Source organism: Amycolatopsis sp. NBC_00345, from assembly GCF_036116635.1.
GTDB lineage: Bacteria > Actinomycetota > Actinomycetes > Mycobacteriales > Pseudonocardiaceae > Amycolatopsis.
Genome location: NZ_CP107995.1, coordinates 8,963,134 through 9,020,023 on the forward strand (window position 1 = coordinate 8,963,134; position 56,890 = coordinate 9,020,023).

Consider the following 56,890-nt stretch of genomic DNA (forward strand, 5'->3'; position numbering starts at 1 on the left):
CATCGCGCAGTGGCTGGATTCCGCGTGCCCCGGCAACAACCTGTACGACCGGCTGCAGGACGAAGACTGCGGGCTCAACGACGAGAACAAGGACTACGCGATCGGGGCTGCGAAGCAGTGGCTCAACGGGTCGTTCTCGGCGGAGTTCGGGCAGCGTTACGACTCGTTCAAGGGCCTGTGCCAAACGGCCACGGACACGATCACCACACACTTCCAGACGCTCTCGCGGTTCATGGAGGGGTGCGCGAACTCGTTTTCGGTGGGGGGAACGGGTTCTGGTGGCGGCGCGGTGGCGCCGGACGTCTCGACGATGTTCGCGCCTCTGGACGGAGCGGGGGCGGATGTCTCGACGGGGACCGATGGGGCGGCCATGTCCGTCGTCTCCGCGGACGGTGGTGGGTTCACGGCGCCGGGCGGCGTCGGTGTGGAGTCGTCGACGGGGACGGCTTCGGCTGATACCGGGGCGTCCGATGAGATGACCACGGCGTCGGCGTCGCTGGGTGACCTCGGTGCGCACGTGCTCGACCCGGACGGCCCACCGCAGCACGACGGCGGACCGGGGGCGGAGCAGGCGTCGACCGATGGGCAGCTGGGTGCCGCGCCTGGCGGCTTGACCATCGACCCGCTGGGCGTCGGCCAGCCGACCGGCGCGATGCCGGACGGGACAAGCGGCTTCGGCGGCATGGGCATGGGCAGTATGGGCGGTGGGCTGGGCAGCGCGCCCGGCGGCGGCGACCAGCAGCGGGCCGGCAGCCAGCACCGGGTGGGGGACGACGTCTTCGAGCCGCGGGGTTCCGGCAGCCGCATCAGCGGTTCGCTGGACGACGAGAGCGAGCGGCCCACCCGCAACGACGGGGGTGGCCGGTGACCGGCCCATCGGCAACGTGGGGGTGGCCGGTGCCCAGTGCGGCTGGCTGGCCCTTCCACAACGAGGGTGACCGATCGGCAAGGAGGAGGTCGGCCGGTGACCGGCGCGGCTGACCGGCTCGCGGCCGCGCGCGCGGCGATGGAGTCGGCGACGCGTGAGCACCAGGAGCAGCGCGGCCTGCGCGAGCGGCACCTCGAGGAGGCCAAAGCCCAGGCCCGTCAGTCAATGGAGCGCGACGCCGCCGTGCACGGCCGCTACATCACGCACATGCAGGAGCTGAACCGCCGGCACAAGGAAACGGGCGGCTGGCTCACGGAAAAGGCGCTCGCGGACCACAGCCACACCATGGAGTTCGGCCCGGAGGACGAAGACCAGCCCCGCGACGACTTCGGCAAGCACATCCCGCCGAAACCGCCAGGACCGATCGACGCCCCGATCATGGAACGGCCCCCGGCCGCGACCCTGCCGGCCACGGACACGTCACCCGCACCGTCTCCGCCGACGACGCCGATTCCGGCACAGTCACCCTCGCGAGGCCGCCACGCCCGCGCGGACTCCTTCGACGACGACGACTTTTCCAACAACAGCTGGATGGTCGACTGACCCGCGCCGCACTCTGTTCGGTGGCTCAGGCCGCGGGCTCTTCCGGCAGGTCGATCGGGGCGCGTTTCACGTCGGATTCCAGCAGGGGCAGGTACTTGTCCGTGCCCGTGAGGTGGGTCAGGAAAAACGCGGTGAACAGGGCGCGCGTCAGCTGCTGGGTGCCGCGGTGGGGCTTGCCGTGCAGGAGGAGCTGGCTCCAGTGCCTGCCTTCCGTGACGCCGAGGTGCGAGGACTTCCCGAGCGTCCGCAGCTGCACCGGCCCGGCCCAGGCGTTGGCGATCGCCTCCGCGTGGCCGACGGCCGGGGCGACCAGGTCCTCCTCGGCCGCCAGGTGCAGGCCCGGAGCGGTGATCAGCTTCGCGGCCTCGGTGGCCGGGGGGAAGGTCTGGGCGGCGGTGATCGTGGCGACGGCACCGATCCGCGGGTACGTCCGGCCGAGCAGTTCGGCGTCGGTGGCGGAACCGGCCAAAGCCGTCCCCGAAGCCGTACTGGAACCGGCCTTGGCCTTGCCGGAACGCGCGCCGGATCCGGCCGCCGCCGAGTCGGAAGAACCGGCCGCAGCAGCCGAAGTGCCCGCGGCCAGTACCGCGGAGCCGCCCCCGGTGGAGTGGCCGGCCAGGCCGAGCTTCTCCGGGTCGACGCTGATGCCGTCCGGGCCGAGGCGGACTGTGGTGATCACGTCCAGCGTCGTCAGCAGGTCCGCGGCCAGCAGGCGGTGCGACGGCAGCGGGCCGCGCTGCGTGGCGGGCGCCGCGGCGACCACGCCCCAGCCGGCGAGGTGGTGCAGGAGCTGGCGGTAGCGCCCGGTCGGCTGCAGCCAGCCGTGCCCGAACGCGATGGCGGGCAGGCCGAGGCCGCTCCGCGGGGTGAACACGATGCCGGGCAGCCCCACCAGGGCGAGATTGCCGCGCAGGACCTCGTGGGGCCCCGGGTGTGACAGCTCCGCGAGCAGCTGCTTGGGCTTACTGGCCATGCGCGCGACCTTACTGCCCGTGCCCGCGCGTGGCCCGCCCGCCGCTCCGAGTCATCCCGTCACGCTTCAGGGGTGGGGTCGGGCTCAGCCTTACAGCGTATGTCCCGATGAGTGAAACGCCTGGTCAACGCACCCGAAATCGCTCGTCAAGGTACCGGAGTAGGGGACTGGACATCCCTCGTTAGGCTTATCCGCGTGTGTGGAATCGTGGGATATGTCGGACACCGGCCGGCCCTGGACGTCGTTCTCGGCGGACTGCGGCGCATGGAGTACCGCGGCTACGACTCGGCCGGCGTCGCGGTGCTGGACGGCAAGGGCGCGCTGAACGTCGAGCGTAAAGCCGGCCGCCTGGCGAACCTGGAGACCAGGCTCGACGAGGTCGGCCGGGACGCCTTCGCGGGCACCGCCGGCATGGGGCACACCCGCTGGGCGACGCACGGCGCCCCGGTGGACCGGAACTCGCACCCGCACCGGGACGCTTCGAACCGCGTTGCCGTGGTGCACAACGGCATCATCGAGAACTTCGTCGCCCTCCGCTCGGAGCTGGAGGCCGATGGCGTCGAGATGGCCAGCGACACCGACAGCGAGACCGCCGCGCACCTGGTCGCCCGCGCCTACGACGGTGGCGAGACCAAGGGCGACTTCGCGGCCAGCGTCGCCGCCGTCTGCCGCCGCCTGGAGGGCGCGTTCACGCTGGTCGTGACGCACGCCGACCAGCCGGACACCATCGTCGCGGCGCGCCGGTCGTCGCCGCTGGTGGTGGGGGTCGGCGAGGGTGAGACGTTCGTCGCGTCCGACGTCGCCGCCTTCATCGAGCACACACGCGAGGCCGTCGAGCTGGGGCAGGACCAGCTCGTGGTGATCACCCGCGACGGCTACGAGGTCACCGACTTCCACGGCGACGCCGCGCAGGCCAAGCCGTTCACCGTCGACTGGGACCTGAGTGCCGCCGAGAAGGGCGGCCACGAGTACTTCATGCTCAAGGAGATCGAGGAGCAGCCCGAGGCGCTGGCCAACACGCTGCGCGGGCACTTCGAGGCCGGCCGCATCATCCTCGACGAGCAGCGCATCTCCGACCAGGACCTCCGCGACGTCGACAAGGTCTTCGTCGTCGCCTGCGGTTCCGCGTACCACTCCGGCCTGGTCGCCAAGTACGCGATCGAGCACTGGACCCGGCTGCCCGTCGAGGTCGAGCTGGCCAGCGAGTTCCGCTACCGCGACCCGGTGCTGGACCGCGACACGCTGGTGGTCGCCGTGTCCCAGTCCGGCGAGACGGCCGACACGCTGGAGGCCGTCCGCCACGCGCGGGAGCAGAAGGCGCGTGTGCTGGCCGTCTGCAACACCAACGGCGCGCAGATCCCGCGTGAGTCCGACGCCGTGCTGTACACGCACGCCGGCCCGGAGATCGGCGTCGCCTCGACGAAGGCGTTCCTCGCCCAGATCGCGGCCAACTACCTGGTGGGCCTGGCGCTGGCGCAGGCCCGCGGCACGAAGTACCCGGACGAGGTCGCCCGCGAGTTCGCCGAGCTGGAGGCCATGCCGGCCGCCGTGCAAAAAGTACTGTCCACTGTGGATCAGACCCGCGACCTGGCCCGGCGCATCTCCGACTCGCGCGCGGTGCTGTTCCTCGGCCGCCACGTCGGGTTCCCGGTGGCGCTCGAAGGCGCGCTGAAGCTCAAGGAACTGGCGTACATGCACGCCGAGGGCTTCGCCGCGGGCGAGCTGAAGCACGGCCCGATCGCGCTGATCGAAGAGGGCCTGCCGGTGGTCGTCGTGATGCCGTCGCCGAAGGGCCGCGCGGTGCTGCACTCCAAGCTGGTCTCGAACATCAGCGAGATCCAGGCCCGTGGCGCGCGCACCATCGTCATCGCCGAAGAGGGTGACGAGACGGTGCGGCCGTTCGCCGACGAGCTGATCGAGGTCCCGGCCGTGCCGACGCTGCTGCAGCCGCTGGTGTCCACCGTGCCGCTGCAGGTGCTGGCCGCGGAGATCGCCCGCGCCCGCGGGTACGACGTCGACAAGCCGCGTAACCTGGCGAAGTCCGTCACCGTGGAATAGCACAGTGTAAAAACGGGAGGCTTCGCCGTGTTGGGAATCTGGACCACGGAACGGATTCGCGCGGCGGAGGACCGGCTGCTCGCCGTCACCCCGGACGGCGAGCTGATGCGGCGGGCCGCCTTCGGGCTGGCCGGGCAGGTCGCGGACCTGCTGACCGAGACCGCTGGGTCGGTGTCCGGACGACGGGTCGTGCTGCTCGTCGGGTCCGGCAACAACGGTGGTGACGCCCTGTGGGCCGGTGCGTTCCTGCGTCGCCGCGGTGTCGCCGTCTCGGCTGTACTGCTCAAGCCGGAGAAGGCGCACGCGGCGGGATTGGCCGCACTGCGGCGTTCCGGCGGTCGCGTGGTGTCGCTTGAGGACAGTCCACAGTGGATCTCGCGAGCGGACGTCGTGGTCGACGGCATCGTCGGCATCTCCGCGAAGGGGCCGTTGCGCCCGGACGCGGCGAAGCTCGTCGAGCAGGTGGACGCGCCCGTCGTCGCGGTGGACCTGCCGAGTGGGGTGGACCCGGACACCGGCGCCGTCGACGGACCGCACGTCACGGCCACGCGCACGGTCACGTTCGGAGCGCTGAAGCCCGTCCACGCGCTCGCGCCGCAGGAGTGCGGCGAGGTGGTGCTGGTGGACATCGGCCTGCGGCCCTCGCTGGGCGAGCCCGACCTGCGTCAGCTCGAGCTGGCCGATGTCGCCGCCGTGTGGCCGATTCCCGGCCCGGCGGACGACAAGTACAGCCAGGGGGTTGTCGGCATCGCGGCCGGCTCCGCGACGTATCCGGGCGCGGCGGTGCTCGCCTCCGGCTCGGCGGTGCACGCGACGGCCGGCATGGTCCGCTACGCCGGGCACGCCGCCGAGGCCGTCCGGTCCCGCTGGCCGGAGATCGTCGCGACGGGCTCGGTCACCGACGCCGGGCGCGTGCAGGCCTGGGTGGTCGGGCCGGGCATCGGCACCGGCGCGGACGGCCGTGAGCTGCTGCGCCACATCCTCGGCCAGGGTGTCCCCGTGTGCGCGGACGCCGACGCCACCACGATCATCGCGCGTGACCACGACGTGCTCGACGCCCGCGACCCGGACACTCCGCTCGTGCTGACGCCGCACGCGGGGGAGTACGAACGCCTGATGGGCCGCAAGCCCGGCGCCGACAGGCTCGCCGCCGCGCGCGAAGCGGCGAAGAAGTACAACGCCGTTGTCCTGCTGAAGGGGCACTGCACGGTGGTCGCCGCGCCGGACGGCCGTGTCTCGGTCAACACCCCGCGCGGCTCCTGGCTCGCCACCGCGGGCTCCGGCGACGTCCTGACCGGGCTGGTCGGCTCGCTGCTGGCGGCCGGCGTGGACCCGTGGCTCGCGGCGTCGGCGGCCGCTCAGGTGCACTCGCTGGCCGGCACGCTGGCCGCGGCGGGCGTGCCGACCTCGGCCTCGGGGATCGTCGACGCCATCCCGGCGGCGCTGCGCGTGGTCCGCGCCGTCGGCCGCGACTCGTAGGGGGCTCCGGCTATAGTTCGATGTGAGTCGAACTATCAGGGAGCGTGGCGCGATGACGTCCGAGCAGGTCAAGCTGGCTGTGGCGGCCAAGTTCCTCGAAGCGCTGGCGAAGAAGGACGGGTCGCTCCTGCCTCCGGTTACGAGGTGACCTTCACGCCGCTGCACGTCCTCGACGAGCACCTGGCCACGGTCTGCACCCTCCAGGACGGCAAGGTCGCGGCGATCGAGACCTACCTGTCCGACGTCGACGGTATGAACGCGTTCTTCGCCGACCTGCCCTGACGCGGCGAGGAGTTATCGAGTTATGTGTTAACTCCGGGGGAATAATCTGGTAAGAAGCAGGGTGTGAGCGGCGACACCCCTGATCAGGCGACCCCCGGCGGGGTGGCCTGTGCCTAGGACCCGGCCGTCGGACGCCGCCGTCGAGCAGCGGCGCAAGGAGATCCTCGACCACGTCATCGAGCTGGGCGAGGTCCGCATCGACGACCTCACCGCCCGCTTCGGCGTCAGCCTGATGACGATGCACCGCGACCTCGACGACCTCGCCGAGCGCCGCCTCCTGCGCAAGCTCCGCGGCAAGGTCGAGGCGTACCCGGCGCTCACCATGGAGACCGCGAGCCGGTTCACGCTCCACGCGGGCGAGAAAGAGGCGCTGGCCGAGGCCGCGATCCGCCAGGTGGAGCCCGGCCAGACCGTGTTCGTCGACGACTCCACCACGCTGTTCCCCCTGGTCGAGCGGCTGGCGGAAGTGCCGGGCCTGACCGTGATCACCAACTCCCTGCACGCCGCGCGGCTGCTGGGCACGGGCGTCGAGGTGGTGCTCGCCGGCGGCCGTTACGACGCCGAGTACGACTCCTGCTCCGGCCCGGACGTGCTGGCCCTGCTCGACCGGACGCGCGCGGACGTCGCGTTTGTCTCCGTCAGCGCCGTCGCCGTCGGCCGCCTGTTCCACCCCGTGCGGGACTACGCCGAGCTCAAGAAGGCCGTGCTGCGCGCCGCGAACCGCAACGTGCTGGTGCTGGACCACTCGAAGTTCGGCCGCACCGCCACGTACGCGCACGGCTCCGTCGGCGACTACGACCTGCTGGTGACCAGCGAGATCACGCCGACCGAGGAGATCGAGGCCGCGCTGAACGAGGGCACGGCCGTGGAGACCGTCGAACACGTCGAGGAGGGGCAGCCCTATGACAGCTGAGCTGGTGGCCGGGGTCGATTCGTCGACCCAGTCGTCGAAGGTGGTGGTCTGCGACGCGCGCACGGGTGAGGTCGTGCGCACCGGTCGCGCGCCGCACCCGGACGGCACCGAGGTGGACCCCGCCGAGTGGTGGACGGCGTTCGGGGAAGCCGCCAAGGACGTGCTCGACGGCGTCAAGGCCATCGGCATCGGCGGTCAGCAGCACGGTCTGGTCACCCTCGACGAGGCGGGTGAGGTCGTCCGCCCCGCGTTGCTGTGGAACGACACCCGCTCGGCGCAGGCCGCGAAGGACCTGACCGACGAGCTGGGCGGGCCCGGCGTCTGGGCCAAGTCCGTCGGGTCCGTGCCGGTCGCGAGCTTCACCGTCACCAAACTGCGCTGGCTCGCCGAGCACGAGCCGGAGAACGCCGACCGCGTGGCACGGGTGCTGCTGCCGCACGACTGGCTGACCTGGCGGCTGCTCGGCCGGCCCGAGACGGCCGTGACCGATCGCGGCGACGCGTCCGGCACCGGTTACTTCTCACCGACGGAGGACACCTACCGCCTCGACGTGCTGGCCCACGCTTTCGGCGGCCGCACGCCTGAGCTGCCCACGGTGCTGGGCCCGGCCGAGGTCGCCGGGCACACGGAGAACGGCGTGCTCGTGTCCGCGGGCACCGGCGACAACATGGCCGCCGCCCTCGCGCTGGAACTGGCGCCGGGCGACGCGGTGGTCTCGATCGGCACCAGCGGAACCGTGTTCGGCGTGGCGGAGCAGGGCTCGGCCGACGCGAGCGGCCTGGTCGCCGGGTTCGCCGACGCGACCGGCCGGTTCCTCCCGCTCACCGCGGCGCTGAACGCCGCCCGCGTGCTCACCGCGGGCGCCGCGATGCTGGGCGTCGGACTGGCCGAGTTCGACCGCCTCGCGCTGGCCGCCGAGCCGGGCGCGGGCGGGCTCACGCTGCTGCCGTACCTCGACGGCGAGCGGACGCCGAACCTGCCGGGCGCCACCGGCTCACTGCACGGCCTGACCAGGTCGAACATGAGCCCCGAGAACCTGGCCCGCGCGTCCGTCGAAGGCATGCTGTGCGGCCTGGCCGCCGGCCTCGACGCCGTCCGCGCGCAGGGCATGGAAGTGCGGCGCGTGCTGCTCATCGGCGGCGGCGCGCAGTCCGCGGCGGTGCGGGCCGTGGCGCCGATCGTGTTCGGCGTGCCCGTGGTGATCCCCGAGGTCGGCGAGTACGTCGCCCTCGGCGCCGCGCGGCAGGCCGCCTGGGCGCTGGCCGGCACCGCCGAGCCGCCCGCCTGGGCGGGACAGGGACCTGGAAACCGGCTCGAGCTGGACGAGCCGACCGGGGCGCAGTGCGCCACGGGCCACGAGATCCAGCAACGCCACCTCGAGGCACGCGAAGCCGCGCACGGGGTTCCCGCGAAATTCGGAGAGGACTGACCGATGGCCACCATCACCTACGACAAGGCGTCCCGGCGCTACGCCGGGACCGACCGGCCCGCCGTCGACGCGCTCGAACTGGAGATCGCCGACGGCGAGTTCCTGGTGCTCGTCGGCCCGTCCGGCTCCGGCAAGTCGACGGCGCTGCGCATGCTCGCGGGCCTCGAGGACATCGACGACGGCGCCGTCTGGATCGGTGACCGCGACGTCACCCAGCTGCCGCCGCGCTCGCGCGACATCGCGATGGTCTTCCAGAACTACGCGCTGTACCCGCACATGACCGTGGCGCAGAACATGGGCTTCGCGCTGAAGATCGCGGGCCGCCCGGCGTCGGAGATCAAGCAGAAGGTGCTCGACGCGGCGAAACTGCTCGACATCGAGGACTACCTCGACCGCAAGCCGAAGGCGCTCTCGGGCGGCCAGCGCCAGCGCGTCGCGATGGGCCGCGCGATCGTGCGCGAGCCGCAGGTGTTCCTGATGGACGAGCCGCTGTCCAACCTGGACGCCAAGCTGCGGGTGTCCACGCGTACGCAGATCGCCGCGCTGCAGCGCCGCCTCGGCGTCACCACCGTGTACGTCACCCACGACCAGGTCGAGGCCATGACGATGGGCGACCGCGTCGCGGTGCTGTCCGACGGCCTGCTGCAGCAGTGCGACACCCCGCGCGCGCTGTACGACCACCCGGCGAACGTGTTCGTCGCGGGCTTCATCGGCTCGCCGGCCATGAACCTGGCCACGGCGAAGCTGACCGCGGACGGCGCCGAGGTCGGCGGCGCGAGCGTGCCGCTCAGCCGCGAGATCATCAGCGCGGCCGACGGCGACACGATCACGCTGGGCTTCCGCCCGGAGTCGCTCGAGGTGACCACGGACACCGACGGCACGCTGCCGATGAAGGTCGAGCTGGTCGAGGAGCTGGGCTCGGACGCCTACGTCTACGGCAAGCTGGCCGGTGAGGACGCGGCGGGAACGCAGTCCAACGTCGTCGCGCGGGTGGACCCCCGCACCCCGCCGAAGATGGGCGACACCCTGCACCTGCGGATCCGTCCCGATGAGCTGCATGTGTTCTCCGGCACCACCGGGCTGCGGCTCCCTTGACGCCGTGACGTGGGAAACTGGTGGTCGTTGGCAATCTGACCAAAAGTAGGCGGAGCAGTGGTGACCTTGTTGTGCATAGCCGATTCCGCCGTGGCTGTGGTCAGATTGCCAACCGGCGGCGCAGCATGACTGCCAGTTTCCTGCGGGCCGAGGTCATGATCGACCTCGACGCCCTGCGCCACAACGTGACCCTGCTGGCCGAACGCGCGTCCGGCGCCGAAGTGATGGCCGTGGTCAAGGCCGACGCGTACGGCCATGGCGCGCTGCCCGTCGCGCGCGCCGCGGTCGAGGCCGGGGCCACCTGGCTGGGCACCTGCTCGCTGGGTGAGGCCCTGGACCTGCGCCACGGCGGCGTCACCACCCGGCTGCTGAGCTGGCTCGACGTGCCGACGGCCGATTTCGCGCCCGGCGTCGAGGCGGACGTCGACCTCGCGGCCAGCTCCGTCGACGAGCTCCGCCGTATCGCGGCCGCCGCCGGGCAGGCCGGCAAGCAGGCGCGGGTGCACCTCAAGATCGACACCGGGCTGTCCCGCAACGGCTGCCCGCCCGACGCGTGGCCGGAGCTGGTCGAGGCCGCGGCCGCCGAGCCGCGGGTCGACGTCGTCGCCATCTGGTCGCACCTGGCCTGCGCGGACGAGCCGGGCCACCCGTCCGTCGATGCGCAGGCGAAGCGCTTCTCGGAGGCGTACGACATCGCCCGCGCCGCCGGGCTGGAGCCGCTGCGCCACCTGGCCAACTCCGCCGCCGTGCTGACCCGGCCGGACCTGCACTTCGACCTGGTGCGCCCCGGCATCGCGATGTACGGGCTGAACCCCGTGCCGCAGCCCGAGGACCTGCGCCCGGTGATGACGTTCCGCTCCGCCGTGGCGCTGACGAAACGGCTGCCCGCCGGCGAGTCCGTCTCTTATGGACACACGTGGACCGCCGAGCGCGACACCACCTTGGCGCTGGTACCGGTCGGGTACGCCGACGGGGTGCCGCGGTCGCTGTCCGGCCGGATGGACGTGTGGCTGGGCGGGCGACGTCGTCCGGTGGCCGGGCGCGTGTGCATGGACCAGCTGGTGGTCGACTGCGGCGACGACGCGCCCGCGGTCGGCGACGAGGTCGTGCTCTTCGGATCGGGCACGGCGGGGGCGCCCACCGCGCGCGAGTGGGCCGACAAGCTGGGCACCATCGACTACGAGATCGTGACCTCGATGTACCGGCCGCGGGTGCGCCGCCGGTATCTGGGAGCTCCGGCGTGACACCTTCACGGAGACTGTGGGCCATCGTCGGCGGTGTCGGCGCCGTGGCGACCGGCACCGCGGCCGCGGCGCTCGTCGCCGCGCAGCAGCGCAGGCACAGTGAGGACCCGTACGTGGACGAGCGGCTCGGCGAGCTGAAGCCCGATCGGACCTCGACCGTCGCGGCCGACGACGGCACGCCGTTGTCGGTCGAGGAGATCGACCCGGAAGACGGCGGGACGCCGGAGCTGACGGTGGTCGGCGTGCACGGTTTCGCGCTGTCCCGCCGTTCCTGGCACTTCCAGCGCCGGGACCTGGCGACGTTGCGGCTGCCGCGTGTGCGGCAGGTGTACTACGACCACCGTGGCCACGGCCTGTCCGGTCAGGCGTCGGCGGAGACGAGCACCATCGAGCAGCTGGCGCACGACCTCGACAGCGTGCTGCGGGCGCTCGTGCCCGAGGGGCCGATTGTCCTCATCGGACACTCCATGGGCGGCATGGTGATCATGGAGCTGGCCGCGGAGCACCCGGAGCTGTTCGAGGACCGCGTGTGCGGCGTCGCGTTCATCGCCACGGCGGCAGGCGAAGTGGGCTCGCGCGGGCTGCCCCGGCCGTTGCTGTCGAAGTACAACCCGCTGACACGCGGTGTCGGCAACCTGGCCGGCTGGCAGCCGGGGCTGGTGGAGTTCGTGCGCGCCGCGGGCGGCCAGCTCACGCGCCAGGCCGTGCGGCGGCTGGCGTTCGGCAGCCGCGAAGTCTCGCCGCGGCTGGTCGACTTCATGCTGCAGATGCTGGACCTGACGCCGGTGCGCGGGCTGGTGAACTTCGTCGACACCCTCGGCAGCCACAACCGCTACGCCGCGCTGGCCGGCCTGAAGCACGCCGAGGTGCTGGTGATCGGCGGCGACTCCGACCGGTTCACGCCGTTCGCGCACGCCGAGCGCATCGCCGCCGAACTGCCCGAAGCGGAGCTGGTGCGGGTGCGCGGCGCCGGGCACATGGTGCTGCTGGAACAGCCCGAGCTGGTCACCAGCCATCTGATCGACCTGCTGCAGCGTTGTTTCGGCAGCGCGGCCCCGAACCGGCGGAACTGGTGGTGGAAACGGTGACCTTCCTGCTCGCGACCCCCGACGACACGATGGCGTTCGGCCGGGCGCTGGGCGCGTCGCTGCGCGCGGGCGACCTGGTGCTGCTGGCCGGCCCGCTCGGCGCGGGCAAGACGACGCTGACCCGCGGCATCGCGGACGGCCTCGGCGTCGGCGGGCGGATCAGCTCGCCGACGTTCGTGCTGGCCCGCGTCCACCCGGCCGGCCCGCTCGGGGTGCCCCTGATCCACGTCGACGCCTACCGGCTGGGCGGCGACCTCTCCCAGCTCGACGACCTCGACCTGGACACGGACCTGGAGCGTTCCGCCGTCGTCGTCGAATGGGGCGAGGGCACGGCGGACCGCCTGTCGGCCGACTACCTGGTCGTCCGCCTCGACCGCCGTGACGACGACGTGCGTTGGGTGGAGCTGGAGCCGCACGGCACCTGGGCGTCACGCAGACTCGTGAGTGTTTAGGACGGTTAGAACCGTCATAAACACTCACGAGCCCTTTTGCCACACCCGGCCGGGGTGCCGTCGAACAGCGCGGCCTCACGGAAGTACTCGGCCGCGTTGAGCACGTTGTAGAACCAGCGGAACGGGTAGGCGAACCTGTCCACCCACGGCGCCATCGGTTCGCCCGTCGAAAGGCGGCGGAACAGCTTGCGCTGCAACAGGTATTCCTCACCGGAGCGACGGGCCGCGCGCGTCGCGTCCGTGCCTCCGGTCGCGATGTCGTAGGCGAGCAGGCCTTTGAGCGCGTTCAGTGTCGAGTGGACAGACGAACGGGTTGAGCCCTCGACCCATTCACAGTTCCAGCCGCCGTCGGGCAGCCGGTGCTCGACGAACCAGTCGACGATGCCGGTGACGTCGGCGCCGAGCCACAGGCCGTTCAGCACCGTCCAGGCGTTGATGCAGCAGTCGACCTCGCCGCCCCAGTACGGCAGGTTGTCGTACTCCCAGCGGCTGTTTTCCGCGAGCAGCTCGGCCGTGCGGCGCGCCCGCAGGATCGCGGGGTCGAGGCCCCACTCCCGCGGGGAGTTGAGCGACCAGGTCGTCGCCGTCCACGGCTGCCCGTCCTCGCCACCGCGGAAGCCCGCCGGGAAAAACGCGCCGCCTGCCCACTGGCCGTCCGGGTCCTGGAGCGCGAGCAGGCGCGCGCCGAAGCCCTCGGTCGCGACTCTCGCCCGCGTCGCCTCCCATACCTCGGGCGGCTCGTGCTGGAGATCGCGCTCGACCTGCCAGCGCAGCGCCGGATCCGAGTCGAGGAGCCACGCGGTCACGGTGCGGCGGGCCGGACGATGCCGTTCGCGATGCCCAGCTCCACCAGGTCCCGCGGGCGCAGCCGCAGCCGGTCGGCGATCTCCGGGATCTCCGTCATCGGCCGTTTCAGGATCGCGGCGGCCGCTTCCGGTGACGTGACGGAGAAGTACGCGTCCGGCGCCACCCAGGTCGAGCCCGGGGCCGCGAAGGCCATCGCGCCACCCGAGCCGCCCTCGCCGATGACCAGCGTGGTGACGGGGACTTCGGCGGTCGCGATCGCCTCGAACAGCTCCGCGATGGCCGCGCCGGCACCGGCCTGCTCGGCGTCCGCGTCGTTGGCCGCGCCCGGGGTGTCGACGAGCGTCAGCACCGGGATGCCCAGCCGCGACGCCAGCCGCACGAGACGGGCCGCCGTGCGGAAGCCCGCCGGGCGCGTCGGGGTGCCGCACTGGGCCGCGTACGCGACCGCGCGGCCGTTTCGCCGCCCGAAGCCGCATAGGACGCCTTCGTCGACACCGCCGGTGCGGTCGCCGTTGATCGTTTCGCGCCAGTCGAAGTAGCTGTCGAGGTACTCCGCGGCGCGGGCGTGTGAAGACGCGCGCGCGGCGCGTACGGCGTCCCAGCCCGACTCCTCCGGCTCCACCGCGCGCAGTGCCGCAGGCGGCGAGACGGCCTCGGTCGAGCGGGCCGTCAGCAGGAACAGCCATCGCGCCAGTACGTCGGCGAGGTCCTCGGGCTCCACCAGCTGGTCGACCTGGCCCCACTCGTACTTGGCCTCGGCCGTGTACGCCTCCGAAGGCGACGTCGCCGGCCGCACCCGCGAGCCCGCGAAGCCGACCTGCGCCTCCGGCAGCCCGAGCACAACGTCGGCGCTCGCGCCGAGCGTCGCCCAGCCGCCGCCGGTCGTCGGGTCGCGCAGCACGGAGATCTGCGCGACGCCGTCCTTCCGCGCCGCCGCCGAAGCCCGTGCGATCCGTTGCAGCTGCGAGAGCGCGCGCATGCCGTGCTGCATCCGGCTGCCGCCCGTCGCGATCAGCGACACCACGGGCAGCTTCAGCTCGCGTGCCTTCGCGAACGCGGCCTCCACCCGGTCCCCGGTGCGCTGCCCGATCGAGCCGCCGAGGAAGCCGAACTCCCAGGTGATCAGCACCGTCTCGACGTCGCCGACCTTCGCCGTGCCGACGACCACCGACTCGGATTCGCCGCTGCGCTCGGCGGCCGCGGCCCGGGCCGCGCCGTAGCCGGGCCAGCCGATCGGGCCGTCCGGGCCGTCGGTGTCCACTGAGGATACTGCCAGCTCCTCGAAGCCGGTCGAGACCGCCGCGATCACCTCACGGGCCGGCGGCCTCATCCCAGCGCCCGCTTCATGACCTTGCCCATGTCGTTGCGCGGCAACGCTTCCAGGTACCGCACGACCCGTGGCCGCTTGTGCGGCGCCAGCAGTTTCGCGACGTGGCCGGCCAGCTCCTCGGCCGACGGCCGCTCGCCGTCCGGCACGACCCACGCGACGATCCGCTCGCCGAGGTCGTCGTCCGGCTCGCCGGTGACGGCCGCTTCGGCGACGCCGGGGTGCTCCAGCAGCGCGTTCTCGATCTCACCCGCGCCGATCTTGTACCCGCCGCTCTTGATCAGGTCGGTGGCCTTGCGGCCGACGATCTTCACGTACCCGTCGGCGTCGCGGGTCGCCATGTCGCCGGTGCGGAACCAGCCGCCGTCGAGCGCGGCGGCCGTGGCGTCCGGCCGGTTCAGGTACTCGGTGAACAGGTTGGGCCCGCGCACCTGGATCTCCCCGACCGTCTCGAGATCGGTGATCTCGGCCCCGGCGTCGTCGACCAGCCGCAGGTCGACGCCCGCCAGCGGCACGCCGACCGTGCCCGGCTTGCGCTCGCCGTCGGCGCGGACGCTGGTGTTCATCAGCGTCTCGGTCATCCCGTACCGCTCCACCACCTGCTGCCCGGTCGCCGCCGTGATCCGCTGGTGGTCGTGCACCGGCAGCGCCGCGGAGCCGGACACCAGCAGCCGGGCGCCGCGCAGGGCGGTCGACAAATCGCTGTCGGTCGCGACGGCCTCGGCGATCCGGTGGTACATCGTCGGGACGCCGAACATCATCGTGGCGCCGTTCGCCAGCTCGCGCGCGACGCCCTCGGTCGAGAACCGGCCGAGGTGGCGCACCGAGCCGCCGCGGCGCAGCGGGCCGAGGATGCCGAGGATCAGGCCGTGGACGTGGAACAGGGGGAGCGCGTGCACGAGGACGTCTTCGGCGCTCCACTCCCACGCGTCCTCCAACGCGTCGAGCGTTGAGGAGATCGCGCGCCGGGGGAGGACCACACCCTTGGGCGGGCCGGTGGTGCCGGAGGTGTAGACGATCAGGGCGGGCGCTTCGGGGTCCGGCTCGGCGGTGGGGACCGGGCCGTCGCCTTCGAGCGTGACGTCGAGGCGCGGCAGCCCGGCCAGCCCCGCAGGCAACTCGGCGCCGGGCTCGGCCAGCACCAGCGCGGGCTTGCTGTCGGCGAGGATGTGCGCCAGCTCGCGCTCGCCGATCTTCGGGTTCACCGGCACCGCGGGGACCCCCGCGAGCAGCGCGGCGACCACGGCGACGCTCGTGTGCAGCGTGGACGTGGCCCACACCGCCACCCGGTCGCCGGGCAGTTCACGGGCCAGCGCGCCGGCGACCGCGCCGAGCTGTGTGTAACTGAGGGCCAGCTCGCCGAAGCGCAAGGCCTCGGTGTCCGAACCGGTGGTGATCGCGGGGAACAGCGGATCGGGCACTTCGAGGACCTCCTGCGTCGCTTCGTCGACCGGCGCCTGGCTTCGCACGGTACCGCGCAATGACGCCTGCCACCTGCGACGCGGTTCACAGCGTCAGGGGGTAACCCGTTCGGCCCGGCAGTCATGCGCCCCGAGCCTGGTCGTAGGCTTGGACACCGTGTTAGTACTGGCGATCGACACCTCGACCCCGGCCGTCACCGCGGGCATCGTCGCCGTGGACCAGGCGGAGCTGACCACCCGCGGCGACCGCGTGACGGTCGACGCGCGTGCCCACGGCGAGCTCATCACGCCGCACGCCCTCGCCGCCGCCGAAGCGGCCGGCGTGACGCTGCGTGACCTCGACGCGATCGTCTGCGGCGTCGGCCCCGGCCCGTTCACCGGCCTGCGCGCGGGCATGGCGACGGCCGCGGCGCTGTCCCACGCGCTCGGCATCCCCGCGTACCCGGTGTGCAGCCTGGACGCGATCGCCGCCGGCGTCGTCAAGACCGAGAACCCGTTCCTCGTGCTCACGGACGCGCGCCGCCGCGAGGTCTACTGGGCCGCCTACGACGCCGCGGGCGCGCGGGTGGACGGGCCGAGCGTCCAGCGTCCGGCCGAGGTCGAGACCACCGTGCGCGTGGCCGCGGGCGACGGCGCGCTGCAATACGCCGAAGCCGTCGGCGTGACCCCGATCGAGCCGCGGTTCCCGTCGCCGGCCGGGCTGGTCGCGGCGGCGCGCGCGGCCCTGCTGTCCGGCGCGGAGCCGGAGCCGCTGACCCCGCTGTACCTGCGTCGCCCGGACGCCGTCGAGCCCACCGGCCGCAAGCGGGTGACCGCGCCGTGAAGCTCGACCAGCTGCGCCGCGGCGACGTCCGGAAGTGCGCGGAGATCGAGGAGATCCTCTTCCCCGGCGACGACCCGTGGAGCGCCCGCGCGTTCCACTCCGAGCTGGACCAGGGCCACTACTACCTCGCCGCGCGCTCGGACGACGGCACGGAGCTGCTCGGTTACGCGGGCCTCGCCGTAGTTGGCAGGCGCGGAGAGTACGAGGCAAGCGTGCACACCATCGGCGTCGTGCCGGAGGCGCAGGGCCAGGGCATCGGCAAGGCGCTGCTGCGCGCGTTGCTGGAGCGGGCCGACGAGCTGACGGCTCCGGTGTTCCTCGAGGTCCGCACGGACAACGCCACGGCCGTCGGCCTGTACGAGCGGCACGGTTTCCAGAAGCTCGGCGTCCGGAAGCGCTACTACCAGCCCTCCGGCGCCGACGCGTACACCATGGCCCGCCCCGCGCGGACCCCGGCGCGAGACGAGGTGGCCGGCTGATGTCGCGCATCATCATGGGGATCGAGAGCTCCTGCGACGAGACCGGCGTCGGCCTCGTCCGGCTGTCCGACAACGGTGCGGTCGAGCTGCTTGCCGACGAGGTCGCGTCGAGCGTCGAGCAGCACGCGCGCTTCGGCGGCGTGGTGCCGGAGGTCGCGAGCCGGGCGCACCTGGAGGCCATGGTGCCGACGGCCGAGCGGGCCTTCGCGACCGCGGGCCTGAAGCTGTCCGATGTGGACGCCATCGCCGTGACCGCGGGCCCTGGCCTCGCGGGCGCGCTGCTGGTGGGCGTCTCGGCGGCGAAGGCCTACGCGGCGGCGCTCGACGTGCCGCTGTACGGCGTGAACCACCTCGCCGGCCACATCGCGGTGGACACGCTGCAGCACGGGCCGTTGCCTTCGCCGGTGCTGGCGCTGCTCGTCTCGGGTGGGCACACGCAGCTGCTGCGCGTGGACGACATCGCGTCGAAGATCACCGAGCTGGGGTCCACTGTGGACGACGCGGCGGGGGAGGCGTACGACAAGGTCGCGCGGGTGCTGGGCCTGCCCTACCCCGGCGGCCCGCCGATCGACAAGGCCGCCCGCGAAGGCAACCCGTCCGCGATCGCGTTCCCGCGGGGCATGACCGGACCCCGGGACGCGAAGTTCGACTTCTCGTTCTCGGGCCTGAAGACGGCCGTCGCACGCTGGGTGGAGAAGGCCGAGCGGGGCGGCGCCGAGATCCCGGTGAACGACGTCGCGGCCTCGTTCCAGGAGGCGGTGGCCGACGTGCTGACCGCCAAGGCCATCCGCGCGGCGAAGGACCAGGGCATCGGCACGCTGGTGATCTCCGGCGGCGTCGCGGCGAACTCGCGGCTGTCCTCGCTGGCGGCGGAACGCTGCGCCGCCGCGGGCATCGAGCTGCGTGTGCCCCGCCCCCGCCTGTGCACGGACAACGGCGCGATGATCGCGGCGCTGGGCGCGCACGTCGTCGCGGCGGACCGGCCGGTGGCCTCGTTGGACTTCTCGGCCAACCCGGCGCTGCCGGTCGAAATCGTGTCGCTGTAGCCCCTTCCACGGCGTCCCACGCCGAGGCCCTGAAGGCCACCATGAGGGCATCTATGTCCCTCATGGTGGCCTTCAGGGCATCACCATCACCGGCTGCGGCCCCGAGTGCCTGCCTGCGTCGCCGAAACAAGCGTCAGTTCCGCGCCTGCTCCAGATCGGGCACGGCCTGCTCCGGCAGGCCGAGCAGCTCCTCGATCGCCGCGGTCGCCAGTTCGGCGGCTTTGCCGTCCCCGTAAGGGTTTCCGACCGGGGACGGGCGCAGGTCACCGCGCAGCAGACGGCCCGCGGTCGCCGTGATCAGGGCGGTGTCGGTGCCGACGAGCCACGCGCAGCCGGCCTCGATCGCCTCCGCGCGTTCGGTCACCTCGCGCAGCACCAGCACCGGGGTGCCGAACGTCGGGGCCTCCTCCTGGATGCCGCCGGAATCCGTCAGCACCAGCGACGCCAGCCGCAGCGCGCGGACCAGGTCCGGGTACTCCAGCGGCTCCGTGATGGTCACCCGCGGCCGGCCGCCCAGCGCGTCGACCACCTGCGCGCGCACGACCGGGTTCGGGTGCACCGGGAACAGCACCTGCACGTCCGGGTGCTCGGCGACGATCCGCCGGACCGCGGCCAGCGTCCGCCCCAGCGGCTCGCCCCACGACTCGCGCCGGTGCGACGTGACGAGCACCAGCCGTCCGCCGGTCTCGGCGATCTCCATCTCCAGCAGGGCCAGCCCCGGGTCGTGAGCAGGCAGGTCGCGGGCCGCGATGGCCAGCACCGCGTCGACGACGGTGTTGCCGGTCAGCGCGATCCGCCGGTCTTCGATGCCCTCCGCGCGCAGCGCCGCCACCGCGCCGCCGGTGGGCGCGAGGTGCAGCGACGCGATGCGCGACACCATCTGGCGCGTGCCCTCCTCGGGGAACGGCGCGGTGAGGTCGTGCGTGCGCAGTCCCGCTTCCAGGTGCACCACGGGAATCCCGAGCCAGAACGCGGCGAGCGCGCCGGCCAGCCCGGTGGTCGTGTCGCCCTGCACCACGATGGCGCCGGGGGAGAACCGCCGCAGCGCCGCGTCGAGCGCGGGCAGCAGCCCCGACACCAGCTCGGCCTGCGTGCCCGAGACGCGCGGCGGGATGTCCAGCCACGCGTCGACGCCGAGGCCGAACGGCACCAGCGCCTGCTCGACCATGCCCTGGTGCTGGCCGCTGTGCACGAGCAGCGGCCGCAGCCCCGGACGCTGCCCGAGGGCCAGCGTCAGCGGGGCGAGTTTGACGGCTTCCGGCCGGGTGCCGGCCAGCAACATCACGTCCACAGGTTCCACACTTTCGAGTGTCCCGGAAGACCCGGGCTGCCGGCGCGCTCACCGGCAGCCCGGGTCTTCAGCCTCGCGCCCGGGCGAGGCGCCGATTACGGCGGTGGGCGGCGATCACCGCGACGGTCCCGAGGACCACCAGCAGCACACCGACCGCCAGCCACCAGCCGATGTCGGCACCGGTGGAAGCGAGGGTCCCCACGCTGCCACCGGCGACGCCGACACCCGCTCCTGGCATCTTGTACATCGGATCACCCCGTACCGGTCAGGCGCCCGCGGCGGAGCGACGGCGGGAGAAGCGCAGGCCCACCGGGACCGCGATGGCCCCGAGCACGCCGAGGCCCACCCACAGGCCGGCTCCGGACGCGAGCGGCATCGGCGGAGCGGCCGGGCCGCAGGTCGCCGACGAAACGATCACGTCGCCCGAGCCGAGCGCGCTGACCACCCCGCCGAGCAGCTTCAGGTGCAGGGCGTTGACCGTGAGGCTGCCATCCGGGTTCTTGATCTGCTCGTTGAGGATCAGCGTGGCCACGTTGACCGGCCCGAGCGCCACCTTGACCTGCGTGTTCGGCGCCGGGTTGGCGTCCACTGTGCCCACACTGCCGAGCTTCGCGTCGGCCAGCGTGCTGCTGCCCTTCACACCCTCCTGGGTCGCGGTGCAGACCGCTTCGATCGCCTTGACGCTCACGGCGCCGAGAGCCGCCTTGAGCACCGGCAGCCCGACGTCGGCGGTGCTCGCCTTCGCCGTGACCGCGCCGGAGTTGTCGTCGCGGACGGCAGAGCTGGTGATGACCCCCGCTGTGAGGATCCCGGCGGCGTTGGCGCTCACCACGCTGGCGCTGGTCGGCCCGTTGGTGTTGGACGCGGCCAGCGGCCCGACCTTGACCGCGGACTGCCCGAGCAGTTGGACGTCGACGCTGACGCCGTACGCGGAGCCGTCGCCGGGCGCCGCCGAGGCCGGAGCCGCTCCGGCGAGGGCGACGCACGCCACCACAGCGGCGAGCATTCCGCCCCGTCGCACGAGGTGTCTTTTCACTGGTCCTCCGATTTTTGTCAGAGCGAGCCGCTGCACGGACGAATCCCGCTGATCAAAGAGTCGGCACGCGAGTCGGATATCGGCGATGGCGGCCGAAATGGCACACAATTCTCGGGACCTCACCGGATCGAGTGGTTTCATCGAGGCCTTTCCCAGGTCGAGTGAGCACTCACCTGAACGGCCTAGCAAGTTTCTCGCCGAGGGTGCCGAAAGGCGTTTTCAGGAGTTCCCCGAAAGGGGGACCCGCCGGGATTCCGGGGCAAGGTGGCTTACGCTGACGCCCGGGGTCTGCTCGTTCAACGTCGCTTCCGGCTGAGAGGGTCGTCGTGGCAGTAGTGAACACACCTGTACCTGGTGGCGCCCGGTTTCCCCTGCGTGTGGCGGTGCTGGGGGTGGTGGCCGCCGGCGTGGGCCTCGTGCTGATCGAGCGGCTCTACCGGGAGTTCGAGGTGCAGCTGGCCGGGGCGATACTCAGGGTCATCACCTCTTCGGGTGTTTATGTGGCGGGTAATCGTGAATCCGTTTACTTCGGGTTGACCGGCGCTACTCCATTCGGGTTAAGAATGACTCCGGAATGTTCGTCGGTATTCCTGCTCCTGCCGCTCCTGCTCGTCACTGCGGTGATGCTCTACTTCCGGCCGGGAAATGCGCGAAGGCTGTTCTTCTCGTTGGGAATATCCGCGATAGCCGTCATCTTGGTGAATCAGTTGCGTATTCTCACCATCGTCGGGCTCGTCAACGGGCTGGGCACGGACGAGGGCTACTACTGGGGCCACACCCTGCTCGGCTCCATGGTCAGCGTGTTCGGCGGCGCGGTGTCGCTGGTGCTGTTCGTGTGGCTCGCCACTCGCAGGACCAAGGCCGAGAAGAGCGCCGCGAAGGCCGCCGCGTGAGCGGGAACGGGCTGAAGATCCTGCTCTCGATCACGCAGGCGTTCGCGCTGACGATGAGTGTCGCGTTCATCGTGTACGTCGTGGTGATCGTGGTCCCGTACCTGCGCCGCAAGCCCGCGCCGGTGGGCGATCCGGACGACTTCGAGTGGCACTTCTTCGTGCCGTGCCGCGACGAGCAGGCGGTGATCGGCGAGACCGTGCGCTACCTGCGCGCCACCTTCCGCCGCGCGCACGTCTGGGTCGTCGACGACGACTCCGAGGACCGCACCGCCCGCGTCGTGCGCGCGCTCTGGCGGCGCAACGGCGGCTACGACCAGAACCTGCACCTGGTCGCGCGCACGCGGCCGGAAGCCCGCACGGGCAAGGGCGACGCGCTGAACGCCGCGTACCGTGCTCTCAACGAGTGGCTGGGCTCGAAGAAGCCGCGTGCCCTCGACGAGTGGCTGGACCCAGGAAAGCCCCGCGCGGACGTGGTCGTCGTGGTGGTGGACGCCGACGGCAGGCCGGCCCCGAACTGCCTCGAGGTTTGCGCGGCCGGTCACCTGTTCGGCGACGAGCAGATCGGCGCCGTGCAGCTCGACGTGCGGATGAGCAACGTCCGCACGCGCCCGCCGGGCCGCACCTGGTTGTCCCGTGCGTTCGGCCTGAAGCTGGCGCAGCTGCAGGACCTGGAGTTCCGCACGGCGATCGCGGCGATCCAGACCTCCCGCGGCTTCACCGGCACGATCTCGATGGGCGGCAACGGCCAGTTCACCCGCCTGGCCGCGCTGGACTCCATCGCGGGCGACGAGCGGCAGCCGTGGCGCGGCTCGCTGTTGGAGGACTTCGAGCTCGGCGTGCACCTGCTCACCGCGGGCTGGCGCACCGGCTTCACGCCGGATTCCCATGTGGCGCAGGAAGGTCTGTACAGCCTGCGGCGGTTCCTGGTGCAGCGCACGCGCTGGGGCCAGGGCACTATGCAGTGCTCCCGCTACCTGCGCCGGATCTGGGACTCGCCGCACGTGTCCACGCTGGGCGCCGCGGAGATGATGTACTACCTGGCGCAGCCGTGGATGCAGCTGCTCGGCTCCCTGCTCTACCCGGTGCCGTTCATCCTGCTGCTGGTCGGCACGGCCGGCGACCCGGGCCAGGTCTGGGCCTGGTTCAGCGGCGGCGCCTGGATCCTGTTTGTCATCTACGGCTCGTTCGGCCTGCTGCCGTTCATCGTCTGGGGTCCGATCTACCAGCTGAAGTGCTTGCGCAGCAAGAACATCTTCCGCGGCATCGGCATGGGCCTGCTCTACGCGGCGTACATCTACACGTTCTACATCACGTCGTGGCGTGCGCTCCTGCGCCTGGTGCGCGGCCGCAACGGCTGGGCCAAGACCCGCCGCAACACCGAGACCACAGCGGGCGTGAAGGTCGCCTTGGACAGCTGACTCGTGAGTGCCTATGACGGTTAGAACCGTCATAGGCACTCACGAGGGTCAGAACGCCGGCAGCAACAGCACGTCGTCGAGGTTGACGTACTCGATGCGGTGGCCGAACTGGATCTCGACGTACTTCGTCTTGCCCTTCACGACTACGTGCTCGGCCGGGTCGAACGTGGTGGCCGAGTAGTACTCGGAGCCCACCACGCCGCCGACGGAGTACTTCTGCCCCGCCGCCAGCGTGTACGGCATCGGCGCGAGCGCCTGCACCGGCACGTTCGCCGGGTAGGCCGAGGCCTCCGGGAACGCGCGGCCGTAGACCGGGATCGTGGCGCGGCCGGGCCTCGGCGTGGCGACCAGGCCCACGGCGGGCACGGCGGCTCTGGCGCCCGGCGCGTTGCGGAACCAGCCCTTCTGGCCGAGGTACCAGATCGCGGTCCAGTCGCCCTGGACGCCCGCCACCGCGTACTTCTGCCCGGTCGCGACCCGGCTCCCGATGTCCGCGACGTCCATTGTGGACGGACTGCCGTCCGGGTGCAGGCCGGGGTCGGCGAGCAGCGGCGCGGTGTCACTCGGCGCCGTGTGCAGCACAACGGCCTCGGATCCGCGAGGCGCGCACGCCGTGCCGGAGCCGAGCTTGTCGCAGCCGGTGAAGACGGGCTGGTTCTTGGCGAACGACGGGTCGATGGTGACCAGCGAGGAGTTCGGCCGTCCGGCGGTCTGGAACGGCGCGCCGAGCAGGTCGAAGTAGTGCGACCAGTCCCAGTAGGGGCCCGGGTCCCAGTGCATGCCGGGGATGGTGGCCGGCGTGGTGCCCGGGACGTTGTCGTGGCCGATGATGTGCGCGCGGTCCAGCGGGATGTCGTAGCGCTTCGCGAGGTAGCCGACGAGCTTCGCCGAAGCGCGGTACATCGCCTCGGTGTACCAGGTGCCCTTCGCGGCGAAGCCCTCGTGCTCGACGCCGAGCGACTTCGAGTTGATGTACCAGTTGCCCGCGTGCCAGCCGACGTCCTTCGTCGGCACGTGCTGGGCGATCAGGCCGTCGGCGGAGCGCACGGTGTAGTGCCACGCGAGGTAGGTCGGGTCCTGCACCAGCTTCAGCGCGTCGTCCCAGTAGCCCTCGGTGTCGTGGATGACGATGTAGTCGATCTTCTGGCTCTGCGGCCGGTTCGCCTTGTCGTAGTTGCCGTAACTGCCGTTCGGCAGCTCCTGGTACGGCGCGGGCACCGACTCGCACGCGACGCGCTTCGGGCACTCCGTCGCGGCGGGCGCGTCGGCGCGCAGGCCGAGCCGGCTCGCCTGCGCGCGGTCCGGCGTGACGCCGGGCGCGGCGGCGAGGGTCAGCTGCTGGCCGTCGTCGGTGGTGCGGGACGCGCCGGTGGTGATGGTGTCGAAGACCTCATCGGCGAACGTCTGGGCGGCCGTGACGTCGTCGGACCCGCTGTAGCGCGCGACGGCGCCGTACCAGTCCTTCGCGTCCTGGCTGTGGATGCCGAGCTGACGCTGGTAGTCCGCGAGCAGCGCGGCGCCGCCCCGGACGTTCTGCGCCGGGTTCGCGCGCAGGGTGGCGGCGTCGGTGTGCAGCAGCGAGGCCGCGGTGTCGACGGTCTGCAGGGTCGGCGGCGGCGCGGCCGGTTCACTCGCCTTCGGCCGCAGCGCCGGGCGGGCGGTGTCCCCGCGCGGGTCCTCGGTGCCCTGGTCGAACTCGGTGCCGGCGACGCCAGCCGTCCGCAGATCGGTCAGGTGCATCGGGCCGTAGCCGGCGGCGGTGCTGGGCGTGCCCGCGTTGTAGTCCCAGCGTGACTCCATGTAGGACACGCCGAGCAGCACGTCGAGCGGCACGCCGAACTCACTCGCGGCGGCCGCGAAGTCCCGCTGCCGCTGCTGGCCGGCCGGCTGGGCCTGCGCGGGCGCCGCGGCGAACAGCCCGGCGCCCAGCGAGACGACGGCGGCCGCCACGGCCAGCCGCCGGGGAAGAGGAGGGAACGACATGGTGTGACCCCCAGGTGTCGGTGTCATTCAGGCAAGACCTAACCAGAAGCCGGGGCACCGAGTAAGGCCTGGTCCGGGTGTATCCGCAAGGTTTACGAGTGGTTTTCCGCGGCCCGGCCGGGGCGGTGATCCACTGGCGGCCGTCGCGGCCGCCCGCCGCCCGCGCGCGTGGCGGGCATACTGGGCGTACGGGCGCCCGCGAGCGGTTCGTTCTCCTCCCAGACGGACCCTCCTTGCGAAGCTGGCACTCCCGTGGCTAGAACGCTCACGAATTTTCGGTCACGTTAGGTTACTGGCTTCTTGGCTGGCCGAGGGCGACTTCCCTTGCGCCCCAAGTCAATCGGCGAGTTGCCGGAGAAATCGCGTCTGGCACTGTCTGTGATCGTTCCCGGGGAGCTGGTGGGGTCCACGGAACAGACGCGGAACAGGCATGGAACGCGGATGTGCCCCCGGACCTGGTGTTTTGTCCGAGGGCACATCCACCGTAGCGCGGCTAGCCGAGATCGTCTTCAAGGAACGTCTCGATCCTGCGATTGGCCGTGTCGCGGGTCCCGTGGACGAACTTCGCGTAGACCTTCGTCAGCATGTTCACTGTGTGTCCCGCTCGGTCCGCGATGTCGGGCAGTGACACCCCCGCCGCGATCCACGAGGACACGGCAGCGTGACGTAGGTCATACGGCCGACCGGCGAGCATCGACGTGACCAGACGCGGCGGCAGGCCCAGGAGACGCGCAAGTCGCCAGATGTCGGAGTAGGACGCGTTGCTCACCGGGCCGCCGTCCTTGGCCCAGAACAGCCGGCCATCCGGTCCGGTGCCGACGTCGTCAAGGTGATCCAGCAGCATCCGGACCAGCACCGGGGGGATCGGCACGGTTCGGGTGTGCTCCTCGGCGCGGTGCTTGAGCGATCGAACCTGGTACGTCAGCCCGTCGTCGCTGTACCGGGCCGCCGACGAGCCGAGCGAGTTGGGCAGCACGAACGCACCCCAGCCTTTCCGGGGCAGATCGCAGTGCGTGTCAGCCAGGAACCGCGCCTCCCCCGGTCGGACTCCGCCGTAGTACAGCGACGCGAAGAACGGCAACCACGATCGGTTCCTTCCACGCGGCCGGACGTAGGTCACCGACGTCAGCAGCTCCCGAGCTTGCAGCGGGTTGACGACGACGCCGGGGTCCACGGCCAGCACGTCACCGAACTTGACCAGCTTCACCCCGGAGAACGGGTTCTCCCCGAGGTAGGACTTGTCGACCGCGAACGCGAGCGCCTGGACGAGCGCGCTCTTCCGGGTGTCCACGGTGTTGGTCGCGGCCCGCTTGCCATCCAGGTTGGTCCGCAGCGCACGGCCCACCTCGGTCACGCTGTCCGACTCGCCGAGTTCCGCGACCTTCCGCGAATGCTGCTCAAGCCACGCGGCGAGCTCCCGGTCTTCCGAAGTCGGTTCCACGGCCGACTGCTCCGGCGGCAGCGCGAACGTGGTGAGGACTCGCCGCACGTGTGCGGGAGTCACGTCCGGCTGCTCGGTCAGAAACCCCTGGACCGCCACGGCGAGCCCATCGACGAGCCGACCACGAGACTTCGGCGCCATGTCCGGCCACACGTGGTCGAGGAATTCCCGCATGGCACGCAGCAGTGTCGGCGAGTGCTCCTCGCGGTACATCGACTCGGGAAGCCCGGTCTCGACGTCGAACGCTTCACCGCCGTTCATGGCCCGTTGCAGCTTGGCCAGCTCCGCCTTGGCGAGCGCCTTCGTCACGAACCACTGCGAGTGTTCCCGGCCGGCGGTGACCCACCGAACGCCGTACGGCCGACGTCGCTTCTTGCCCGTCTTCGGGTCCGGCGGCATGGTCTTGATGTCCCACAGCCGCACCTGATGCGTGGCCTTCATGCCGCCCGCTCCTGCCGCTCGACCAGCCACACATGGAGGTCGGCCAGCGGAAACCGGAGGTGGCCGTTGGGCAGCTTGATCGCCGGGGGAGCGTTGTTGATCTCCCGCCATTCGTACAAGGTGTCCCGGCTGATGCCGAGGAATTCGCACAGCTCCGGAGTGCTCAGCAGCGCGTCGAGCCTTGCCACGTTGTTGTTCTGGCCCATGTGATCCCCCTGCTCAGGCCGCTTGCCGAGTTGCCGAAGTTTCCGGACCACCGGGTGGTCCCTGGGCCGCGAGTAGCGCCCGGTCGTACTCGGCCCGCCAGGTGATCCGTTCGGAGATGGCGTGCATGATCAGGTGATCCCGGGGTGGTACGTGCTGGTCTCCTGGCTCGACCTTGCGCCAGACGAGCCGGGCCGGATCAGGCTGCGGCTTCTCGATGCCGATAGCCGCGAGCGCTTGCTGAACGAACGCCTGCCGGTCTGCCTTGTGATCGCCGAGCGTCTTGCCGGACCACTTGCGCGACACCAGCACCCGCCGGCCGGGCAGACCGAGGGTGGTCCGCCGATGAGCGCGGCCCTTGCAGTGCCCCGGGGTGGTCTTGGTGCTGGCGCCCTTGGGCTGGATGCCGTAGAGCAGCCAGACCGCGCACCGGGGAGAACAGGGTGTCACCGACAATTCGGCGTGCAGCCGTTCGTGGTGATCTTCCTGTCGCCTTGATTCGGCCGACACGACCTCACCCGTGGACTTGGTGAGGTACTTCGTCAGGTAGCCGATGTGCCGCCCAGCTTCCTCCGAACCGCCGAGGATGCCCTTGGAATGCACCTGCCGCCCGAAGGTGACGACGTGCGCCGGGTGCTCGACCTCGTCCACCGCGTCGTCCCAGGCGGTCAGCGGTTCGTGAGTGTCCGGGTCGACGAACGCCCTGCTGTCCGGGTTCCACCGCGGCATCCGGTCGACGTAAGCCACACGGTCATGGTTGGGCCACCACACTTGGTGGTAGGTGGCTCCGGTGACTTGGCGGACGACTTCGTGCGAGATGGCGCCGCGGATTGCCGTGTGCAGGTGTGGCGCTGCCCGCTTCTGCGGCTCGACCGTCGCGAAGTACTGCGCGTCCCAACCGACGACCCGGCGGAGGTTCTGCCACCACCGGTCGACGAGCGCGGAGAAGTGCACCGCGTCTCGGGCTGCCCGGCGGTAGTCGTACGTGGCCGGGTCGACCGGCGAGCCGTCTCCTCGGACTGGTCCGTAGCTGTCACAGGTCAGGGTGACGAACATCGACGGCCGGAACTTCCCCGCGTACTCGCGGCCCACCGTTGTCTTGGTGACCTTGCGCCGAGGCAGGTTCGGAGCGTCCTGCCGACGACGCGTCGACCGTTTCACCGCCTTCTTGGTTGGCAGGTCGGGGGAGGGGAGCCGCCCCCTCATCCCGAGTTGCCGAAGTTCCGCGTCGACCGTGCGGACCTCCTCGCGCAGATGCTCGGCTTCCCCCTGGTCCTCGTGCTCGACACAGTCCCGGTAGGCCGCCACGAGATCAGCACGGAAGGTCAGCAACTCCTTGTGGTCCTCGGTGGGAGCCTTGGAAGCGAGCTTGGGCTCTTCGTCGAGGTGCCACCCCTCCCGGCACTGGGCCTGTCGCAGTGCCTTTGCCTTGCGCGCGCACGGCAGGCAGACAGATTCCACTGTGGACCCGCACGGGACCGGGATGTACCGCAGTTCCCCGGTTTCGGTGTCGGCGACCTCCATAGTGAACGGCCGGACGCACACCCCGTGCTTCTCCGCCGTTGCCCGCACGATGTCCGATGCGAGCGGGTCACGGACCCGGGGTGAACCGGCAGACCTCCGGCCGGCCTCGGGAGCATTCATGACCGTCACGCCGCCACCTCCCCGGCAGAGTCGGCCCACCGGCGCATGATGAACAGCGGCACGTCCTGCTTTATCCCGACAGGCAGATCGGGGAACGTGTCCTCGGCGAACGGAACGCCGCCGTAGACCTTCACCAGGACCCCGCAAGGAGTCCGACCATAGATCGACAGGTGCACCGAGTCCCCGGGCTTCATTCGCTGGATGTGCGCGGTCACGGTGTCGAGGGTGTTGGCCCACGCCAGCAGCGCGCGGGATACCCCGGCCAGGTCGTCGGCATCGAGTTGCACCGTGATCGGATTGGTCCACTTCGTGATGTCGATCGACGACACCGGAGGCAGTACGTGCAGGTCGAGGTGATCGCGGATGGCGTCCAGGAAAATCATCACCGGGTTCATGCCGCCACCCCCGTACCACCGTGACGGGCGGACAGGTCGACGATGTGGGCGCCCCCGTTGGTGACGTAGGTTTCCAGCGCCTTGACCGTCTCATCCGGTACCCAGCCCGCGCGGACCCGCAACGGTTCCCGCACACCTTCACCCCACACGTACCCAGTCCCGGCAGCGGATTCGGGAATGCGGCTCGCCCACGCGCCCCGTTCGTACGCACCGTCGCCGAGCACCATGCCGACATGGGTCTTGGACGTGACCCGCAGGCACACCCGGCGGGGGAACAGCTCCCGGACCGGAACCGTGTCCTTCGTCGGTTCCTGCACATAGCCGCGCACGGTGAACCCCAGCGCCCGGCCTTGAGTGTTCAGGATCGCGATCTTCTCGACGATCTGTTCCCGGGTCTTGCGGTCGGTGTAGCGGGTGAGCGCGCCGATTTCGTCGAACTCCAGCAGTTCCAACGGCCACAGGGTCGAGATGGGTACCTCGCGCACCTTTCCCGCGAACTCCGCCTTGCGCCGCTCCAGCTCCGCCAACAGCTCGTCCAGCAGTGCGAGCACCTCCGCTCCTGTCACGGCGTACCGGGCGAAAATCCCACGCCCGTAAGCAAGTTCCATGCCCTTGGGGTCGATCCCGGACACTCGCACGACACCAGAGCGGATAGCCGGAGCTACCGAGATCAGCGGGCTCCACATGACCGAGTTCTTGCCCGCACCCGTGGCGCCGGCCACCAGGCAGTGAGCGCCAGGTCCGACCAGCGGCACCCGCCAGTCCTGCCCGTACTCCGTGCGTCCGGCGTACGCCTTGCGCAGATCCACGCCCGCACGGTCGACCGCGACGAGGTCCGGCAGCGGCAGACACGACACGGCCGAGGCCAGCAGATCACGACGCATGAAATCCAGCGACACCACGTTGGGTTCCAACTCTCGCACCTGGCACCGCGTGACCTTCCGCGCAGTAGCCAGCGTCCGCGCCGCCTCGTCGAAGTCCTCGGGTTTCTGGCCCGGCACCAGTTCCAACCGGACTTCATCCCAGGACGGCCCCGAGCGAACACCGAGAATCCGGGGAATCGCCACAGCAGCCCGCGTATTGGAACGCGAGACGGCCCGCCGCCGACGACCGACCAGGTTCACCGTCACTTCCAGCGGAAGCGTGCCGTCCGATACCGACAGACCACAGGCATGCAGCCAACCCGGGAGTTTCCTGCCGTAGGTGGCCCAGCGCAGCCACCACGATCGCAACCGGCGCCCCGCGTAGTACTCGAACGATGCCACGTCGATCAGTCGCCATGCGGTCAGGCTGACACCCAGCACGGCCGCGCCGATAACGAGCCACACCCATCCGATCCAGTACCACCACGCGCCCAGCGCCAACAGCGCGAGCGACGTCCGCCACCGCGTCGCGACCTGCTTTCCCCGCCACACAACGGCTTTCAGCAACCAGCAGATTGCCACGAAAACGAATGCTGCCGCCGCCAGCGCCTCAAGAATCGAGGCAAGCGCACGGCCGGCCTTGTGCAACACCCACACACCCAGGCCCCCAACCATCAGGGCCACGACCAGAAATCCGGCACTCATCGCTGACCACCCCGCACCGCGCGAGTGATGGTCAGGTCCAGTGGCAGCATCCCCCGGCAAGGAGAACACTTCGTCTCGCCAGGCAGCAACTTCGCGAACCGCTTGCATTCCGCGCAGCGCATCCGGGTGACCCCGGTTGACTGGCATTGGTTGTCATCATTTATTGTTGCCATTGTTCACCTCCAGTGAACAGGCGCAGAACCGGTGAAAGGTTGGTAGCCAGGTAGCCGGTTCTGCGTCTTTAAGGAAGAATCTACGAATTAAAGGACGCGTTTAATACAACACGCGTCGAAGCGTGTATTTGTGACCTATTCAGTTGTCCGGTATCAGCGCCCGGTCCTGATGGTTGTCAGTCAATCGCCTCCCTGGCCAGCACTGCCAGAGGCGTGACGTCGTCACGGTCTCGTTGGGATTCCAGCGAACGAGCAAGCTTGCGCACTTCCTGGTTGAGCCAGTCGATCGACTCCCCGCGAGAGAGCGCAGTGCGGCCAAGCCGAGCGGCAGCCCTCGTGTAAGTGCCGGTGTGCTCGTTGATGAGGAACGCGCCCATGTTGTAGTGCGGGCAGTACGCCACCGGCGGCGAGTCGTTCATCGTGAATGTGGCGAACGCTCCGGCCAGCACGGCGTTCCGCGGATCGCTGCGACGCAGAATGCGGACACCGATACTGCGGGACATCGTTGCCGTGTCGACGATGAAACGTAGCTGCCGAAGCATGACCTCTTCATCGGCGAGGGGATGACGGATCGCTTCGTCGCTGATGAAGAACTCCGCCGGAACCGGATCGCTGCCGAACAGGACGCTCCGGCGCCGCATTCGGGCTTCGACCTGCTCGCTGATCTGTTTGGTGCTGAACTGCTTGGCATCACACGTCAGCTGCGCATAGTCGGGAATCTGCAACAGATCCGGGAGCACGGCAGGAGCCCACACCGTGACCGAGGCAGCGGCGCGTTCATGGGCTACCAGCGCGGCGAAGTGCCCAGGACTTGACTGCGGCCCCGCCGTGAACCAGTCCGGAGCGACGACCCCGCGCGCGATCGACAAGATCCACTCCCTCGCCTCGCCGGTAACCCCCAACGCACCCAGCACCGCGCCCACATCCTCAACCGCAGGCACCCGCGAACCACTCTCCCAATTCGACAAATGCCCCGGGGCCCGGCCGATCCGCCGCGCCAGCTCCCGCACCCCGAACCGGGCACCCAATCGGGCATCACGCAACGCCGCGCCAAGAACCCGAGCCCGCGGCGACAACATCTCCGTGTCCTTCATGACCACGACCTCCGATCCACCGCAGCCACGCACCGCCACGGAAGGCCGCACGAATTCGCCAACCCGAGCCAGGCATCCGACATCCGCTGCGCCGAGTTCGCCGCGTTCTGCGCAGCCGCCGTCGGGCGGTCGGACCGGTAGCGCGGCCACACCTCGATGTAGCCCTGGTACTCCAGCTCCCACGCCCGGACCAGTTTCGAGAACGCCGCAGCGTCACGAGCCGTATCGCTCATGTCGCCTCTCCCTTTCGTTGGGCCGAATCGGCGCGTCCCATCTCCAGTCGCGCCCGTCGGTCGAATTCCTCAGCTGCCACGGCCGCCGCGTGCCGAGCCCACAGAGGCGCGGCGAGTTCACCGGACAACGCGCGCCAGGCGAACGCGACAGCGTGATAGGCGAGAGCGAGACGCCGCACTGCTGCTACGTCGTCGGATGCCGATCGCATCGCAGCGAACAGTGCGGCCGTCTGCTCCGCATACGCGTCGTTCCACCGAGCGACCGCCTCACGCGACGGCCGCCCCGCCATCACGCGGCCTTCTGACCGCTCGCACCCTGAGCGCTGGTGCCCTTCGACGCCGCAGGCTTGGGAGCCGCAGCACTCCCGGGCTCACGCATCCCGGTAGCCCGCAGCACCCAGCCCTGATACTTGAACTTCTCGCCCATGACCCGCGGCTCGACCATCAGGCCCTCGAACATGACGGGTCGGAAGTCGAAACCCGCCATGGCGGCCGGGGGCGGCACCGGCTGGACCCGGTCGAGCAGCGTCACCGTCGCCGACTTGTCCCGATCCTTCTCCGCCGACGGGTCGGTCACCGTGACCTTCCACTGCGGCAGGCCGCTCTGTTCGTCGATCTTCTGCTTGGGCTGCTTGCCCCGGGCCTTGTCCTCGTTCGAGACGTACTCCATGTCCGGGGTCACCGGGCCGACGATCGCGGCGCCGGCCGGAAAGACGTGGTCATGCTCGATCTCGAAGCGTGTTCCGCGCGGTACGGCCATCTCAGCTGCTCCTTGTCTGCGCCTCATCCGGCGCTGCCTAACGTGGCTGACATGGCCAGAGTAGCTAGGTTGGCTAGGCAAGTCAATCAAGTAAAAAAGTGTCTAGCTTCCTAGGTTGCCTAGACAGGCTTGGCGCAGCTCGGGGAAGATGCAAGGGGGGCTTGCAGGCGAAAGGGGGGCTTGCAAGACGTGCAGACACCGCAGACGAGAGGAAGGAGGCTGTCGTGCCACTTGATCCGGACGACTCGCGGCCGCCGTATGTGCAGGTAGCGAACGCTCTGCGGGCGGCGATCTTGACTCGGAAGTTCACACCTGGTGACAAGCTGCCCTCCCGCAACGAGCTGGCGAAGACGTACAACGTCGCGCCGATGACGGTGCAGAACGCCCTGCGCGAGCTTCGCGAAGAGGGATTGATCGTGTCGCGGCAGGGGAGCGGAGTGTTCGTCCGAGAGCGCACTGAGCACCCGATCGGTCTCCGTCCACACATCGAACGAGCCTTCGAGGCTCAAGACGTCACCATCGACTTCGCCGGGTTCTCCGGCGAGACCTTGCACGGCGTCATCACCGAACCGCTGGACAAGATCCGAATCGGCCGGCTGCGTCCTGAGTCGATCACCGTCCGCTTGCTCGTCCCGGACCCGACCCAACCGTGGTCGCTCCCATGCACAGTCGACGAGCACGCCGACAGCCCGGCGTTCCGCAAGCGCGCCGAAGAGATCATGCGCCGGCACACGTTGGCCATCGTCGACTCGGTGACCGAACTCGGTGAGCTGGGCCTGATCAACAAGGCCACGGCCCAGGTGCGGGTGCATCCCTCGCCGCCGATGTTCAAGCTCTACCTGATCAACAACGAAGAGGCGTTCTTCGGCTTCTACCCCGTCCGCGAACACGTGATCAACTTCGGCGACGAGACCAAGGCGATCTACGACCTGATGGGCAAGGACGCAGTCCTGTTCCACCACTCGACCAGCGACGACGACACCTCCACCGGGGCGCAGTACGTCGAGCAGTCCAAGACGTGGTTCGACAGCGTGTGGAACAGCGTGGCCCAGGACTACCAGCGATGACCGCCGCTGACCTACTCGCCCAAGCCCGCGTTCTCCTGCTCGACTTCGACGGCCCAGTCTGTTCCGTCTTCGCGGGCATCCCCGCGTCCGTCGTGGCCGACCAGCTCCGCGGAATCCTCGCCGACGGCGGACACGTCGAGCTTCCCGAGAATGTGGCCACCAGCGCTGACCCGTTCGACGTCCTGCGCCACGCGGCCGCCCTCGGCCCCGACGAAGCCCGCTACGTCGAAGCCGCCTTCACCGCTCACGAAGTCGAGGCCATCCCCACCGCCGCCCCAGCTCACGGAGCACATGGCCTCATCGAGGCATGGCACGCGTCCGGCCGCCCGCTCGCGATCGTGAGCAACAACAGCGCTGCCGCGATCAGCGTCTATCTCGACCTCTACAACCTCCGGCCGGCCGTCGACACAGTGTCGGCCCGCACCGGCTCCGATGTCGCGCTGCTCAAGCCGAGCCCACACCTGCTTCGCCAGGCAATCACGATGCTCGACGTCACCCCGGCCGATTGTGTGTTCGTCGGCGATTCGATGTCTGACATTGAGGCAGCCCACGCCGCAGGCGTCCCGGCCCTCGGCTACGCCAACAAGCCCGGTAAGCATGCGCGGTTCGTCGCGGCCGGAGCCGATGCCATCACTGAGACGCTTGCCGGCCTGGTGCCCGTCTCATGAAGGTCCCGGCGGAACTCGCTCGATCGGTGCGCGCACGCTGGCCAGAGCGCGCAGACAGATGGCTTAACGTCGTCGAACCCGAGCTAGCGGAGCTTTGCCGTCGCTACTCAGCCGCGCCGCAGCGCGTACTACCCGCGCGATGCGCTCTCGTCATCTCGGCCAAGACGACGGACCGCAGTCTCATCCTGCGTGCTACCGCCGACCCGGACGCAGCAGCTCAAGCGTCAGTTGCGAGCGCGCTAGCCAAACTCGGCGTTGCCCCCGCCATCCACACTGTGGACACCACCGAGGCCGGAACGTGGATGGTGATGGACCAGGTCACGCCCGGAACCACACTGGCCGAGACCGACCCCCGCACGCTCAACCTCGACGATCTGACGGCTCCGCTCCGCTCAATGGTCGGGGAGCCAGCACCTTCCTGCGACCTACCTAGCATTACTGACTGGCTTCGGGATCGTCTAACAGATGATCACCTCGCGGACATCCCGCCCGGTCAGACTCGGTCGGATGCCAAGGACCGCAAACACGCCCTCGACCTGCTCAACGAGCTAGCCGACGACACCCGGACCGGCTTGTGCCATGGGGATACCTCCACGTTTAACGTCGTCGCGGATGCTGACGGCCGGTGGATGTTCATTGATCCGCGCGGGATGCGTGGCGAAGTCGAGTACGACGCAGCAGTAATGGCCTTCAAGATTGCCGATGCCCTTACTATCTCTGAAGCAGTCGCCCGCGTCGCCGACGCAGTCCAACTTGATTATAGTCGTGTTCAAAAATGGGTAATGATCTCCAGGTCGGCGCGCGTTTGAGACGGTCTTCGAGTTTGCTAAGTGCTGCGATGCAGCGACGTTCATTTCGTCATTAACAATGACTTTCAAGTTCGTGGTCTTTTGCCCAGACGAAGACATTTTCGATCCCAGTTCTCTCCATATAAATTTCGCGTTCGCAAAGAATGCACAGGTCGCCTCCTCCGAGGCCGCCAACGGAGTGATCGACAAAGTTCGTGCCAGTCCTGGCGCCCTTGATGAGTAGGTCGAGAAGATTAGTTCCCCAGACGAACTCGTGCAATCGCCAAGGTGCCGATTCGTCGTGAACCATCTTTAGAACTTCGACAAAGGTGTTGGCTGCAGCTCGGCGCAGGCTGCCGTTGTTTATCTGCTTGATATGGTTCCCGGTTTCAATGATCGTCGTAACAGGAAGAATAAAAGCTTCCTTTGTTTCGATCTTTGCCTTTTGCTCTTTTAATACTTCCGACCTGTCTTGGTCGCGACCGGGGACGGGAATCAGGTTGCAAAGTATCGACGTGTCGACAAAGTTAACTCGGCGAGACATTAGTTCATTCCGAGAAGTCGAGCGAACTGATCATAATTAGAGTCAAATTCTTCCGGACGAACTAGGCGTCCGCCAGTAACTGCGTCCCCTAGTCTGCCGGTAGCCATCGCTTCAGCGTAGCCCTTCAGATCGGGCAATCGTTCAAGTTTGCTTAGTCCAGTGTCCTGGTCGCGGTAACATACGATAACGCTACGATTGAGGCTGCCGGTCATTTCATTTAGCAAAGCGGGGCTGTGTGTCGTGACCATGACGCGGTTGCCCTGCTCTTTGCTGGCTTCTCGCATTAACTCAAGAACTCTGTCGGCCTGAGAGGGGTGTAGGCCATTTTCGAGTTCCTCAACTACGAGCAGTACGCCTGACGTTGGGCCGCCTAGTGCAAGGCCTTTTTCGATATCTAGGCCTCGATTTGCGGTAAGTAAGGCAGTTGCGATTGCGACAAACCTGAGAAGCCCGTCGCTCATTTCTCGCGCTGGAGTTCGCTCAGACTTTCGTCCCAGGTATCCCTCGCGAAGTGCAATCATGACGTCCCCGAGTTGGGATCTGGCAATGTATATGTCGCGAACACTTTGGTCGGCGACTTGTTTCACTAGGTCGCCTATCTGTCGAAAAGTATCTCGATCGGTGCGTTCCAGTTTGTCGAGCGCTGCCGAGATATTTGCACCAGTCCTGCGCAGGTCGGTATCTCGCTCCGACACGTACTCTCGCATCAAGTGAGGGATTGGGTCGAGATGAAATATTCCCCTCAGCGCTGCGGTAACGGCTTGTGCGGCGTCTATGACGGCCTGAGTGGCATTATTTTCAGGGGCTACTCTGAGTGGAATTTGTGATGTTATCAGCCTGGAGTCTCGAAAAGGAACAATAGGATTGTTTCCGCGTTTTCCATTAAAGATCTCAACATGGATACCTGCGTCGCCTTCTGTGGGTCCTCTTGTTTGGAAGAGATGACGATCTTTTACGACGCCTGACTCAACGGCTGGGGCAGGTCCGCGCAAGACCTCGCTAATTACTCGCAATTCTGGTTTTACTTGAATGCCGATATCAAGGCGATATGAGTTGTTGCCACTTTGGACTGTGCATCCGAGCAGGAATCTATTGGCTCCATGTGGGGCGCAGCCTCGTGAACCGCCGCGGACGGGCCCCCCTTCGCGTCGACGGCCATCCAGAGCGTCCACCAGTTCTTCGCCGGTTGCCAGGCGGGAAAGAACCTCGACGCCGTCCAGGGCATTCGACTTGCCAGCACTGTTTCGACCTGTCAGGACTGTGATCGAATCGACTGGAAGAACAGCATTCCGAAACGACTTGAACTGGCCAAGTCGTATTTCGCGAAGGTAAGCGACGGTCACTCGGGTAAGACTAGACCGACAAGCCGACAATCACCACAGGAGCAGGAAGTAACGGTTGGCTGATCTGCTGCCGAACTTGGCTCTATGGGATCAAGGCGCCGCCGTCGGCGGCGCGCAGGTCACCACGCGTACGGCGGTCCCGCCCGAGTGTGACACGACGGCCTGCCGCTCCGCTCCGGCCGTCGGCCGCCGGGCGGGTCCGCCGACGTGGCGGTGAGGCACGCGCGCCGTCGACGGCGACTGACAACCCCGTGAGTCGCATACCGGCATAGACGCGATCAAGTCGCACGGTGTTACGCCCGATCGGCTCACCGATAGTGGCCGTTCCTCGCAGGCGATCGTTTAACACCGGTCCGCCGGCATCAAGGGCGCCTACGGCGTCGCTACGCGATGGACGCAAGCGCCCACCCTTGACGCCGACAGCCCGGCGCTAACCGCGGCGGGGGCGAGGAAGATGGGGGCGGACAGCCGCTACGTCCCGTGTCACCGAGCCCGAGCAGTCGGAGAGGCGCCAACTATGAAGCAGTCGAGCAGTCGACCCCCTCTGAACCAGATCGCGTTGTGGAGCCGCTTCGAGCTGGTTGACCGGCAGGCGCAGGCTCGAACCACGCGCGCCCACGCGTGCGCCAAGGGTGCGGGCATACTGAACGTGTCCGGCCGAGTCGGATTGTGGACCGTGCGGAACCCTGGCGGAACGAAACGGCCGGTCAGGTGCCCGCGAGGCGAGTTTTCGCAGGGTAAGGCCACCCTCCTTGCGAAGCTGGCACTCACGTGGCTAGAGTGCTAATCGCACGGCCCGAACACGCCCCGGCACCCGCGACGGCGGGGGTGGTAGGAGCCGTATCATCCTGCCGACGCTTTCGACGACCGTGGAGGTCAACCCGGTGAGCGTGAACATCAAGCCGCTCGAGGACAAGATCGTTGTCCAGACGAGTGAGGCCGAGGAGACGACCGCTTCCGGCCTCGTCATCCCCGACACCGCCAAGGAGAAGCCCCAGGAGGGCAAGGTTCTGGCCGTTGGCCCGGGCCGGATCGACGACAAGGGCAACCGCGTGCCGCTCGACGTGGCCGTGGGTGACGTCGTCATCTACTCCAAGTACGGCGGTACCGAGGTCAAGTACAACGGTGAGGACTACTTGATCCTCTCCGCCCGCGACGTGCTGGCCGTCATCAACTGACGAACCGGCCGCAGCGCAAAAACGCCCCGGGCCCCGCACAAGCCGGGGGACGGGGCGTTCTTGTGTCCTAAGACACCTGAAAGGTAAGCGGAAAACGCTATGCCCAAGCAGATCAGTTTCGACGAGGACGCTCGTCGCGCGCTGGAGCGCGGGGTGAACAAGCTCGCTGACGCGGTCAAGGTCACCCTCGGCCCGCGCGGTCGCCACGTCGTCCTCGACAAGAAGTTCGGCGGCCCGACCATCACCCTCGACGGCGTGACCGTCGCCCGTGAGATCGAGCTCGACGACCCGTTCGAGAACCTCGGCGCCCAGCTGGCCAAGAACGTGGCCACCAAGACCAACGACGTCGCCGGCGACGGCACCACCACCGCTACGGTGCTGGCCCAGTCGCTGGTCCGCGTGGGCCTGCGCAACGTGGCCGCCGGCGCCAACCCGACCGCGGTCGGCCGCGGCATCGAGGCGGCGGCCGACAAGGTCGTCGAGATCCTCAAGGCCAAGGCCACCCCGGTCAAGGGCCGCGAGAACATCGCGCAGGTCGGCACCGTGACCTCCCGCGACGCCGCGATCGGCCAGCTGCTCGGCGAGGCCGTCGAGCGCGTGGGCGAGGACGGCGTCATCACCATCGAGGAGTCGTCGACCCTGGCGACCGAGCTGGTGATCACCGAGGGCGTGCAGTTCGACAAGGGCTTCCTGTCGGCGCACTTCGCCACCAACCCCGAGGACCAGAAGGCCGTCCTCGAGGACGCCTACATCCTGCTGAGCCGCGAGAAGATCTCGTCGCTGGCCGACCTGCTCCCGGTGCTGGAGAAGGTCGTCGAGGCGAAGAAGCCGCTGCTGATCATCGCCGAGGACGTCGACGGCGAAGCGCTGTCCACCCTCGTGGTGAACTCGCTGCGCAAGACGATCACCGCCGTCGCGGTCAAGGCGCCGTTCTTCGGCGACCGCCGCAAGGCGTTCCTGGACGACCTCGCCGTCGTCACCGGTGGTGAGGTCATCTCGGCCGAGATCGGCAGCAAGCTGTCCGAGACCGACCTCGGTTCGCTGGGCCGCGCCCGCCGGATCGTCGTCAGCAAGGACGACACCACGATCGTCGACGGCGGCGGCACCAAGGACGCCCTCGCCGGCCGGACCGCGCAGATCCGCAAGGAGATCGAGACCACCGACTCCGACTGGGACCGCGAGAAGCTGCAGGAGCGGCTCGCGAAGCTCGGCGGCGGCGTGGCCGTGATCAAGGTCGGCGCGGCCACCGAGACCGAGCTCAACGAGCGCAAGCACCGCATCGAGGACGCTGTCGCGTCGACGAAGGCGGCCGTCGAGGAGGGCATCCTCCCCGGTGGTGGCTCGGCGCTGGTCCACGCCGTCAAGGAGCTCGAGGGCGACCTCGGCCTGACCGGCGACGAGGCCACCGGCGTGCACATCGTGCGCGACGCGCTGACCGCCCCGCTGTTCTGGATCGCGACGAACGCGGGCCACGAGGGCGCGGTCATCGTGAACAAGGTCAAGGAGCAGTCCTGGGGCCACGGCTTCAACGCCGCCACCGGCGAGCTCACCGACCTGATCGCGGCCGGCATCGTCGACCCGGTCAAGGTGACCCGCTCCGCGGTCGCGAACGCGGCGTCCATCGCCCGGCTCGTGCTCACCACGGAGAGCGCCGTGGTCGAGAAGCCGGCTGAGGAAGAGGGCGACGCGGGTCACGGCCACGGCCACTCGCACTAGTCGCTTCTGTTTCACCGCAACGAAAAACGGGGCGGCACTCCCTTCCGAGGGGGTGCCGCCCCGCTTTTGTGTTCGGCGGGTCAGGCCGTGAAGCCGCCGTCGACGGTGAGCGACGTGCCGGTCAGGTAGCGGCTGTCGGGCCCGGCCAGGTACGCGACGGCCGCCGCGATGTCCGCGGTTTCGGCGTAGTGGCCGAGCGCGATGTGAGCCAGCTGGCTCGCGGCGTGCGAGCCGTCGGCGGGGTTCATCTCGGTGTCCGTGGAGCCGGGGTGGACGACGTTGGCCGTGATGCCGCGTTCGCCGAGGTCGCGCGCGAGGCCCTTGGTCATGCCGATCAACGCCGATTTGCTGGCCGAGTACAAGCTCATCCCCGGCCACGGCACGCGTTCGGCCAGGTCGCTGCCGATCGACACCACCCGCCCGCCGCGGCCCATGTGCCGCACCGCCGCCTGCGTCGCGACCAGCACGGCGCGGACGTGCACCGCCAGGGTGTGGTCGATGGTCTCGACCTTCAGCTCGTCGATGGTCGCGGCGGGGAACACCCCGGCGTTGTTGACCAGCACGTCGAGCCGGCCCAGCTCCTCGGCGGCGCGGTCGACGGCGGTGGCCACCGCGGCGGCGTCCGCGGCGTCGGCCCGCAGAGCCAGCCCGCGCCGGCCGTGCCCCTCGATCACCGCCACCACCTGCGCCGCTCGCTCCTGTGCGCGCTCGTACGTGATCGCGACGTCGGCGCCGTCCGCGGCCAGCCGCGTCGCGATCGCCGCGCCGATACCCCGGCTGCCGCCCGTGACCAGCGCGACCTTTCCGTCCAGCGTGCCCATGACCCCAGTTCCTTTCTGTAGTGATAGGTACATAAAAGGGGTCGTACGATAGGCCCGTCAAGGATTTTGTATCGCTCGCTAAAGAAGGTGGTCCATGTCACCGCGCGGCCGGCCCCGTGCGTTCGACCGCGAACGCGCGCTCGAACAGGCCATGTTCGTGTTCTGGGAGCGTGGCTACGAAGGGGCGTCGCTCGCCGACCTGACGGCCGCCATGGGCGTCAACCCTCCCAGCCTGTACGCCGCCTTCGGGGACAAGGAGAAGCTGTTCCGCGAGGCCGTCGCGCGCTACGGCGAGACCCACGGCCGCTACACGCGGCGCGCGCTGGACGAAGGGCTGACGGCGCGCGCCGCGATCGAGGCGATGCTTCGCGACAACGCCCGTGCGTACGTCGACCCGGAGAACCCCACAGGCTGCATGGTTGTGCTCGCCGCGACCAACTACGCGCCGTCACACCAAGGCGTCCACGATCACCTGGCCGAGGCACGCGAGCACACCCGCGAGCTGATCCGCGCCCGCCTGCGCCGTGGCGTGGAAGAGGGCGACCTGTCACCGGATGCCGACGTCGAGGCCCTCGCGGCGCTGTACGCGACCGTCCTCTACGGGCTTTCGCTGCAGGCCCGTGACGGCCTCGGCCTCGACGTCCTCACCGCGGTCATCGACGGCGCGCTCGCGGCCTGGCCCGGACATGCGGAAGGGGCGGCGCCCGGTGTGGACGCCGCCCCTCCCGGGTCCGGGTGAGCTCAGCCGTTGGACATGCTCAGCGCTCGTTTGTCCTGCTTGATCAGGTTTTCCCGCTCCGACTCGGACAGGCCGCCCCAGATGCCGTAGGGCTCGTGCACTGCCAGCGCGTGCCGGCGGCACATCTCCAGTACCGGGCAGGCCAGGCAGACTGCCTTCGCCCTGGCCTCGCGCCGTGCCCTCGCCGGCCCCCGCTCGCCGTCCGGGTGAAAGAAGGACGCGCTGTCCATCCCCCGGCACGACCCCTCCAGCTGCCAGTCCCACATGTCCGCATTGGGGCCGGGGAGCCTGCGCGTGTCTGCCATCCTGACCGCCTCCGTCATCCGGTCGATGCCATTAGCTGCTCTGCTGTGGTGCCGATACTCCATTCGGTGCAACGGCGGTAACGTTAGAAGCGCGCCAATAGTTGTTCAAGAGATCCGGGCCGATTCAGCCGTTAGGCATCCCCCGGATGTGTGAGCAGGGCTTTTGGCTCCGGTTGCCGGGACCGGCACAGGCCTGGATATTGGGCCGAGTGGGATCCGGGTCGAGCGAAGGAGAGCCCACCCTGCCGGTGGCCTCGGTCGCTCGCCGGCTCGGGGTCGCCCCGTCCACCCTTCGTACCTGGGACCGCCGTTACGGATTGGGCCCCAGCAGGCACACCGACGGCCGTCATCGCAGGTACGGCAGCTCTGACATCGGGCGCCTCGAACTCATGCAGCGCGCGTTGCTCCGCGGCGCGTCGACGGCGGAAGCCGCGCGCTACGCCCTTGAGCACATGCCCCGTGCTGTCGTCGACGAGCTGACTCCGCCTGCTCCGGCTCCCGAAGAGGACGAGCCCGCCGTACCCACCCCGGACGACGGCGACCACGAGGTCCCGTCCCGTCTCGCCCGCCGGCTGAGCACGGCCGCGCTGGCCATGGACGTCGGCGCCGTGCAGCGCATGCTCGCCGACGCGATCGGCGAGCTGGGAGTGCTCGCCGCGTGGTCCGGCGTGATCGACCCGGTGCTGACGGCGCTGGGGGCGCGCTGGCGCGGGGTCAGCGCGGGCGCGGAGGTCGAGTACCTGCTGGCCGAGTGCGTGTACGCGTCGCTCGTCCGCGCGACTCCCGTGCTCGACCAGCCGCGCAACCAGCGCCCGGTGATGCTCGGCTGCGTGCCGGAGGAACGGGACAGCACTCCGGCGTACGCGCTGGCGGCCGCGTTGGCAGGCCGCCGGATCGGCACGCAGCTGTTCGGGGTGCCGCTGCCCGCGGAGGTGCTGGCGGTGGCCGTTCGGCGGAGCGCGCCCGCCGCCGTTGTGCTGTGGGCGCACCGCCGAGCGGTGGCGGACCCGCGTCTGTTCGCGCGCGTCTCCCGCGGCCGCCAGCGCAGCCGCCTGTTCGCCTGCGGCCCCGGCTGGGACCCGGCCGCCTTGCCGGACAAGGTGGAACTGCTGGTGGACCTGCCCACGGCCGCGGACCGCGTCGAACACGTCCTGGTGGGGGCGACGGGTTAGGCCGGTTGCCGGAGCTGTTCGGTGGCGCTCCCGCGAAGTTGAAGCTGGTGGTCTCCGGTGTTCTCAACGGGCGGATTTTGTCGGTGGGAAGCGCTAGAAAGAACGGGTGGAGGAAGAGACCCTGCGGGCCCTCGCGTTCGGTGGCCACCCGCAGCCACCGGAGCCGGTCACGGCGCCGCGCTCCGCCGCGCCGTGGGACCGCCTGCTGGCCGCGATCGTGCTTGGCGCGCAAGGCCGTTATGCCGCTGCCTCCACGGCTTTGTCCGATCTTCGCCAGAGCCGGGACCCGCTGCTGGCCTCCCTGGCCGCCACCACGCTCGCCTCGCACCGCCGCCAACTCGGCGGCCACACCGCGGCGCGATCCCTGGACGGTGAGGCCTTGGCGCTCGTACTGGGCGGCCCGGCACCGTGGCTTGACTTGAGCCCCCTGAGCCCCCTGAGCCCCCGGGATGGCCGTCCCTCCGATCACCGCTCCGCCAACCGCGCTGCCGCCAACCGCGCTGCCGCCAACCCTGGCGCCGCTGCAACCCCCGCTGTCGCGGACCGCGACGCTGCCGCTGCCCCGCCCGCCCCGGCCTTCGCCCCCTCCGACCCCGACGGTCTCGACTACCCCGGCGCCAGGGCCGATGCCCTGCTCGGCCTGGCGGCCGACAACCTCGCCCTGGGCCGGATCGCGGCGGCGCGGCGGTTGGCGGCGCGGGCGGTGGCCGAGGACGGGCGCTGGCGGGCGACCGTGCGGGCCGGGTGGGTCGGGGCCGAGATCGAGCTGGCGGCGGGACGGCCTGCCGAAGCGGTGGCGCCGGCGCGGCGGGCCGCGGAGGCCGCGCGGGAACGCGGCGCGCGCCGTCATGTCGTGAAATCCGACATCGTGCTCGGGGTAACCCTGTCGGCGGCCGGTGACGCCGGTGATCGGGAGGCGGCGCTGGCCCTTGTCGAAAGCGCCCTCGCCGAGGCCGAGAAATGCGAACTCTATTCACTTATATGGGTGGCAACGCGTGTCGCGGCCGATCTCGGGGCCCAACACGCCGAGAAGTATCGATTCAGAAGCCGGGAGGTGTTGCACGCAGTGTTACGACGAGTCGATCCTTGCGTGATGCGTATCGCACAGGATTCACCGTGGGTTCCCACCGGGGCCGGTTGAGCCTCCCGGAAAGGCCGTTCCGGCATCCGGGCTAAGAAACTTCAAAAAAAGCCACCGGATCGTGTCAAGGTTCGGGCTAAAGCGTCCGATAGGGGAAGTGGAATGTCACCCGGCTGCAGGAAGGAAACCCCGTGACGACGGTCTTGATCTGCGACGACCGACGCAGTGTCCGCGAAGGGCTCACCCGTGTGATGTCCGCGGTCCCAGGGGTCAGTCGCATCGACTGCGTAGCGCACGGTGACGAGCTGCTGGCCCGGTACACCCGTCAGCCGGTCGACGTCGTGCTGGTCGGGACGCAACGCGCGGTCCCGACGGGCGTCGAAGCCACGCGCCGGCTCGTCTCCGCGAACCCCCAGGCGAACGTCATCGTTTTCGGCGCCCCGGACGACGCGGGCAGCATCGCCGCGGCGATTGCCGGCGGTGCCCGCGGTTACCTGCGCTGGGACGCCTCGCGGCCCGAGCTGGTCGCCGCACTGGCCCACACCCTCGCCAGCACCTCGGTGCCGGCACCGCGCCAGCCGTCGGACCCCGGCGTGCAGCTCACCGAACGCGAGCTGCAGGTCCTGCGCGGCATGAGCCAGGGCAAGAGCAACGGCCAGATCGGCCGCGAGCTCTACCTGTCCGAGGACACGGTGAAGACCCACGCGCGGCGGCTGTTCCGCAAGCTCGGGGTCCGCGACCGTGCCCAGGCGGTGGCCCACGGCTTCCGCCGCGGTCTCGTCTCCTGAGGCTCCGGGCCCTCCGGGGCCCTCGAGGTAAAGCGCTCTCCAGCGGCTTCGTTCCTGACGTGGTTGCACGGTGACGACGGGCCAGGGCTCGCGCCCTGGCCCGTACCTGTGTTCCGTGTCACGGACAAAGCTGTTGTCCCCACCGCTCGGGCAGGCTTCCGGACTGGTCGCCACCCCGCCCGGGCAGCTCCCGTACCTCACTGGCCAGCCGTTCGGCCGGATTCGGCGAACGCGGACAAGGGCCAGTAAAAGCCGTGTTTTCACGGCCGCCGCGAGCGCGGCGCGCCGGGGACCACCTCTGGCGGTTGTCCGAGGGGTCGCCGACGGTACGGTAACTGTCACCGGCGGGCGGGGCAGGATGACCACGCGCCGGATTCTTTGCACGCCTACACGTAACACTGGGACTGTTGTCTGCGATGGCCAATGTGGGGGATGGACTGGATGAGCCAGTCGCCGCTGCTGTTGAGGGAGACCCTCAAGCGGTCGAGCGGTTGCTGGCGGCCATCCGTCCTCTGGTAGTGCGGTATTGCCGCGCCCGGGTTGGCAGGCAGGAGCGTTCTTTCGCTTCTGCCGACGATGTTGCGCAGGAGGTGTGTCTCGCGGTGCTCACGGCATTGCCTTCGTACCGTGACCAGGGACGCCCTTTCCTTGCGTTCGTCTACGGTATTGCTCAGCACAAGGTGGCCGACGCGCACCGCGCGGCGGCTCGCAACCGGGCTGAGCCGGTCGCCGAAGTCCCCGACGAGATCGAGGGCGGGGTCGGACCCGAGCAGCGCGCGTTGCAGGGTGAGCTGAACGAGCGGATGTCGCAGTTGTTGCAGGTACTGCCGGACAAGCAACGGGAGATCGTCGTGTTGCGGGTCGTGGTGGGGCTGTCGGCCGAGGAGACCGCGGAGGCCGTCGGGTCGACGCCGGGCGCCGTCCGCGTCGCCCAGCACCGCGCCTTGGCCCGCCTGCGCAAGGTGCTCGCCGCCGAGGAGGTGATCTGAGTGACCGATCGAGACGACGACCGCGACCTGTCGCCATCCGCGTGGCCGAGCGGCATGACGGCGTTCGACGCCCAGGCCGACGAGGACCTGTCGGCCATCCAGGCCGACGACGCGCTGCTGGACGCACTCGGGGGCACGGACCCGGCCATCGCCGACGGCCTCGGCGACCAGGAGCTGAACGCGCTGCTGCTGGCCTGGCGGCGCGACATCGACAGTGAGCCGCTCGCCGAGCTGGTCGACGTCGACACCGCGGTCACCACCGTCCGGACGGCATCGCTGGCGCGCAAGCACTCCCTGCGCGGCCGCCGCCGTCGTTTCCTCGTGCCGGTCGCCGCCGCGTGCGCCGCCGCCGCGATCGCCTTCACCGGCACCGGCCTGGCCGCGCGTGACGCGCAGCCGGGCGACACCCTCTGGGGCCTCACAAAGGTCCTCTACGCCGACCACGCCCACTCGGTCGAAGCCGCCGCCACGGTGAAGCTCGACCTCGAGAAGGCGAACCTCGCGCTGGCCGACAACCGCCTCTCCGACGCCCGCAAGGCGCTCGACGACGCGCAGGCCGCCCTCAGCCAGGTCACCGACGACGACAACCGCAACCAGCTGATGGAGCAACACCGTCAGCTGGCGGCGCAGCTCGACGATCCGTCCGCGCCCAACCCGGGCGGGAACCCGGCGACTCCGCCCACGAAGCCGCAGGCGAACGACCCGGTCACCACCGGGTCGCAGCAGGCCAGTGGCCAGCCGACGTCGCTGCCCGGCACGGGTGGCGGCACCGCCACCCCGCCGCCCGCCACCAGCGTCACGCAGCCGCCGCCCACGTCGGGCGACACGACCACGACCCCGCCGACCCCGCCGACCGGGGTCACGGGCAGCAACCCCGGCTCGGGCAGCAGCGGCAGCCCGCGCAACGAGACCAGCGGCGGCGACGCCCAGAACGGGTCCCCGCAAACCCCGTAGCCCGGAAGCTTTTCGACTGGATGCTCTTCGAGAGAGGGCCTCGGCGGATCACCTCCGCTGAGGCCTTTTTCGTAAACCACGGCAGGAAACGGGCATGAAAAAGGCCTCGGTGAGCAACGTCACCGAGGCCTTCGTCAAGCCGGTACCGGCTCAGTAGGCGCTTTCGTTGGCCGTGACCCCGTCGGCGAAGCCGCGGCAGTAGTCCCAGCTCACGTAGTCGCCCGGGTTGGGGTCGAAGGCCGGCTCGTGCGGGCGCATGCGGCCGTCGGCCAGCAGCTGCTCCAGGCTGGCACGCAGGAGGTGCCAGTCGTGGTAGTGGGGTTCGTCGCATTCGCCGCAGTCCACGACGATGCCCCGCACGCCGCGCGGCTCCAGGAGGGCCTGGTAGACGGCGAGATCGGAGAGGTCGGCCAGCAGCTCGGTGCGTTCGTCCGCGCTGATCGGCTCGTCCAGGTGGTCTTCGGGGTCGAGGAAGGCCCGGGCCGGATCGTCCGGGTCATCCGCGAACGGGTCTGGGGGCAACACATCGTGCGGCACGGCCTGCACGGTACCTGCTCACGCGGTGCCATCCCCACCCGCCCAGGTCGGGGGTCCGGCCCGGATATCATGAGGGGAAGGCCCAGCCCCGTCGGTCGCTAGCCACCAGCGACTCCGCACACCCCTGCCAGGAAGGCCCTTCGCCCGCCATGACCAGCGAAAGCATCACCGCCCCCGTGCCGAGCAAGTTCGCGATGCTCGGCCTGACCTTCGACGACGTGCTGCTGCTGCCGGCCGAATCCGACGTGGTGCCCAGCGGGGTCGACACCAGCACCCGGCTCACCCGCAACATCACGCTGAACATCCCGCTGGTCTCCGCCGCCATGGACACCGTCACCGAGGGCCGGATGGCGATCGCGATGGCGCGCCAGGGCGGCATCGGCGTGCTGCAGCGCAACCTGCCGATCGACGAGCAGGCCGCGGCCGTCGAGGTCGTGAAGCGCTCGGAGGCCGGCATGGTCACCGACCCGGTCACCTGCTCGCCCGACGACACGCTGGCCGAGGTCGACGCCCTGTGCGCCCGGTTCCGCATCTCCGGCGTGCCGGTCACCGACGCCTCCGGCTCGCTCGTGGGCATCATCACCAACCGCGACATGCGGTTCGAGGTGGACTACACCCGCCTGGTCAGCGAGGTCATGACAAAGGCGCCGCTGGTCACCGCCCAGGTCGGGGTCACCGCGGAGGCGGCGCTGGGGCTGCTGCGCCGGCACAAGATCGAGAAGCTGCCGATCGTCGACGGCGCGGGCAAGCTCCGCGGCCTGATCACGGTCAAGGACTTCGTGAAGACCGAGCAGTACCCGAACGCCACCAAGGACACCGACGGCCGGCTGATCGTCGGCGCCGCCGTCGGCGTCGGCTCCGACGGGCACAAGCGCGCGATGACGCTGGCCGAGGCCGGCGTCGACGTGCTCATGGTGGACACCGCCCACGGCCACTCCCGCGCCGTGGTGGAGACCGTGAAGCTGCTGAAGAAGGAGCTGGGCGACACCGTCGACATCGTCGGCGGCAACGTCGCCACCCGCGCGGGCGCGCAGGCGCTGGTGGACGCGGGCGTGGACGGCGTGAAGGTCGGCGTCGGCCCGGGATCGATCTGCACCACGCGCATCGTCGCCGGCGTCGGCGTCCCGCAGATCTCCGCGATCTACGAGGCCGACCAGGCCTGCCGCCCGGCCGGCGTCCCGGTGATCGGCGACGGCGGCATCCAGTACTCGGGCGACATCGCGAAGGCCATCGCGTCCGGCGCGTCCACCGTGATGCTGGGCAGCCTGCTGGCCGGCACCGCCGAGTCGCCCGGTGACCTGATCCTGGTCAACGGCAAGCAGTTCAAGGTCTACCGCGGCATGGGCTCGCTGGGCGCCATGCAGTCGCGCGGCCAGGCGAAGTCGTACTCGAAGGACCGCTACGCGCAGGACGACGTGCTCAACGAGGACAAGCTGGTCCCCGAGGGCATCGAAGGCCGCATCCCGTTCCGCGGCCCGCTGTCGAACGTCGTGCACCAGCTCGTCGGCGGCCTCCGCGCCGGCATGGGCTACGCGGGCGCCGAGACGATCGCGCAGCTGCAGGAAGCGCAGCTGGTGCGGATCACGGCGGCCGGGCTCAAGGAGAGCCACCCGCACGACGTCACGATGACCGTCGAGGCGCCGAACTACACCACCCACTGATCCGGACTCGTGAGTGTTTAGGACGGTTAGAACCGTCCTAAACACTCACAAGCCGCTTTGCTCACCCCGTGCGCGGGTCACCCACGCGGCCTAGCGACAATGGAGGCCGTTGTCGTCGGTGCGGAGAAGGGACTTCACGTGCGGGATCTGGTCGAGATCGGTATGGGTCGTACCGCGCGGCGGGCGTATGACCTCGATGACGTGGAGATCGTCCCGTCGCGGCGGACGCGGTCGTCCTCCGCGGTGTCCACGGCCTGGCAGATCGACGCCTACCGGTTCGACCTGCCGCTGGTGACGCACCCGACCGACGCCATCGTGTCGCCGGGCACGGCCGTCGCGATCGGCGAGCTGGGCGGGCTGGGCGTGCTGAACGCCGAGGGCCTCTGGGCCCGGCACCCGAACGTCGAGGACGCCATCTTCCGGCTGGTCCGCGCGGCCGAGGACGGCGAGGACCCCACGGCCGTCGTCCGCGAGCTGCAGGACCTGCACTCGGCGCCGGTCCGGCTCGACCTGCTCAGCGAGGCCATCAAGACCGTCCGCGAGTCGGGGGTGACGGTGGCCGCGCGGGTCAGCCCGCAGCACGCCGCCGAGCTGACGCCCGACCTGCTCGCGGCGGGCGTCGAGATCCTGGTCGTGCAGGGCACGATCATCTCCGCCGAGCACGTGGAGCGCGAGGCCGAGCCGCTGAACCTCAAGGAGTTCATCGGACGGCTGGACGTGCCCGTGATCGCCGGCGGCGTGAGCGACTACCGCACGGCCATGCACCTCATGCGCACCGGCGCGGCGGGCGTGATCGTCGGCCACGGCTACACCCCGGGCGTCACCAGCACCGACCGCGTGCTCGGCATCGGCGTCCCGATGGCCACCGCGGTGGTCGACGCGGCCGCCGCCCGCCGTGACTACCTGGACGAGACGGGCGGCCGGTACGTCCACGTGCTCGCCGACGGCGGCATGACGACGTCGGGCGACATCGCGAAGGCCATCGCCTGCGGCGCGGACGCGGTGATGCTCGGCGCCCCGCTCGCGACCGCCAGCGACGCCCCGGGCCAGGGCCTGTACTGGACGGCCGCCGCGGCCCACCCGTCGCTGCCGCGCTCCCGCGTGGTCGCCGGCCCGGACTCGGACTACGCGGTCGACCTGAAGACCCTGCTCTTCGGCCCGTCCTCGGACGCCGAGGGCGTGGTCAACCTGTTCGGCGCCCTCCGCCGCGCGATGGCGAAGGCCGGGTACTCGGACCTGAAGGAGTTCCAGCGGGTCGGGCTGACCGTGCGCCGCTGACGCGAACGAATGCCCTGAAGGCCACCATGAGGGCATAAAGGTCCCTCATGGTGGCCTTCAGGGACATTGCCGGGGCGGGGGTAACCGGCGGGTAACTTACGTCTGGCCAGAAGGACATCCCGGGGTTACTCTCGATCCTGTGACTGCCAGTAACACCACCACATCGCCGGGCAGCCCCGACTACGACGTTGTTGTCGTGGGGTCGGGGTTCGGAGGCAGCGTCGCGGCGCTGCGGCTGACCGAGAAGGGCTATCGCGTCGCGGTGGTCGAGGCCGGGCGGCGGTTCGCGGACGACGAGTTCGCGAAGACCTCCTGGGACCTCAAGCGCTACCTCTGGGCGCCGCAGCTCGGCTGTTACGGCATCCAGCGCGTGCACATGCTCTCGGACGTGATGGTGCTGGCGGGCGCGGGCGTCGGCGGCGGTTCGCTGGTCTACGCGAACACGCTTTACCGCCCGCTCAAGCCGTTCTACGCCGACCGGCAGTGGTCGCACATCACCGACTGGGAGTCGGAGCTGGCGCCGCACTACGACCAGGCGAGCCGGATGCTCGGGGTGGTCACGAACCCCACCGTCACGCCGTCGGACGTCGTGATGCGCGAGGTCGCCGACGACATGGGCGTGGGCGATTCCTTCCACGCGACGCCGGTGGGCGTGTACTTCGGCAAGCCCGGTGAGAGCGTGAAGGACCCGTTCTTCGGCGGCGCCGGCCCCGACCGCGTCGGCTGCACCGAATGCGGCGCCTGCATGACCGGCTGCCGCGTCGGCGCGAAGAACACGCTGGTCAAGAACTACCTGTACCTCGCGGAGCAGGACGGCGCGAAGGTCATCCCGCTCACCACGGTCACCTCGGTCCGCCCCGTCGGCGACGGCTACCGCGTCACGCTGCAGAAGACCGGCACTCGCTCGAAGCGCTTCCGCACCACGGTCACCGCCGGCCAGGTGGTGTTCGCGGCGGGCACCTGGGGCACGCAGAACCTGTTGCACCGCATGAAGGACACGGGCACGCTGCCGAAGCTGTCGCGCCGCCTCGGCGAGCTGACGCGCACGAACTCCGAGGCCATCATCGGCGCCGGGCGCACCAAGGTCGACGACAGCCGGAACTTCAGCCGCGGCGTCGCCATCACCTCGTCCATTCACCCGGACGAGAACACCCACATCGAGCCCGTGCGCTACGGCAAGGGCAGCAACGCGATGAGCCTGCTGCAGACCATTTCCACCGACGGCTCCTCGCCGGTGCCGCGCTGGCGCCAGGCCGTCACCTTCATGGCCAAGCACCCGATCCAGTCGGCCCAGCTGCTCAACGGCTACCGCTGGAGCGAGCGGACCGTGATCCTGCTGGTGATGCAGAGCCTGGACAACTCCATCACCACCTACACCAAGCGAGGCCTGTTCGGCCGGCGCAAGTACGCGTCGAAACAGGGCCACGGCGAGCCGAACCCGAGTTTCATCCCGGCCGGGCACGAGGCGAACGAGCGCACGGCCGAGCACATCGGCGGCATCGCGGGCGGCACCTGGGGCGAGATCTTCGACATCCCGCTCACGGCCCACTTCATCGGCGGCGTGCCGATCGGCGACAGCGCCGAGGCCGGCGTGATCGACCCGTACCACCGCGTCTTCGGCTACCCCGGACTGTCCGTTGTGGACGGATCGGCGATCACGGCGAACCTCGGCGTGAACCCGTCGCTGACCATCGCGGCGCAGGCCGAGCGGGCGTTCTCCTTCTGGCCCAACAAGGGCGAGGCGGACCGGCGCCCGGCGCAGGAGGCGGCGTACACGCGGCTGGACCCGGTGGTCCCGAAGAACCCGGCGGTCCCTTCCGGCGCACCTGCCGCGCTGCGCCGATAAGCCCTACGATCGCCGGGTGAATCAGACGGCGGCGGTGGCCCGGGTCCGGGACCTGCAGGACGAGTGGGCACTGGTCATCGGCGCGCTGGACGAGGCGGCGGTGCGGGCGCCGAGCGCGTTGCCCGGCTGGTCGCGAGCCCACCTGCTGACGCACCTCGCGCGCAACGCCGACGGCATCGTCAACCTGCTGACCTGGGCCGACACCGGCGTCGAGCACCCGATGTACGGCCCGGGCACGGCTCGCGACGACGACATCGAGGCCGGCGCGGACCGCGGCGCCGCGGAGATACTGGCCGACGTCGTCGCGTCGGGGGAGCGGCTGGTGGACGTCGCGTCGGCGCTGCCGGACCGCGCCTGGACGGCCCCGGTCCGCGCCCGTCTCGGCCAGCGGATCACCGGCGCGAACGCGCTGACACTGCGCCTGGCAGAGACCACTGTCCACCTCGTCGACCTGGACCGCGGCCACGACTTCGCCCGGGCCACGGCGTTGCTGGGCCCGTTCGTGGGCGACGTCATCGAGAACATGATCGGCATGTACACCGGCGATCTCCCGTCCCGCCTCCTGGTCACGACCGACGGCACCCGCAGCTGGACGATGGGCGACGGCTCCGGCGGCACGGTCACCGGCAGCCCCGGCGACCTGCTGGCCTGGGTCTCGGGCCGGGCCGACGGCTCCGCGCTGAGCGGGCCGGTGCCGGACCTGGGTTCGCTGATCTGAGACGTCCGTTTCAGCCCGCCTGCCGGGGCGCGGCCAGCTCGTCGTCGTCGCCGACGATGCCGAGCTGCTGCAGCACGGCGAAGCGGTCGGTCATGACGTCGACCTCGGTGATCAGGCCGCCGGACAGGCGCAGCTTCAGGAAACCGCGCCAGGTCGCGCTGCGGCCGGTCGCGGAGCCGCGGCGGTAGTAGCCCGTGCTGGTGGCCGAAAGCGTGACCGTGGCGGCGACCAGGTCGGCCTCGGCGATCATCGAGTCCACCGTCACGCGGAGGTCGGGGAAGGCTGTCAGCAGCTGCTCCCAGCCGGCGCGGAACGCGGCCAGCCCGCCGGTCGGCGCGTCGACCACCACCGGGCCGGTCTCCGTGACGTGCTCGGCCACCACTGACGCCAGGCGCCGGCTCTCATCGACGAGCACGGCATCGCCGCGTTGTCCATGCGCAAGCTCGGCGCCGAATTGGACGTCGAGGCGATGACGCTCTACCACTACGTGCCGAACAAGGACGCCCTGCTCGAAGCCCTCGTCGACCGGCTCATCTCGGCGCTCGCCGGCATCCGGCCCGAGCCGGGGGAGCGCTGGGACGGCTGGCTCGGCCGCGTCGCGCGCGCCTACCGCGAGCAGTTGCTCGCCCACCCGGGCGTGCTGCCGCTCGCCGCGACCCGGCCGGTGACCAGCGTCGAGTCGCTGGAGCTGGCCGAGACGGCGTTGGGCGTGCTCGGGCTGCCGCCGGCCCGCGGGCTCGACGTGGTCAGCACGGTGATGACCTTCGTGCTCGGCCACACCCTCGCCGAGGCCGGTCGCGCACCCGGCGTCGAGTCTGATGTGGACAGTCTGGCGAACCTGGACGCCGGTCGGTTTCCCCTGCTCGCACGAGCCTTGAGCGACGGCGCGCGGCACGCGGAGCGGTTCGAGTTCGCCCTCGCCGCACTGCTGGCCGGACTCGTCGAGAGCACCCGGACCGGCACTGAGCGCAACCGGCGCCGTCCGCGTAACGTCTCTACAACATGACTGCAGTCGGGAGAAGGACGTTCCTGCGTGCCGCCGGTCTGACGGCGGTCGGCGCGGTGGCCGCGGCGTGCTCGCCGGGCAACGGCAGCCCGCCGGCCGGTTCGAGCAGCAGCGCCATGCCGTCGTCACCGCCGCCGACCAGCACCAGACCGTCCGGGCCGCCGGACTGGAACGCGCTGCGGGGCAAGCTCAGCGGTGACCTCCTGCTCTCCGGCGACGGCAAGTTCGCCAGCGCCAAGCGCGGCTTCAACCCCCTGTTCGACGGTCACAACCCGGCCGCCGTCGCGAAGATCGGCAAGCCCGAGGACGTGCAGGCGTGTCTCGGCGCGGCCGCGGGACGGCTCCCGATCGCCGCGCGCAGCGGCGGCCACAGCTACGCGGGCTACTCGGTGCCGGACGCCGGGCTGGTCCTCGACGTCAGCGCGCTGTCTCAAGTGGACGTTCAGGGCGAGCAGGTCACGATCGGCGCGGGCGCCCGGCTCACGGACGTCTACGCAGCGCTGGCCAAGGCCGGACGGTGCCTGCCCGCGGGCTCCTGCCCGACGGTCGGCATCGCCGGGCTCACCCTCGGCGGCGGCATCGGCGTGCTGACCCGCAAGTACGGCCTGACCTGCGACCACCTCACCTCCGCGCAGGTGGTGACCGCGGACGGCAAACTGCGCACGGCCGACGCCGGCACCGAGCCGGACCTGTTCTGGGCCCTGCGCGGCGGCGGTGGCGGCAACTTCGGCGTGGTCACCTCGTTCACGTTCAGCACCGAACCGGCGCCGGACATCACCGTCTTCTCGCTGCACTTCCCGGGCGGCGCGGCGGCCGACGCGCTGGACGCGTGGCAGCGGTGGCTGCCGACCACACCGCCCGAGCTGTGGTCGAACATCGTCGTTTCCGGCGGCTCGCCGGTGCAGTGCCGGATCGGCGGCGCGTTCGTCGGCGGCTCGGCCGCGCTCACGGCGCTGCTGGGCAAGCTGGACGCCACCCCGTCGAGCCGCACCATCAAGGGCCTGACCTACTCGGGCGCGATGGACTACTTCTCCGGCAGCTCCAGCCGGCAGACGTTCGTGGCTTCGTCGCGGATCATCACCGACCCGGTGGCCGGCGCGAAGGTGAGCGACCTCGCGTCCGGCCACAAGGGCATGGACCTGCTGATCGACGGCCTCGGCGGCGCGGTCGCGAACCTCGCGCCGACGGACACCGCGTTCTGGCACCGCAAGGCGCTGGCCAGCGTGCAGGTCTACGCGCCGGCGACGGCAGGGAACCGCTCGTCCGTCGCGAAGCCGGTGTCCACTGTGGTCGGTGGACTCGCCGACGCGGGCGCGAGCGGCGCCTACGTCAACTACATCGACCCGGACCTGCCGGACTGGAAGACCGCGTACTACGGCGACAACGCCGCCCGGCTCGAGAAGGTCGCGAAGACCTACGACCCGGACGGCGTGTTCAAGTTCGCCCAGTCCTTGTGAGTGTTTATGACGGTTAGAACCGTCCTAAACACTCACAAGGGGTTCAGAGGTCGACCCCGGTGAAGACCGTCACGCGTTCCTCGGTGAAGTCGTTCATCGCCGACAGCACGCCCTCGCGGCCGACGCCGGAGCCCTTCACGCCGCCGTAGGGCATCTGGTCGGCCCGGTAGGACGGCACGTCGCCGATGATCACGCCGCCGACCTCCAGCTCGGCCGACGCGTGGAAGGCGAGCTGGACGTCGCTGGTGAAGACGCCGGCCTGCAGCCCGTAGGCCGAGGCGTTGACGGCGGCGAACGCCTCGTCCACACCGTCCACAACGGACACCGCGAGCACCGGGCCGAAGATCTCCTCGGCCCACGCCTTCGTCTCCGGCGGGACGTCGGTGAGCAGGGTCGGGGCCACCGTCGCGCCGTCGCGGGTGCCGCCGGTGAGCACCTTCGCGCCCGCGGCCACCGCCTCGTCCACCCACGCGACGATCCGCTCGGCGGCGGCCTCGTCGACGACCGGGCCGACGTCGGTGTTGCGGTCGTACGGGTCACCGGTCTGCTGTGCCTCGACGGCCTCCACCAGCGCGGGCACGAACTCCTCGGCGACCGCGGCGTCCACGATCACCCGCTGCACCGCGATGCAGGACTGGCCGGCCTGGTAGTTGCCGAAGGTCGCGATGCGGTGCGCGGCGCCCTCGGGGTCCGGCCAGTCGCGCAGGACGACGGCCGCGGCGTTGCCGCCCAGCTCCAGCACCACGTGCTTGCGCGGCGCGGCGTCCGCGATCGACCAGCCGACCGGGCCGGAGCCGGTGAACGACACCACGGGCAGCCGCGGGTCGGCGACCAGCGCCTGCGTCTCCTCGTTGCCCAGCGGCAGCACGGAAAACGCGCCCTCGGGCAGCTCGGTCTCGCCCAGGATCTCACCGAGGACCAGCGCGGACAGCGGGGTGCGCGGCGCGGGCTTGACGATGATCGGCGCGCCGACCGCCAGCGCCGGCGCCACCTTGTGCGCCACCAGGTTCAGCGGGAAGTTGAACGGCGCGATGCCCAGCACCGGCCCGCGCGGAACCCGCCGGGTGAGCGCGAGACGGGCGTCGCCGGCCGGGTCGCTGTCGAGCCGCTGGACGTCGCCGGTGTAGCGGCGGGCCTCCTCGGAGGCGATGCGGAACACCGACACCGCGCGGCTCACCTCGGCCTCGGCCCACTTCAGCGGCTTGCCGTTCTCCGCGGTGATGACCTCGGCGATCTCGTCGGCGCGCGCCTGCAGCCCGCGGGAAACGTGTTC

At 70.1% G+C, this 56,890-nt stretch carries 56 protein-coding genes (2 of these 56 running past the window's edge); 33 read left to right on the forward strand and 23 right to left on the reverse strand.

The features are described 5' to 3' along the window. Positions 1-868 carry the 3' portion of a hypothetical protein gene (locus tag OG943_RS40835; RefSeq protein WP_328606232.1) on the forward strand. The gene continues 773 nt to the left of window position 1, outside the view, so the window shows 868 of its 1,641 coding nt (coding positions 774-1,641); its start codon lies beyond the left edge, outside the window; its stop codon occupies positions 866-868. Between the two features lie 96 nt (positions 869-964). After that, positions 965-1,471: a hypothetical protein gene (locus OG943_RS40840; RefSeq protein ID WP_328606233.1), complete on the forward strand. Its 507-nt coding sequence runs from the start codon at positions 965-967 to the stop codon at positions 1,469-1,471. Positions 1,472-1,496: 25 nt separating this feature from the next. Here OG943_RS40840 and OG943_RS40845 read toward each other — a convergent pair whose 3' ends face one another. Further along, a complete protein-coding gene (locus tag OG943_RS40845) occupies positions 1,497-2,444 on the reverse strand; it encodes a dienelactone hydrolase family protein (protein WP_328606234.1) in 948 nt (315 codons plus the stop codon). A 195-nt stretch (positions 2,445-2,639) separates the two neighbouring features. Between OG943_RS40845 and glmS the strand changes: the two genes are divergently transcribed. From glmS to tsaE, 9 genes are all read left to right on the forward strand, one after another. Beyond that, complete coding sequence (gene glmS, locus OG943_RS40850) at positions 2,640-4,502, forward strand: glutamine--fructose-6-phosphate transaminase (isomerizing) (RefSeq protein WP_328606235.1); 1,863 nt, start codon at positions 2,640-2,642, stop codon at positions 4,500-4,502. Between the two features lie 27 nt (positions 4,503-4,529). Beyond that, on the forward strand, positions 4,530-5,981 hold the full coding sequence (locus OG943_RS40855) for an NAD(P)H-hydrate dehydratase (RefSeq protein ID WP_328606236.1): 1,452 nt from the start codon (positions 4,530-4,532) through the stop codon (positions 5,979-5,981). A 144-nt stretch (positions 5,982-6,125) separates the two neighbouring features. After that, on the forward strand, positions 6,126-6,263 hold the full coding sequence (locus OG943_RS40860) for a hypothetical protein (protein WP_328606237.1): 138 nt from the start codon (positions 6,126-6,128) through the stop codon (positions 6,261-6,263). A gap of 109 nt (positions 6,264-6,372) precedes the next feature. Continuing rightward, the gene (locus tag OG943_RS40865) at positions 6,373-7,176 is read left to right on the forward strand and encodes a DeoR/GlpR family DNA-binding transcription regulator (protein ID WP_328606238.1); all 804 of its coding nucleotides are present in this window, start codon (positions 6,373-6,375) and stop codon (positions 7,174-7,176) included. Then, the gene (gene xylB, locus OG943_RS40870; RefSeq protein WP_328606239.1) at positions 7,166-8,605 is read left to right on the forward strand and encodes a xylulokinase; all 1,440 of its coding nucleotides are present in this window, start codon (positions 7,166-7,168) and stop codon (positions 8,603-8,605) included. Before OG943_RS40865 ends, xylB begins: the two co-directional genes overlap by 11 nt. A gap of 3 nt (positions 8,606-8,608) precedes the next feature. Further along, positions 8,609-9,700 (forward strand): ABC transporter ATP-binding protein, encoded by a 1,092-nt coding sequence (locus tag OG943_RS40875; RefSeq protein WP_328606240.1) that lies wholly within the window; start codon positions 8,609-8,611, stop codon positions 9,698-9,700. Positions 9,701-9,825: 125 nt separating this feature from the next. Beyond that, complete coding sequence (alr, locus tag OG943_RS40880) at positions 9,826-10,944, forward strand: alanine racemase (RefSeq protein WP_328606241.1); 1,119 nt, start codon at positions 9,826-9,828, stop codon at positions 10,942-10,944. Further along, positions 10,941-12,032: an alpha/beta fold hydrolase gene (locus OG943_RS40885; RefSeq protein ID WP_328606242.1), complete on the forward strand. Its 1,092-nt coding sequence runs from the start codon at positions 10,941-10,943 to the stop codon at positions 12,030-12,032. The genes alr and OG943_RS40885 overlap by 4 nt, the downstream gene beginning before the upstream one ends. Then, positions 12,029-12,484 carry a tRNA (adenosine(37)-N6)-threonylcarbamoyltransferase complex ATPase subunit type 1 TsaE gene (tsaE, locus tag OG943_RS40890; protein WP_442874637.1) on the forward strand — a complete coding sequence of 152 codons (456 nt, stop codon included), beginning with the start codon at positions 12,029-12,031 and terminating at the stop codon, positions 12,482-12,484. Before OG943_RS40885 ends, tsaE begins: the two co-directional genes overlap by 4 nt. A gap of 14 nt (positions 12,485-12,498) precedes the next feature. Here the strand turns inward: tsaE and OG943_RS40895 are convergent, their stop codons facing one another. Genes OG943_RS40895 through OG943_RS40905 form a run of 3 tightly spaced genes read right to left on the reverse strand, consistent with a single transcriptional unit; the run spans position 12,499 to position 16,039 of the window. Beyond that, the gene (locus tag OG943_RS40895; protein WP_328606244.1) at positions 12,499-13,290 is read right to left on the reverse strand and encodes a hypothetical protein; all 792 of its coding nucleotides are present in this window, start codon (positions 13,288-13,290) and stop codon (positions 12,499-12,501) included. Beyond that, positions 13,287-14,621 (reverse strand): carboxyl transferase domain-containing protein, encoded by a 1,335-nt coding sequence (locus OG943_RS40900; RefSeq protein WP_328606245.1) that lies wholly within the window; start codon positions 14,619-14,621, stop codon positions 13,287-13,289. The genes OG943_RS40895 and OG943_RS40900 overlap by 4 nt, the downstream gene beginning before the upstream one ends. Then, the gene (locus OG943_RS40905; protein ID WP_328612287.1) at positions 14,618-16,039 is read right to left on the reverse strand and encodes an acyl-CoA synthetase; all 1,422 of its coding nucleotides are present in this window, start codon (positions 16,037-16,039) and stop codon (positions 14,618-14,620) included. The genes OG943_RS40900 and OG943_RS40905 overlap by 4 nt, the downstream gene beginning before the upstream one ends. Positions 16,040-16,196: 157 nt before the next feature. Here OG943_RS40905 and tsaB point away from each other — a divergent pair, with 157 nt between their 5' ends. Genes tsaB through tsaD form a run of 3 tightly spaced genes read left to right on the forward strand, consistent with a single transcriptional unit; the run spans position 16,197 to position 18,387 of the window. Continuing rightward, the gene (gene tsaB / locus OG943_RS40910; RefSeq protein ID WP_328606246.1) at positions 16,197-16,862 is read left to right on the forward strand and encodes a tRNA (adenosine(37)-N6)-threonylcarbamoyltransferase complex dimerization subunit type 1 TsaB; all 666 of its coding nucleotides are present in this window, start codon (positions 16,197-16,199) and stop codon (positions 16,860-16,862) included. After that, entirely contained in the window at positions 16,859-17,341 is a 483-nt protein-coding gene (rimI, locus tag OG943_RS40915; protein WP_328606247.1) for a ribosomal protein S18-alanine N-acetyltransferase, read from the forward strand. Before tsaB ends, rimI begins: the two co-directional genes overlap by 4 nt. Further along, positions 17,341-18,387, forward strand: coding sequence for a tRNA (adenosine(37)-N6)-threonylcarbamoyltransferase complex transferase subunit TsaD (gene tsaD / locus OG943_RS40920; protein WP_328606248.1), 1,047 nt, complete (start codon positions 17,341-17,343; stop codon positions 18,385-18,387). Before rimI ends, tsaD begins: the two co-directional genes overlap by 1 nt. Positions 18,388-18,520: 133 nt before the next feature. Here tsaD and wecB read toward each other — a convergent pair whose 3' ends face one another. The 3 genes from wecB to OG943_RS40935 all read right to left on the reverse strand — a co-directional run bounded on the left by wecB (position 18,521) and on the right by OG943_RS40935 (position 20,699). Continuing rightward, positions 18,521-19,678 (reverse strand): non-hydrolyzing UDP-N-acetylglucosamine 2-epimerase, encoded by a 1,158-nt coding sequence (gene wecB, locus OG943_RS40925; protein WP_328612288.1) that lies wholly within the window; start codon positions 19,676-19,678, stop codon positions 18,521-18,523. Between the two features lie 67 nt (positions 19,679-19,745). Continuing rightward, the gene (locus OG943_RS40930) at positions 19,746-19,925 is read right to left on the reverse strand and encodes an LPXTG cell wall anchor domain-containing protein (protein ID WP_328606249.1); all 180 of its coding nucleotides are present in this window, start codon (positions 19,923-19,925) and stop codon (positions 19,746-19,748) included. 18 nt (positions 19,926-19,943) lie between these two features. Further along, entirely contained in the window at positions 19,944-20,699 is a 756-nt protein-coding gene (locus OG943_RS40935) for a choice-of-anchor P family protein (RefSeq protein WP_328606250.1), read from the reverse strand. A 350-nt stretch (positions 20,700-21,049) separates the two neighbouring features. Between OG943_RS40935 and xrtP the strand changes: the two genes are divergently transcribed. Both xrtP and OG943_RS40945 read left to right on the forward strand, forming a co-directional pair. Continuing rightward, entirely contained in the window at positions 21,050-21,607 is a 558-nt protein-coding gene (xrtP, locus tag OG943_RS40940; RefSeq protein WP_442874838.1) for an exosortase P, read from the forward strand. Positions 21,608-21,660: 53 nt separating this feature from the next. Then, on the forward strand, positions 21,661-23,025 hold the full coding sequence (locus OG943_RS40945; protein WP_328612289.1) for a glycosyltransferase: 1,365 nt from the start codon (positions 21,661-21,663) through the stop codon (positions 23,023-23,025). Positions 23,026-23,073: 48 nt separating this feature from the next. On the opposite strand, the gene OG943_RS40950 is transcribed toward OG943_RS40945, so the two are convergent. From OG943_RS40950 to OG943_RS40990, 9 genes are all read right to left on the reverse strand, one after another. After that, positions 23,074-25,008: an N-acetylmuramoyl-L-alanine amidase gene (locus OG943_RS40950; RefSeq protein ID WP_328606252.1), complete on the reverse strand. Its 1,935-nt coding sequence runs from the start codon at positions 25,006-25,008 to the stop codon at positions 23,074-23,076. A gap of 493 nt (positions 25,009-25,501) precedes the next feature. Beyond that, positions 25,502-26,890 carry a tyrosine-type recombinase/integrase gene (locus tag OG943_RS40955; RefSeq protein WP_328606253.1) on the reverse strand — a complete coding sequence of 463 codons (1,389 nt, stop codon included), beginning with the start codon at positions 26,888-26,890 and terminating at the stop codon, positions 25,502-25,504. Beyond that, positions 26,887-27,096: a helix-turn-helix transcriptional regulator gene (locus OG943_RS40960; protein ID WP_328606254.1), complete on the reverse strand. Its 210-nt coding sequence runs from the start codon at positions 27,094-27,096 to the stop codon at positions 26,887-26,889. The genes OG943_RS40955 and OG943_RS40960 overlap by 4 nt, the downstream gene beginning before the upstream one ends. Positions 27,097-27,109: 13 nt before the next feature. Then, positions 27,110-28,738, reverse strand: coding sequence for a replication initiator (locus OG943_RS40965; RefSeq protein WP_328612290.1), 1,629 nt, complete (start codon positions 28,736-28,738; stop codon positions 27,110-27,112). A 5-nt stretch (positions 28,739-28,743) separates the two neighbouring features. Further along, the gene (locus tag OG943_RS40970) at positions 28,744-29,133 is read right to left on the reverse strand and encodes a hypothetical protein (RefSeq protein WP_328606255.1); all 390 of its coding nucleotides are present in this window, start codon (positions 29,131-29,133) and stop codon (positions 28,744-28,746) included. Beyond that, a complete protein-coding gene (locus tag OG943_RS40975) occupies positions 29,130-30,701 on the reverse strand; it encodes an FtsK/SpoIIIE domain-containing protein (protein WP_328606256.1) in 1,572 nt (523 codons plus the stop codon). Before OG943_RS40975 ends, OG943_RS40970 begins: the two co-directional genes overlap by 4 nt. A gap of 349 nt (positions 30,702-31,050) precedes the next feature. Further along, a complete protein-coding gene (locus tag OG943_RS40980) occupies positions 31,051-31,968 on the reverse strand; it encodes a helix-turn-helix domain-containing protein (RefSeq protein WP_328606257.1) in 918 nt (305 codons plus the stop codon). Beyond that, on the reverse strand, positions 31,965-32,201 hold the full coding sequence (locus OG943_RS40985) for a hypothetical protein (RefSeq protein ID WP_328606258.1): 237 nt from the start codon (positions 32,199-32,201) through the stop codon (positions 31,965-31,967). The genes OG943_RS40980 and OG943_RS40985 overlap by 4 nt, the downstream gene beginning before the upstream one ends. A 289-nt stretch (positions 32,202-32,490) precedes the next feature. Then, on the reverse strand, positions 32,491-32,961 hold the full coding sequence (locus OG943_RS40990) for a hypothetical protein (protein ID WP_328606259.1): 471 nt from the start codon (positions 32,959-32,961) through the stop codon (positions 32,491-32,493). A gap of 224 nt (positions 32,962-33,185) precedes the next feature. On the opposite strand from OG943_RS40990, the gene OG943_RS40995 reads away from it, so the two are divergent. The 3 genes from OG943_RS40995 to OG943_RS41005 all read left to right on the forward strand — a co-directional run bounded on the left by OG943_RS40995 (position 33,186) and on the right by OG943_RS41005 (position 35,505). Further along, entirely contained in the window at positions 33,186-34,028 is an 843-nt protein-coding gene (locus OG943_RS40995; RefSeq protein WP_328606260.1) for a GntR family transcriptional regulator, read from the forward strand. Continuing rightward, positions 34,025-34,696, forward strand: a complete 672-nt coding sequence (locus OG943_RS41000; protein ID WP_328606261.1) for an HAD family hydrolase — start codon at positions 34,025-34,027, stop codon at positions 34,694-34,696. Before OG943_RS40995 ends, OG943_RS41000 begins: the two co-directional genes overlap by 4 nt. A gap of 152 nt (positions 34,697-34,848) precedes the next feature. Next, positions 34,849-35,505 carry an aminoglycoside phosphotransferase family protein gene (locus tag OG943_RS41005; RefSeq protein ID WP_328612291.1) on the forward strand — a complete coding sequence of 219 codons (657 nt, stop codon included), beginning with the start codon at positions 34,849-34,851 and terminating at the stop codon, positions 35,503-35,505. 52 nt (positions 35,506-35,557) lie between these two features. On the opposite strand, the gene OG943_RS41010 is transcribed toward OG943_RS41005, so the two are convergent. Further along, complete coding sequence (locus OG943_RS41010) at positions 35,558-36,028, reverse strand: hypothetical protein (protein ID WP_328606262.1); 471 nt, start codon at positions 36,026-36,028, stop codon at positions 35,558-35,560. Continuing rightward, positions 36,028-37,371, reverse strand: a complete 1,344-nt coding sequence (locus OG943_RS41015) for an AAA family ATPase (RefSeq protein WP_328606263.1) — start codon at positions 37,369-37,371, stop codon at positions 36,028-36,030. Before OG943_RS41015 ends, OG943_RS41010 begins: the two co-directional genes overlap by 1 nt. A gap of 884 nt (positions 37,372-38,255) precedes the next feature. Between OG943_RS41015 and groES the strand changes: the two genes are divergently transcribed. Together groES and groL are read left to right on the forward strand one after the other, a co-directional pair. Further along, positions 38,256-38,549: a co-chaperone GroES gene (gene groES / locus OG943_RS41020; protein ID WP_009072407.1), complete on the forward strand. Its 294-nt coding sequence runs from the start codon at positions 38,256-38,258 to the stop codon at positions 38,547-38,549. A 99-nt stretch (positions 38,550-38,648) separates the two neighbouring features. Continuing rightward, entirely contained in the window at positions 38,649-40,265 is a 1,617-nt protein-coding gene (groL, locus tag OG943_RS41025) for a chaperonin GroEL (protein ID WP_328606264.1), read from the forward strand. 80 nt (positions 40,266-40,345) lie between these two features. Here the strand turns inward: groL and OG943_RS41030 are convergent, their stop codons facing one another. Then, positions 40,346-41,086 carry an SDR family NAD(P)-dependent oxidoreductase gene (locus tag OG943_RS41030; protein WP_328606265.1) on the reverse strand — a complete coding sequence of 247 codons (741 nt, stop codon included), beginning with the start codon at positions 41,084-41,086 and terminating at the stop codon, positions 40,346-40,348. Positions 41,087-41,180: 94 nt separating this feature from the next. Between OG943_RS41030 and OG943_RS41035 the strand changes: the two genes are divergently transcribed. Continuing rightward, entirely contained in the window at positions 41,181-41,825 is a 645-nt protein-coding gene (locus OG943_RS41035; RefSeq protein ID WP_328606266.1) for a TetR/AcrR family transcriptional regulator, read from the forward strand. 2 nt (positions 41,826-41,827) lie between these two features. Here the strand turns inward: OG943_RS41035 and OG943_RS41040 are convergent, their stop codons facing one another. Next, the gene (locus OG943_RS41040; protein ID WP_328606267.1) at positions 41,828-42,130 is read right to left on the reverse strand and encodes a WhiB family transcriptional regulator; all 303 of its coding nucleotides are present in this window, start codon (positions 42,128-42,130) and stop codon (positions 41,828-41,830) included. Positions 42,131-42,378: 248 nt separating this feature from the next. Between OG943_RS41040 and OG943_RS41045 the strand changes: the two genes are divergently transcribed. The 5 genes from OG943_RS41045 (at position 42,379) to OG943_RS41065 (ending at position 47,114) form a co-directional block, all read left to right on the forward strand. Beyond that, positions 42,379-43,302 carry a MerR family transcriptional regulator gene (locus tag OG943_RS41045; protein WP_328606268.1) on the forward strand — a complete coding sequence of 308 codons (924 nt, stop codon included), beginning with the start codon at positions 42,379-42,381 and terminating at the stop codon, positions 43,300-43,302. A 106-nt stretch (positions 43,303-43,408) separates the two neighbouring features. Continuing rightward, entirely contained in the window at positions 43,409-44,443 is a 1,035-nt protein-coding gene (locus OG943_RS41050; RefSeq protein ID WP_328606269.1) for a hypothetical protein, read from the forward strand. A gap of 131 nt (positions 44,444-44,574) precedes the next feature. Beyond that, complete coding sequence (locus OG943_RS41055; RefSeq protein ID WP_020662719.1) at positions 44,575-45,171, forward strand: response regulator transcription factor; 597 nt, start codon at positions 44,575-44,577, stop codon at positions 45,169-45,171. Positions 45,172-45,587: 416 nt separating this feature from the next. Further along, positions 45,588-46,160, forward strand: coding sequence for a sigma-70 family RNA polymerase sigma factor (locus tag OG943_RS41060; RefSeq protein WP_328612292.1), 573 nt, complete (start codon positions 45,588-45,590; stop codon positions 46,158-46,160). Beyond that, on the forward strand, positions 46,161-47,114 hold the full coding sequence (locus OG943_RS41065) for an anti-sigma-D factor RsdA (protein WP_442874639.1): 954 nt from the start codon (positions 46,161-46,163) through the stop codon (positions 47,112-47,114). Positions 47,115-47,264: 150 nt separating this feature from the next. Here OG943_RS41065 and OG943_RS41070 read toward each other — a convergent pair whose 3' ends face one another. Continuing rightward, complete coding sequence (locus tag OG943_RS41070; protein WP_315653735.1) at positions 47,265-47,660, reverse strand: DUF5319 domain-containing protein; 396 nt, start codon at positions 47,658-47,660, stop codon at positions 47,265-47,267. Positions 47,661-47,800: 140 nt separating this feature from the next. Between OG943_RS41070 and guaB the strand changes: the two genes are divergently transcribed. The 4 genes from guaB to OG943_RS41090 all read left to right on the forward strand — a co-directional run bounded on the left by guaB (position 47,801) and on the right by OG943_RS41090 (position 53,154). Further along, the gene (gene guaB / locus OG943_RS41075; RefSeq protein ID WP_328606270.1) at positions 47,801-49,312 is read left to right on the forward strand and encodes an IMP dehydrogenase; all 1,512 of its coding nucleotides are present in this window, start codon (positions 47,801-47,803) and stop codon (positions 49,310-49,312) included. 138 nt (positions 49,313-49,450) lie between these two features. After that, positions 49,451-50,590: a GuaB3 family IMP dehydrogenase-related protein gene (locus tag OG943_RS41080; RefSeq protein ID WP_328606271.1), complete on the forward strand. Its 1,140-nt coding sequence runs from the start codon at positions 49,451-49,453 to the stop codon at positions 50,588-50,590. A gap of 139 nt (positions 50,591-50,729) precedes the next feature. After that, the gene (locus tag OG943_RS41085) at positions 50,730-52,436 is read left to right on the forward strand and encodes a GMC family oxidoreductase (RefSeq protein ID WP_328606272.1); all 1,707 of its coding nucleotides are present in this window, start codon (positions 50,730-50,732) and stop codon (positions 52,434-52,436) included. A 16-nt stretch (positions 52,437-52,452) separates the two neighbouring features. Continuing rightward, positions 52,453-53,154: a maleylpyruvate isomerase family mycothiol-dependent enzyme gene (locus OG943_RS41090; protein WP_328606273.1), complete on the forward strand. Its 702-nt coding sequence runs from the start codon at positions 52,453-52,455 to the stop codon at positions 53,152-53,154. Between the two features lie 10 nt (positions 53,155-53,164). Here the strand turns inward: OG943_RS41090 and OG943_RS41095 are convergent, their stop codons facing one another. Then, entirely contained in the window at positions 53,165-53,569 is a 405-nt protein-coding gene (locus OG943_RS41095; RefSeq protein WP_328606274.1) for an ester cyclase, read from the reverse strand. Positions 53,570-53,587: 18 nt separating this feature from the next. Here OG943_RS41095 and OG943_RS41100 point away from each other — a divergent pair, with 18 nt between their 5' ends. Together OG943_RS41100 and OG943_RS41105 are read left to right on the forward strand one after the other, a co-directional pair. Continuing rightward, positions 53,588-54,160, forward strand: a complete 573-nt coding sequence (locus OG943_RS41100) for a TetR/AcrR family transcriptional regulator C-terminal domain-containing protein (RefSeq protein ID WP_328612294.1) — start codon at positions 53,588-53,590, stop codon at positions 54,158-54,160. Beyond that, positions 54,157-55,617 carry an FAD-dependent oxidoreductase gene (locus OG943_RS41105; RefSeq protein WP_328606275.1) on the forward strand — a complete coding sequence of 487 codons (1,461 nt, stop codon included), beginning with the start codon at positions 54,157-54,159 and terminating at the stop codon, positions 55,615-55,617. Before OG943_RS41100 ends, OG943_RS41105 begins: the two co-directional genes overlap by 4 nt. A gap of 43 nt (positions 55,618-55,660) precedes the next feature. Here the strand turns inward: OG943_RS41105 and OG943_RS41110 are convergent, their stop codons facing one another. Continuing rightward, positions 55,661-56,890, reverse strand: partial view of an aldehyde dehydrogenase family protein gene (locus OG943_RS41110; protein ID WP_328606276.1) — the 3' portion only. It continues 216 nt past the right edge of the window; only the last 1,230 of its 1,446 coding nucleotides appear in the window; its start codon lies beyond the right edge, outside the window — the gene reads right to left on this strand; it ends in the stop codon at positions 55,661-55,663.

Bases quoted from the DNA above. Each gene is read 5' to 3' on its own strand.
- OG943_RS40845 (WP_328606234.1), bottom strand. From the start codon at position 2,444: ATGGCCAGTAAGCCCAAGCAGCTGCTCGCGGAGCTGTCACACCCGGGG.
- xylB (WP_328606239.1), top strand. From the start codon at position 7,166: ATGACAGCTGAGCTGGTGGCCGGGGTCGATTCGTCGACCCAGTCGTCG.
- OG943_RS40875 (WP_328606240.1), top strand. From the start codon at position 8,609: ATGGCCACCATCACCTACGACAAGGCGTCCCGGCGCTACGCCGGGACC.
- alr (WP_328606241.1), top strand. From the start codon at position 9,826: ATGACTGCCAGTTTCCTGCGGGCCGAGGTCATGATCGACCTCGACGCC.
- OG943_RS40900 (WP_328606245.1), bottom strand. From the start codon at position 14,621: ATGAGGCCGCCGGCCCGTGAGGTGATCGCGGCGGTCTCGACCGGCTTC.
- tsaD (WP_328606248.1), top strand. From the start codon at position 17,341: ATGTCGCGCATCATCATGGGGATCGAGAGCTCCTGCGACGAGACCGGC.
- OG943_RS40930 (WP_328606249.1), bottom strand. From the start codon at position 19,925: ATGTACAAGATGCCAGGAGCGGGTGTCGGCGTCGCCGGTGGCAGCGTG.
- OG943_RS40945 (WP_328612289.1), top strand. From the start codon at position 21,661: ATGAGTGTCGCGTTCATCGTGTACGTCGTGGTGATCGTGGTCCCGTAC.
- OG943_RS40950 (WP_328606252.1), bottom strand. From the start codon at position 25,008: ATGTCGTTCCCTCCTCTTCCCCGGCGGCTGGCCGTGGCGGCCGCCGTC.
- OG943_RS40955 (WP_328606253.1), bottom strand. From the start codon at position 26,890: ATGAAGGCCACGCATCAGGTGCGGCTGTGGGACATCAAGACCATGCCG.
- OG943_RS40960 (WP_328606254.1), bottom strand. From the start codon at position 27,096: ATGGGCCAGAACAACAACGTGGCAAGGCTCGACGCGCTGCTGAGCACT.
- OG943_RS40965 (WP_328612290.1), bottom strand. From the start codon at position 28,738: ATGAATGCTCCCGAGGCCGGCCGGAGGTCTGCCGGTTCACCCCGGGTC.
- OG943_RS40970 (WP_328606255.1), bottom strand. From the start codon at position 29,133: ATGAACCCGGTGATGATTTTCCTGGACGCCATCCGCGATCACCTCGAC.
- OG943_RS40975 (WP_328606256.1), bottom strand. From the start codon at position 30,701: ATGAGTGCCGGATTTCTGGTCGTGGCCCTGATGGTTGGGGGCCTGGGT.
- OG943_RS40980 (WP_328606257.1), bottom strand. From the start codon at position 31,968: ATGAAGGACACGGAGATGTTGTCGCCGCGGGCTCGGGTTCTTGGCGCG.
- OG943_RS40985 (WP_328606258.1), bottom strand. From the start codon at position 32,201: ATGAGCGATACGGCTCGTGACGCTGCGGCGTTCTCGAAACTGGTCCGG.
- OG943_RS40990 (WP_328606259.1), bottom strand. From the start codon at position 32,961: ATGGCCGTACCGCGCGGAACACGCTTCGAGATCGAGCATGACCACGTC.
- OG943_RS41000 (WP_328606261.1), top strand. From the start codon at position 34,025: ATGACCGCCGCTGACCTACTCGCCCAAGCCCGCGTTCTCCTGCTCGAC.
- OG943_RS41010 (WP_328606262.1), bottom strand. From the start codon at position 36,028: ATGTCTCGCCGAGTTAACTTTGTCGACACGTCGATACTTTGCAACCTG.
- groL (WP_328606264.1), top strand. From the start codon at position 38,649: ATGCCCAAGCAGATCAGTTTCGACGAGGACGCTCGTCGCGCGCTGGAG.
- OG943_RS41030 (WP_328606265.1), bottom strand. From the start codon at position 41,086: ATGGGCACGCTGGACGGAAAGGTCGCGCTGGTCACGGGCGGCAGCCGG.
- OG943_RS41035 (WP_328606266.1), top strand. From the start codon at position 41,181: ATGTCACCGCGCGGCCGGCCCCGTGCGTTCGACCGCGAACGCGCGCTC.
- OG943_RS41040 (WP_328606267.1), bottom strand. From the start codon at position 42,130: ATGGCAGACACGCGCAGGCTCCCCGGCCCCAATGCGGACATGTGGGAC.
- OG943_RS41060 (WP_328612292.1), top strand. From the start codon at position 45,588: ATGGCCAATGTGGGGGATGGACTGGATGAGCCAGTCGCCGCTGCTGTT.
- guaB (WP_328606270.1), top strand. From the start codon at position 47,801: ATGACCAGCGAAAGCATCACCGCCCCCGTGCCGAGCAAGTTCGCGATG.
- OG943_RS41100 (WP_328612294.1), top strand. From the start codon at position 53,588: ATGCGCAAGCTCGGCGCCGAATTGGACGTCGAGGCGATGACGCTCTAC.
- OG943_RS41105 (WP_328606275.1), top strand. From the start codon at position 54,157: ATGACTGCAGTCGGGAGAAGGACGTTCCTGCGTGCCGCCGGTCTGACG.